This is a genomic window from Cytobacillus oceanisediminis, from assembly GCF_022811925.1.
Classification (GTDB): domain Bacteria; phylum Bacillota; class Bacilli; order Bacillales; family Cytobacillaceae; genus Cytobacillus; species Cytobacillus oceanisediminis_D.
In genome coordinates this window covers 111,556-166,760 of sequence record NZ_CP065512.1, presented here as the reverse complement: position 1 = coordinate 166,760, position 55,205 = coordinate 111,556, and the positions used below count along the sequence as shown (strand labels likewise).

General features: G+C 40.2%; 79 protein-coding genes (2 of these 79 only partly in view). 25 read left to right on the top strand and 54 right to left on the bottom strand.

Translation table 11 applies throughout. From position 1 onward, the window contains the following. From IRB79_RS27775 to IRB79_RS27760, 4 genes are all read left to right on the top strand, one after another. Positions 1-1,488, top strand: partial view of a hypothetical protein gene (locus IRB79_RS27775; RefSeq protein WP_243509872.1) — the 3' portion only. The gene continues 567 nt to the left of window position 1, outside the view; 1,488 of the gene's 2,055 nt are visible here — the last part of the coding sequence; its start codon lies beyond the left edge, outside the window; it ends in the stop codon at positions 1,486-1,488. Between the two features lie 14 nt (positions 1,489-1,502). After that, positions 1,503-2,273, top strand: coding sequence for a hypothetical protein (locus IRB79_RS27770; RefSeq protein ID WP_243509869.1), 771 nt, complete (start codon positions 1,503-1,505; stop codon positions 2,271-2,273). 12 nt (positions 2,274-2,285) lie between these two features. Next, positions 2,286-3,527 (top strand): hypothetical protein, encoded by a 1,242-nt coding sequence (locus tag IRB79_RS27765; protein WP_243509867.1) that lies wholly within the window; start codon positions 2,286-2,288, stop codon positions 3,525-3,527. A gap of 199 nt (positions 3,528-3,726) precedes the next feature. Next, entirely contained in the window at positions 3,727-3,978 is a 252-nt protein-coding gene (locus IRB79_RS27760; RefSeq protein WP_243509865.1) for an AbrB/MazE/SpoVT family DNA-binding domain-containing protein, read from the top strand. Between the two features lie 45 nt (positions 3,979-4,023). Here the strand turns inward: IRB79_RS27760 and IRB79_RS27755 are convergent, their stop codons facing one another. Continuing rightward, positions 4,024-4,737 carry a hypothetical protein gene (locus tag IRB79_RS27755; protein ID WP_243509863.1) on the bottom strand — a complete coding sequence of 238 codons (714 nt, stop codon included), beginning with the start codon at positions 4,735-4,737 and terminating at the stop codon, positions 4,024-4,026. A gap of 237 nt (positions 4,738-4,974) precedes the next feature. After that, positions 4,975-5,814: a hypothetical protein gene (locus IRB79_RS27750; protein ID WP_243509862.1), complete on the bottom strand. Its 840-nt coding sequence runs from the start codon at positions 5,812-5,814 to the stop codon at positions 4,975-4,977. Between the two features lie 261 nt (positions 5,815-6,075). Between IRB79_RS27750 and IRB79_RS27745 the strand changes: the two genes are divergently transcribed. The 6 genes from IRB79_RS27745 to IRB79_RS27720 all read left to right on the top strand — a co-directional run bounded on the left by IRB79_RS27745 (position 6,076) and on the right by IRB79_RS27720 (position 8,411). Continuing rightward, positions 6,076-6,294, top strand: a complete 219-nt coding sequence (locus tag IRB79_RS27745; RefSeq protein WP_243509860.1) for a hypothetical protein — start codon at positions 6,076-6,078, stop codon at positions 6,292-6,294. 220 nt (positions 6,295-6,514) lie between these two features. Then, entirely contained in the window at positions 6,515-6,721 is a 207-nt protein-coding gene (locus tag IRB79_RS27740) for a hypothetical protein (RefSeq protein WP_243509858.1), read from the top strand. 60 nt (positions 6,722-6,781) lie between these two features. Further along, the gene (locus IRB79_RS27735; RefSeq protein ID WP_243509856.1) at positions 6,782-7,096 is read left to right on the top strand and encodes a hypothetical protein; all 315 of its coding nucleotides are present in this window, start codon (positions 6,782-6,784) and stop codon (positions 7,094-7,096) included. After that, on the top strand, positions 7,096-7,560 hold the full coding sequence (locus IRB79_RS27730; protein ID WP_243509854.1) for a hypothetical protein: 465 nt from the start codon (positions 7,096-7,098) through the stop codon (positions 7,558-7,560). The genes IRB79_RS27735 and IRB79_RS27730 overlap by 1 nt, the downstream gene beginning before the upstream one ends. 4 nt (positions 7,561-7,564) lie before the next feature. After that, positions 7,565-7,774 (top strand): hypothetical protein, encoded by a 210-nt coding sequence (locus tag IRB79_RS27725; RefSeq protein WP_243509852.1) that lies wholly within the window; start codon positions 7,565-7,567, stop codon positions 7,772-7,774. A 220-nt stretch (positions 7,775-7,994) separates the two neighbouring features. Continuing rightward, positions 7,995-8,411 carry a replication protein gene (locus IRB79_RS27720; RefSeq protein ID WP_243509849.1) on the top strand — a complete coding sequence of 139 codons (417 nt, stop codon included), beginning with the start codon at positions 7,995-7,997 and terminating at the stop codon, positions 8,409-8,411. A 603-nt stretch (positions 8,412-9,014) separates the two neighbouring features. Here the strand turns inward: IRB79_RS27720 and IRB79_RS27715 are convergent. The 13 genes from IRB79_RS27715 to IRB79_RS27655 all read right to left on the bottom strand — a co-directional run bounded on the left by IRB79_RS27715 (position 9,015) and on the right by IRB79_RS27655 (position 16,595). Next, a complete protein-coding gene (locus tag IRB79_RS27715) occupies positions 9,015-9,263 on the bottom strand; it encodes a hypothetical protein (RefSeq protein ID WP_243509847.1) in 249 nt (82 codons plus the stop codon). A 66-nt stretch (positions 9,264-9,329) separates the two neighbouring features. After that, the gene (locus IRB79_RS27710; RefSeq protein ID WP_243509845.1) at positions 9,330-9,500 is read right to left on the bottom strand and encodes a DUF8096 family protein; all 171 of its coding nucleotides are present in this window, start codon (positions 9,498-9,500) and stop codon (positions 9,330-9,332) included. A gap of 45 nt (positions 9,501-9,545) precedes the next feature. Beyond that, the gene (locus IRB79_RS27705) at positions 9,546-10,142 is read right to left on the bottom strand and encodes a hypothetical protein (RefSeq protein WP_243509843.1); all 597 of its coding nucleotides are present in this window, start codon (positions 10,140-10,142) and stop codon (positions 9,546-9,548) included. Between the two features lie 208 nt (positions 10,143-10,350). Then, a complete protein-coding gene (locus IRB79_RS27700; protein WP_243509842.1) occupies positions 10,351-10,749 on the bottom strand; it encodes a GIY-YIG nuclease family protein in 399 nt (132 codons plus the stop codon). A gap of 61 nt (positions 10,750-10,810) precedes the next feature. After that, positions 10,811-11,365: a C1q-like domain-containing protein gene (locus IRB79_RS27695; protein ID WP_243509840.1), complete on the bottom strand. Its 555-nt coding sequence runs from the start codon at positions 11,363-11,365 to the stop codon at positions 10,811-10,813. Between the two features lie 106 nt (positions 11,366-11,471). Continuing rightward, positions 11,472-12,176, bottom strand: a complete 705-nt coding sequence (locus IRB79_RS27690; protein WP_243509839.1) for a hypothetical protein — start codon at positions 12,174-12,176, stop codon at positions 11,472-11,474. A gap of 214 nt (positions 12,177-12,390) precedes the next feature. Continuing rightward, positions 12,391-13,056, bottom strand: coding sequence for a hypothetical protein (locus IRB79_RS27685; protein ID WP_243509837.1), 666 nt, complete (start codon positions 13,054-13,056; stop codon positions 12,391-12,393). Positions 13,057-13,072: 16 nt separating this feature from the next. Continuing rightward, a complete protein-coding gene (locus IRB79_RS27680) occupies positions 13,073-13,807 on the bottom strand; it encodes a hypothetical protein (protein WP_243509835.1) in 735 nt (244 codons plus the stop codon). 92 nt (positions 13,808-13,899) lie between these two features. Next, on the bottom strand, positions 13,900-14,340 hold the full coding sequence (locus IRB79_RS27675) for a hypothetical protein (RefSeq protein WP_243509833.1): 441 nt from the start codon (positions 14,338-14,340) through the stop codon (positions 13,900-13,902). 50 nt (positions 14,341-14,390) lie between these two features. Beyond that, complete coding sequence (locus tag IRB79_RS27670; RefSeq protein ID WP_243509831.1) at positions 14,391-15,308, bottom strand: ArdC family protein; 918 nt, start codon at positions 15,306-15,308, stop codon at positions 14,391-14,393. Between the two features lie 58 nt (positions 15,309-15,366). After that, positions 15,367-15,750 (bottom strand): DUF6573 family protein, encoded by a 384-nt coding sequence (locus IRB79_RS27665; protein WP_243509829.1) that lies wholly within the window; start codon positions 15,748-15,750, stop codon positions 15,367-15,369. Between the two features lie 129 nt (positions 15,751-15,879). Next, entirely contained in the window at positions 15,880-16,170 is a 291-nt protein-coding gene (locus IRB79_RS27660) for a hypothetical protein (RefSeq protein ID WP_243509827.1), read from the bottom strand. Between the two features lie 251 nt (positions 16,171-16,421). Then, on the bottom strand, positions 16,422-16,595 hold the full coding sequence (locus tag IRB79_RS27655) for a hypothetical protein (protein WP_243509824.1): 174 nt from the start codon (positions 16,593-16,595) through the stop codon (positions 16,422-16,424). Between the two features lie 125 nt (positions 16,596-16,720). On the opposite strand from IRB79_RS27655, the gene IRB79_RS27650 reads away from it, so the two are divergent. After that, complete coding sequence (locus IRB79_RS27650) at positions 16,721-16,921, top strand: hypothetical protein (protein WP_243509821.1); 201 nt, start codon at positions 16,721-16,723, stop codon at positions 16,919-16,921. Between the two features lie 286 nt (positions 16,922-17,207). Here the strand turns inward: IRB79_RS27650 and IRB79_RS27645 are convergent, their stop codons facing one another. From IRB79_RS27645 to IRB79_RS27635, 3 genes are read right to left on the bottom strand one after another with little or no spacing between them, the layout of a single operon-like run. Then, entirely contained in the window at positions 17,208-17,594 is a 387-nt protein-coding gene (locus IRB79_RS27645; protein ID WP_243509819.1) for a helix-turn-helix domain-containing protein, read from the bottom strand. Further along, entirely contained in the window at positions 17,594-17,920 is a 327-nt protein-coding gene (locus IRB79_RS27640) for a hypothetical protein (RefSeq protein ID WP_243509818.1), read from the bottom strand. Before IRB79_RS27640 ends, IRB79_RS27645 begins: the two co-directional genes overlap by 1 nt. Then, the gene (locus IRB79_RS27635; RefSeq protein WP_243509817.1) at positions 17,917-18,342 is read right to left on the bottom strand and encodes a hypothetical protein; all 426 of its coding nucleotides are present in this window, start codon (positions 18,340-18,342) and stop codon (positions 17,917-17,919) included. The genes IRB79_RS27640 and IRB79_RS27635 overlap by 4 nt, the downstream gene beginning before the upstream one ends. Positions 18,343-18,524: 182 nt before the next feature. Between IRB79_RS27635 and IRB79_RS27630 the strand changes: the two genes are divergently transcribed. Further along, positions 18,525-19,106 carry a CBO0543 family protein gene (locus IRB79_RS27630; RefSeq protein ID WP_243509815.1) on the top strand — a complete coding sequence of 194 codons (582 nt, stop codon included), beginning with the start codon at positions 18,525-18,527 and terminating at the stop codon, positions 19,104-19,106. Here the strand turns inward: IRB79_RS27630 and IRB79_RS27625 are convergent. From IRB79_RS27625 to nrdJ, 7 genes are all read right to left on the bottom strand, one after another. Beyond that, entirely contained in the window at positions 19,103-19,585 is a 483-nt protein-coding gene (locus IRB79_RS27625; protein ID WP_243509813.1) for a hypothetical protein, read from the bottom strand. The genes IRB79_RS27630 and IRB79_RS27625 overlap by 4 nt on opposite strands. Positions 19,586-20,061: 476 nt before the next feature. After that, the gene (locus IRB79_RS27620) at positions 20,062-20,151 is read right to left on the bottom strand and encodes a putative holin-like toxin (protein WP_220182010.1); all 90 of its coding nucleotides are present in this window, start codon (positions 20,149-20,151) and stop codon (positions 20,062-20,064) included. Between the two features lie 89 nt (positions 20,152-20,240). Continuing rightward, entirely contained in the window at positions 20,241-20,504 is a 264-nt protein-coding gene (locus tag IRB79_RS27615; protein ID WP_243509811.1) for a hypothetical protein, read from the bottom strand. Between the two features lie 142 nt (positions 20,505-20,646). Continuing rightward, positions 20,647-20,949 carry a MazG-like family protein gene (locus tag IRB79_RS27610; RefSeq protein WP_243509809.1) on the bottom strand — a complete coding sequence of 101 codons (303 nt, stop codon included), beginning with the start codon at positions 20,947-20,949 and terminating at the stop codon, positions 20,647-20,649. A gap of 97 nt (positions 20,950-21,046) precedes the next feature. After that, entirely contained in the window at positions 21,047-21,307 is a 261-nt protein-coding gene (locus IRB79_RS27605; RefSeq protein ID WP_243509807.1) for a hypothetical protein, read from the bottom strand. Positions 21,308-21,449: 142 nt separating this feature from the next. Next, positions 21,450-21,818 (bottom strand): hypothetical protein, encoded by a 369-nt coding sequence (locus IRB79_RS27600; protein WP_243509804.1) that lies wholly within the window; start codon positions 21,816-21,818, stop codon positions 21,450-21,452. A gap of 127 nt (positions 21,819-21,945) precedes the next feature. Next, positions 21,946-24,228: a ribonucleoside-triphosphate reductase, adenosylcobalamin-dependent gene (nrdJ, locus tag IRB79_RS27595; RefSeq protein ID WP_243509801.1), complete on the bottom strand. Its 2,283-nt coding sequence runs from the start codon at positions 24,226-24,228 to the stop codon at positions 21,946-21,948. Positions 24,229-24,507: 279 nt separating this feature from the next. On the opposite strand from nrdJ, the gene xerS reads away from it, so the two are divergent. From xerS to IRB79_RS27580, 3 genes are all read left to right on the top strand, one after another. After that, positions 24,508-25,629, top strand: coding sequence for a tyrosine recombinase XerS (xerS, locus tag IRB79_RS27590; protein WP_243509798.1), 1,122 nt, complete (start codon positions 24,508-24,510; stop codon positions 25,627-25,629). A 122-nt stretch (positions 25,630-25,751) separates the two neighbouring features. Further along, on the top strand, positions 25,752-26,990 hold the full coding sequence (locus IRB79_RS27585) for a DNA sulfur modification protein DndB (protein ID WP_243509795.1): 1,239 nt from the start codon (positions 25,752-25,754) through the stop codon (positions 26,988-26,990). 156 nt (positions 26,991-27,146) lie between these two features. Then, positions 27,147-27,908, top strand: coding sequence for a hypothetical protein (locus IRB79_RS27580; protein WP_243509792.1), 762 nt, complete (start codon positions 27,147-27,149; stop codon positions 27,906-27,908). Positions 27,909-27,951: 43 nt separating this feature from the next. Here IRB79_RS27580 and IRB79_RS27575 read toward each other — a convergent pair whose 3' ends face one another. From IRB79_RS27575 to IRB79_RS27550, 6 genes are all read right to left on the bottom strand, one after another. Further along, positions 27,952-28,203, bottom strand: a complete 252-nt coding sequence (locus IRB79_RS27575; RefSeq protein WP_243509789.1) for a hypothetical protein — start codon at positions 28,201-28,203, stop codon at positions 27,952-27,954. Between the two features lie 22 nt (positions 28,204-28,225). Next, a complete protein-coding gene (locus IRB79_RS27570; protein WP_243509786.1) occupies positions 28,226-28,636 on the bottom strand; it encodes a hypothetical protein in 411 nt (136 codons plus the stop codon). A gap of 151 nt (positions 28,637-28,787) precedes the next feature. Then, a complete protein-coding gene (locus IRB79_RS27565) occupies positions 28,788-28,958 on the bottom strand; it encodes a helix-turn-helix domain-containing protein (protein WP_243509784.1) in 171 nt (56 codons plus the stop codon). A 23-nt stretch (positions 28,959-28,981) separates the two neighbouring features. Continuing rightward, on the bottom strand, positions 28,982-29,356 hold the full coding sequence (locus IRB79_RS27560; protein ID WP_243509782.1) for a helix-turn-helix domain-containing protein: 375 nt from the start codon (positions 29,354-29,356) through the stop codon (positions 28,982-28,984). Between the two features lie 9 nt (positions 29,357-29,365). After that, complete coding sequence (locus IRB79_RS27555) at positions 29,366-29,764, bottom strand: helix-turn-helix domain-containing protein (protein WP_243509780.1); 399 nt, start codon at positions 29,762-29,764, stop codon at positions 29,366-29,368. A gap of 217 nt (positions 29,765-29,981) precedes the next feature. Continuing rightward, entirely contained in the window at positions 29,982-30,338 is a 357-nt protein-coding gene (locus IRB79_RS27550; protein ID WP_243509778.1) for a hypothetical protein, read from the bottom strand. Between the two features lie 121 nt (positions 30,339-30,459). Between IRB79_RS27550 and IRB79_RS27545 the strand changes: the two genes are divergently transcribed. Together IRB79_RS27545 and IRB79_RS27540 are read left to right on the top strand one after the other, a co-directional pair. Beyond that, on the top strand, positions 30,460-30,993 hold the full coding sequence (locus IRB79_RS27545; RefSeq protein ID WP_243509776.1) for a matrixin family metalloprotease: 534 nt from the start codon (positions 30,460-30,462) through the stop codon (positions 30,991-30,993). A gap of 32 nt (positions 30,994-31,025) precedes the next feature. After that, positions 31,026-31,631, top strand: coding sequence for a hypothetical protein (locus IRB79_RS27540; RefSeq protein WP_243509774.1), 606 nt, complete (start codon positions 31,026-31,028; stop codon positions 31,629-31,631). Between the two features lie 202 nt (positions 31,632-31,833). Here the strand turns inward: IRB79_RS27540 and IRB79_RS27535 are convergent, their stop codons facing one another. Next, positions 31,834-32,472 (bottom strand): MerR family transcriptional regulator, encoded by a 639-nt coding sequence (locus tag IRB79_RS27535; RefSeq protein WP_243509771.1) that lies wholly within the window; start codon positions 32,470-32,472, stop codon positions 31,834-31,836. A 119-nt stretch (positions 32,473-32,591) separates the two neighbouring features. Beyond that, complete coding sequence (locus IRB79_RS27530; RefSeq protein WP_243509769.1) at positions 32,592-33,224, bottom strand: NlpC/P60 family protein; 633 nt, start codon at positions 33,222-33,224, stop codon at positions 32,592-32,594. Between the two features lie 262 nt (positions 33,225-33,486). Between IRB79_RS27530 and IRB79_RS27525 the strand changes: the two genes are divergently transcribed. Beyond that, on the top strand, positions 33,487-34,305 hold the full coding sequence (locus IRB79_RS27525) for an ATP-dependent DNA ligase (RefSeq protein ID WP_243509767.1): 819 nt from the start codon (positions 33,487-33,489) through the stop codon (positions 34,303-34,305). Positions 34,306-34,330: 25 nt separating this feature from the next. Here the strand turns inward: IRB79_RS27525 and IRB79_RS27520 are convergent, their stop codons facing one another. The 11 genes from IRB79_RS27520 to IRB79_RS27470 all read right to left on the bottom strand — a co-directional run bounded on the left by IRB79_RS27520 (position 34,331) and on the right by IRB79_RS27470 (position 44,301). Next, entirely contained in the window at positions 34,331-35,146 is an 816-nt protein-coding gene (locus IRB79_RS27520) for a hypothetical protein (protein ID WP_243509765.1), read from the bottom strand. A 163-nt stretch (positions 35,147-35,309) separates the two neighbouring features. Next, a complete protein-coding gene (locus tag IRB79_RS27515; protein WP_243509764.1) occupies positions 35,310-38,459 on the bottom strand; it encodes a helicase-related protein in 3,150 nt (1,049 codons plus the stop codon). Positions 38,460-38,478: 19 nt separating this feature from the next. Further along, the gene (locus IRB79_RS27510) at positions 38,479-39,516 is read right to left on the bottom strand and encodes a DUF6094 domain-containing protein (protein WP_243509762.1); all 1,038 of its coding nucleotides are present in this window, start codon (positions 39,514-39,516) and stop codon (positions 38,479-38,481) included. 61 nt (positions 39,517-39,577) lie between these two features. Then, positions 39,578-39,934: a hypothetical protein gene (locus IRB79_RS27505; protein WP_243509760.1), complete on the bottom strand. Its 357-nt coding sequence runs from the start codon at positions 39,932-39,934 to the stop codon at positions 39,578-39,580. A gap of 5 nt (positions 39,935-39,939) precedes the next feature. Then, on the bottom strand, positions 39,940-40,140 hold the full coding sequence (locus IRB79_RS27500) for a hypothetical protein (protein ID WP_243509757.1): 201 nt from the start codon (positions 40,138-40,140) through the stop codon (positions 39,940-39,942). A 73-nt stretch (positions 40,141-40,213) separates the two neighbouring features. Continuing rightward, on the bottom strand, positions 40,214-40,633 hold the full coding sequence (locus IRB79_RS27495) for a hypothetical protein (RefSeq protein WP_243510286.1): 420 nt from the start codon (positions 40,631-40,633) through the stop codon (positions 40,214-40,216). Between the two features lie 76 nt (positions 40,634-40,709). Next, positions 40,710-41,249 (bottom strand): restriction endonuclease, encoded by a 540-nt coding sequence (locus IRB79_RS27490; RefSeq protein ID WP_243509756.1) that lies wholly within the window; start codon positions 41,247-41,249, stop codon positions 40,710-40,712. Between the two features lie 152 nt (positions 41,250-41,401). After that, positions 41,402-42,307: a S8 family peptidase gene (locus IRB79_RS27485; protein WP_243509753.1), complete on the bottom strand. Its 906-nt coding sequence runs from the start codon at positions 42,305-42,307 to the stop codon at positions 41,402-41,404. A gap of 95 nt (positions 42,308-42,402) precedes the next feature. Further along, entirely contained in the window at positions 42,403-42,807 is a 405-nt protein-coding gene (locus tag IRB79_RS27480; RefSeq protein ID WP_243509752.1) for a hypothetical protein, read from the bottom strand. Positions 42,808-42,827: 20 nt separating this feature from the next. Beyond that, positions 42,828-43,658 carry a hypothetical protein gene (locus tag IRB79_RS27475; RefSeq protein WP_243509750.1) on the bottom strand — a complete coding sequence of 277 codons (831 nt, stop codon included), beginning with the start codon at positions 43,656-43,658 and terminating at the stop codon, positions 42,828-42,830. A gap of 142 nt (positions 43,659-43,800) precedes the next feature. Further along, positions 43,801-44,301, bottom strand: coding sequence for a hypothetical protein (locus tag IRB79_RS27470; protein ID WP_243509748.1), 501 nt, complete (start codon positions 44,299-44,301; stop codon positions 43,801-43,803). Positions 44,302-44,581: 280 nt separating this feature from the next. On the opposite strand from IRB79_RS27470, the gene IRB79_RS27465 reads away from it, so the two are divergent. Further along, positions 44,582-44,863: a hypothetical protein gene (locus IRB79_RS27465; RefSeq protein WP_243509746.1), complete on the top strand. Its 282-nt coding sequence runs from the start codon at positions 44,582-44,584 to the stop codon at positions 44,861-44,863. Here IRB79_RS27465 and IRB79_RS27460 read toward each other — a convergent pair. From IRB79_RS27460 to IRB79_RS27415, 10 genes are all read right to left on the bottom strand, one after another. Next, on the bottom strand, positions 44,828-45,106 hold the full coding sequence (locus tag IRB79_RS27460; RefSeq protein WP_243509744.1) for a hypothetical protein: 279 nt from the start codon (positions 45,104-45,106) through the stop codon (positions 44,828-44,830). The genes IRB79_RS27465 and IRB79_RS27460 overlap by 36 nt on opposite strands. 290 nt (positions 45,107-45,396) lie before the next feature. Continuing rightward, the gene (locus tag IRB79_RS27455; protein WP_243510276.1) at positions 45,397-46,746 is read right to left on the bottom strand and encodes a hypothetical protein; all 1,350 of its coding nucleotides are present in this window, start codon (positions 46,744-46,746) and stop codon (positions 45,397-45,399) included. A 199-nt stretch (positions 46,747-46,945) separates the two neighbouring features. Then, complete coding sequence (locus IRB79_RS27450) at positions 46,946-48,001, bottom strand: DHH family phosphoesterase (protein ID WP_243510275.1); 1,056 nt, start codon at positions 47,999-48,001, stop codon at positions 46,946-46,948. A gap of 240 nt (positions 48,002-48,241) precedes the next feature. Continuing rightward, the gene (locus tag IRB79_RS27445; RefSeq protein WP_243510274.1) at positions 48,242-48,466 is read right to left on the bottom strand and encodes a hypothetical protein; all 225 of its coding nucleotides are present in this window, start codon (positions 48,464-48,466) and stop codon (positions 48,242-48,244) included. Between the two features lie 272 nt (positions 48,467-48,738). After that, positions 48,739-48,939, bottom strand: a complete 201-nt coding sequence (locus tag IRB79_RS27440) for a hypothetical protein (protein ID WP_243510272.1) — start codon at positions 48,937-48,939, stop codon at positions 48,739-48,741. A 34-nt stretch (positions 48,940-48,973) separates the two neighbouring features. Then, on the bottom strand, positions 48,974-49,417 hold the full coding sequence (locus tag IRB79_RS27435; protein ID WP_243510271.1) for a hypothetical protein: 444 nt from the start codon (positions 49,415-49,417) through the stop codon (positions 48,974-48,976). A gap of 66 nt (positions 49,418-49,483) precedes the next feature. Continuing rightward, complete coding sequence (locus IRB79_RS27430) at positions 49,484-50,644, bottom strand: DnaB-like helicase C-terminal domain-containing protein (protein ID WP_243510269.1); 1,161 nt, start codon at positions 50,642-50,644, stop codon at positions 49,484-49,486. 50 nt (positions 50,645-50,694) lie between these two features. Then, entirely contained in the window at positions 50,695-51,807 is a 1,113-nt protein-coding gene (locus IRB79_RS27425) for a hypothetical protein (RefSeq protein WP_243510267.1), read from the bottom strand. Continuing rightward, positions 51,782-52,510, bottom strand: a complete 729-nt coding sequence (locus IRB79_RS27420) for a hypothetical protein (RefSeq protein ID WP_243510265.1) — start codon at positions 52,508-52,510, stop codon at positions 51,782-51,784. Before IRB79_RS27420 ends, IRB79_RS27425 begins: the two co-directional genes overlap by 26 nt. Before the next feature lie 141 nt (positions 52,511-52,651). After that, positions 52,652-53,056: a hypothetical protein gene (locus tag IRB79_RS27415; protein ID WP_243510263.1), complete on the bottom strand. Its 405-nt coding sequence runs from the start codon at positions 53,054-53,056 to the stop codon at positions 52,652-52,654. A gap of 144 nt (positions 53,057-53,200) precedes the next feature. On the opposite strand from IRB79_RS27415, the gene IRB79_RS27410 reads away from it, so the two are divergent. The 6 genes in view from IRB79_RS27410 to IRB79_RS27385 are tightly spaced (at most 22 nt apart) and all read left to right on the top strand, a layout consistent with a single transcriptional unit that may run on beyond the window. Next, on the top strand, positions 53,201-53,380 hold the full coding sequence (locus IRB79_RS27410) for a hypothetical protein (RefSeq protein ID WP_243510260.1): 180 nt from the start codon (positions 53,201-53,203) through the stop codon (positions 53,378-53,380). A gap of 2 nt (positions 53,381-53,382) precedes the next feature. Then, entirely contained in the window at positions 53,383-53,622 is a 240-nt protein-coding gene (locus IRB79_RS27405; RefSeq protein WP_243510258.1) for a hypothetical protein, read from the top strand. Further along, positions 53,623-53,865 carry a hypothetical protein gene (locus IRB79_RS27400; RefSeq protein WP_243510257.1) on the top strand — a complete coding sequence of 81 codons (243 nt, stop codon included), beginning with the start codon at positions 53,623-53,625 and terminating at the stop codon, positions 53,863-53,865. A 15-nt stretch (positions 53,866-53,880) separates the two neighbouring features. Continuing rightward, positions 53,881-54,684: a PD-(D/E)XK nuclease family protein gene (locus IRB79_RS27395; protein ID WP_243510255.1), complete on the top strand. Its 804-nt coding sequence runs from the start codon at positions 53,881-53,883 to the stop codon at positions 54,682-54,684. A 22-nt stretch (positions 54,685-54,706) separates the two neighbouring features. Beyond that, positions 54,707-55,102 (top strand): hypothetical protein, encoded by a 396-nt coding sequence (locus tag IRB79_RS27390; protein WP_243510254.1) that lies wholly within the window; start codon positions 54,707-54,709, stop codon positions 55,100-55,102. Beyond that, positions 55,083-55,205 carry the 5' end (the start) of a hypothetical protein gene (locus IRB79_RS27385; protein WP_243510253.1) on the top strand. The gene runs 234 nt beyond the window's last position, so 123 of the gene's 357 nt are visible here — the first part of the coding sequence; its start codon is at positions 55,083-55,085; its stop codon lies beyond the right edge, outside the window. Before IRB79_RS27390 ends, IRB79_RS27385 begins: the two co-directional genes overlap by 20 nt.

Here is a 55,205-nt window from a genome sequence, read left to right as displayed (position 1 = left end):
AAGCTTCATATTAGCGGAAATATTAGCAATGCCCTGAATGCCTATACCAATGAAACCTTTCAGGAAGTATGGCTATCCAAAACACAAGGGCCTGCAGAGGGATATGCCGAAATTCATTTTGCTGAGAAACAGCGTCTTAACCGCATTGATATTGGTATCCATACACTCAAAGAAGTGAATCTTTATGTTGAGTTTACAGCGGATGGATTAAACTATTTCCACCTTCCTTATTACTCGGAAGGCAAAAACACGGCCAACAATCTTTCTTTTTATTTTCCGACGGCTGAAATCAAAAGCTTGCGAATATGGATACGCAAACAGGAAAGCGATAAAGAAATGGTTCATCCGGAAGGGTATCAATACCAATATTTATTCGGCATCAAGAAAATACAATTCTACCGCTTAAGCTTCCCTGGGGAAGGCCATATCGTTACAAAGCCGCTCACTCCAAATACAGACGAGCATTTTTCCATCGGGAAGGTTTCCCTCGTAACGGAAGAGGAACTGCCTGACGGAACAGACATTGAGTATTATGTCCGTGTTGATAACAGAGAGGAATCATGGAGAAAGATTTCTCCAGTAAATCGTGATACATCAGTTGCTCCTAATGTTTTGGATTTCAAGTATGTGGTTCGCTCTAAGCCAAGCAACTTGGGCATAGCCGAGCAAACCAGCGGGCAAGAAGCTGAAATTATCGAGCTTCAAGCAAATGGAATCTCCTTTTATTCTTTGGGCCATATAGAAAAAAGAAAAATCATTCCTCGCACAGAACGTCTATATATCGGTAAAGACGCTTGGAACGTACAGGAAGTGATCCAAAACTTAGGAGAGGCACATATCCCATCACTTAATGATTGGATGAATCCATCTGGTGACATTGTTAGGACGGTCACTCCCATTCTTGAAGGCAATAGAGGCATATTGATGAATGGCCAGGTATTTACGGAGAACAGACAGCTTCATTATGGTATGGGTCTATACTATGACGGCAGGGAGAATGTTATTTCCACTATCCCTTCGTCTACAGAGCCGATTGCCATTTACCTGAACGGAGAAAAGCTGTTTGAAGGAATACCTAATTCACAGACCAACGTGAATTATAAATTCAAACAGGGATGGAATGACCTGAATGTGCTGGTGTACGTACAGAGCATAAATAAGAATTGTACGATTGACCTGGGGTTTGATCCGGTGGCCGTTAGCACACACTGTTATGCTTCGAGCCAATTCATGGAGAAAATCTCATTGTTTGATCTCAGGTACAACACCAGGAACAATGATTGGTCCAAGTATGCACTTTACGAAAAAGATGGAAGGGTCTATATTGTGGTCAACCATTCACTTCCTGGAGTCATATATGACCTCTATTATGATTATGTAGATGAAGTGGAGCATCGGGACGTGCAGCTGAAGATTGTGCTAAAGCAATTTTCCGTAGGGGAATATACTACTCCTGTCTTGCGCCGCTACACACTTCAATTTAGTTAAAGGAGGATTATTCCATGAGACTAGAAAAGAAACACAAACCCTCCTTCCACAAGGCAAATGCCCGCTATCGGGGAGTAACCGAGCATAACCAATATACCAATTTTGTTTTGGAAACTGCCCATGACCTAGTTCTGCTGATCAATGTAACAAAAGGGAATCAGCATACTCAGCAGGAAGGACATGAAAAGGAAATCTATAATAACTTTGTTTCCGTCATGACAGGCGATAAAGAAGTGGGGAAGTCGAATTTGTTTACGGCTTCCACCCTTCAAAAAATTGATAAATCAAGAAACGTCCCTGTACCAGGTATGGAGGGCTGGAGTTCAATTGGTGGATGCACCGTGACGAAATCCGGGGATTCCTTCATGCTAACCTCACAAGGGTTAATAGAAACAACAGGCATGTTCTCTCCATTGTACGTGGAACCTGGAGATAAAATTTATATTCGTCTCAAGGTGAAGAGCGGAGCGGGGGCGCCCTACTTTAGCTTTGGTTCTAATAATCTCCGGACAGTTGAGCAAACAGGGAATACCAAAAAAGTGGAGGTTTCTGCAGGAGCGGACTACATCCTGGTTGACCATGTATTGCGATGTCATTATACGGAAGCAATACAGTTGAACATCAACCTTCATGAGAGCCCCGAATTCCTTCAGCCCACCAGCGTTGAAATAAAAGATTTAGAGATACATTACTTCCAGGAAACATCCGTGGCAGCCTCTTCATTTGATACATCCATCAAGCCATCTGTAGATGCAATGGAAGAAAAAATAAATTCGATTCGATAAGGAAGTGAGCAAATGCGTCCTATCACGTTAAGGAACCCCAACCTGAATAAAGGGCCAAGTTCTTCTGATGAATTCAACAAGCTTAGGAATGATATCCAGACTGATATCACTTCTTTGTTTGACATCGTAAATGAACATGACGATAAAATTACTGAAAATATGGATCATGTGCTGCGGGAGCACTATTTCCTGCAAAACCGCTTAAGAAAACTAGAGGGAAGGGTACGGGAGCTTGAGCATGACTACCAGAACAATTTGTCCGGTGAAAGTATCCTGACACGCTCCTTTTACCATGCAAGCAACATCATTCCTTCCAGTCCTAAAAATCCCATCAACCTTGATACAATTCATGGAATCGTATCTCCAGTCATTGTTAAATCACATGATAAAATTGCCTACAGAAACGACTTGGGACAATTTATTCTTCCAAATAATCTAGAAGTAACTGTCTATGAATCAACCGATGTAGAACCCATCGATGAAGAGACTGGCCAGCGCCAATATTACACAGTTGATACAAATGGCATCAAGAAAGCATTTGATGGAGATAAAAACAGTTTCTGGGTTCGCCAGTCAGAAATGAATGAGAATAAATGTGTTACGGAGGTATATGCAAACATCCACGTTAAGATACCGCAGGAAATTTCTAATAATGTATACTCCAATACCATCCTGCTTCATCCTTCACCCGAGTATGCTATGAGCATCATGGATATTCAATATCGAAACCAAAACGGGGAATGGAGAAGAGTGGAAACATTTCCGGTACAAAATCAGGGGAGTGGCGAAGTGCCGGTGGAAATAACAGAGGCAGGAAAACTAATGTTTTCTTTCCCTAAGCGGCAGGTGACAGAACTGCAGATAAAAGTAAAGCAGCCATATTGGTTTAAACACGACAACAAAAGAATGTTCTTATATGGGTTCCAGGATATTGTTGTGGAGTATAGAGAGTATTCTCAGGATTCAGCGGAGTTCGTAACAAGATTTTCTCTTGAGGGAACAGACCGCCGATTTTCCAGCGTTGGGATACCAAAGATCACTGTGCCGGTAGGATGCCCGCCATTCAATGACTACACCGTTAAGTACGAGCTGTATTTTGATGAAGGCCTAACAGAGCAATTTGATTTTGCAACGGATATCTTTCAACCCGTTCAAACCGTATATGTAAAGACGATTATGAAAACAGCTGGTGATCAGGTTCCTATTCTAAGAGAGATCGAATTACCGTACAGACATGAAACAATTGAGCTCTAAAGAAGTAGGTGTAATTACCTATTTTCAACTATTTTATAAGGAAGTTTAAATTTCGGCACTATGTGCCAAATCTTCAATAGTCATTTACAAAACCCCAAAACCTAGTAGTTAAGGAGATTCTACAAAAAGTGTCATTCTTTGACAATAAAAATCTGCTTATCTATAATGAGAAATAATATACGAGTTGGAGGTTTTTGGAATGCCAAGAGCAACAGGAATGGTTCGTAAAATGGATCCTCTAGGAAGGATTGTACTTCCTATGGAAATGAGAAGAAAAATGCATATAGCCGACAAAGACCCCTTGGAAATATTTATTGATGGTGAACAAATTATACTCAGGCCATATCATGTTAGCTGCAGCTTTTGCGACGAAAAGGAAGACCTAATTGAGTTCAAGGATAAGAAAATCTGCAATAGTTGTTTAGAAGAAATGAAGAAAGCAGCCCATTGAGAGGCTGCTTTTTATCTATTGTAAATAATTCTATTGAGCCGGGCATCAGCTTTCATTCCTGTCACTCCTCATTTTTCCAAGATACAGGTTGTCATGTATGCCAAACCAGCTTTGATAGAGACTGGCCGCCTTTTCGAATTTCTCATCATGAATGATCTCAAAGCTGCCCCAAAAATCATCATCAGCTGTACAGCCTCCCATTTCCCCAATATAAACAATAGGGACATCCGGCCGTACTTCATTTAATCGCTTCATGACCTGGTAAGCTGTATTGTCCATATATGGCCACGCAATGATCAGAATATCCATTTCTTCCTTAAAAATATCTATGGATTCAATTGCGTCCGCCTCATCCACCTGTGTTAAGGTTTCTACCCATTCTCTTGCCTTCCATGAGAAATTATCAGTCGCTGCTATATCAATGCCTTTTTGCCTTAAAGCGTATGTAAGCCACCCGCGACCGGCCATTACTTCCAAAACTTTTCGATTGCCTATCCATTCTGCGAATGGTTCCACCCATCTCCACGAGACAAAAGCATACATTCCTGCCATATTGTAGGCTTCCTTCAAACGGTATTCCTTTGAGTGTCCCAACATTTGTTCCTCAAACGATTCGTCTGTCATAGGGGATTGGCCAGACCTTAACATATCCATAAAGTCTGCTGTATACTTTGGCATTTCATCAGGGACCTCATCAGGTATCTTAATTTGCACTGCATGAATGTCTGTCAGGTTCTTCGTATTCTTAAAAAAGTCCATTGGCTCCTCCTGAGAGAATAATAATCAATAGTATATCATTAAAAGAGGAAAAGCATATAAATGCCTTTCCTCGCTTGGGCTCTTTAAAATTAGGATTACTCCCATTTTAAAGAATATAAAGTTGTATTTTCCTAATACCCTGTTACCCAGCACATTAAACTTTGACTTTTCAATTATTCCCTGCTTACAAAACTATTGAATAGTATCTTAATATAAGAGAAAATACCATAAAGGGGGTTATATCATGAATGGCAGCAAATCCTTATGGTCCAATTTTAACTCTGCTGACTCCAGTAATATATTCTCTTGCCAATGTTCGTACTCTTCAACCGGGATCCAGTCACCGTATATTCCAATAAGAAAATCCATGAGGTTTGGAACAATGCAAAACCATTTCTTTTCCAATCCAACGGACATACCCAATACTTTCCTGGCGAATCTATATAATTGGAGTAATATGGATTCTATTGCCAGCGCTTTTGTGTATATGCGGATGGATTCGTATATGTCATCTTCCGCTACTTCCAATGCTTGTTGGAGCAAGTTTCCAAATGACTCTTTAAGCTTTCGGTCTGTTTGAATAACAGAGAAGTAGCCTGTTAGATCTTCTTGTGTTAATTGATATATTAAAAGGTTATTTTTGATTGTCCGACCAATCCTTTTAAAGCCGATGGACTCAAAACAGAATCCCGCATTTTTGGAGCCTACTGAATGTTCATCCACATAGGTTAGAATTCCGTCTTCAATAGGTCCAAAATAATCAAAGGTGGCCAAACAGGCATAGGCAATTAAATAGCTGCTTAAATAATCCGATTCGTTACGGAAGATCGTACATTCGTAACAGTTTCTCTTATCTTTTCGATAAGGGCTGTTATACCAGCTTGCCCAGATAGCATTGCCTTGAGGTAATTTTAATACGAGATTTTTACCAGGGCGTGTAAACCGAGCAGCTCCTACCGTCTGCCTCGAGTAATGCCGGTCAGCAAGCCTGGCACCTTCCTGGTCACAATCATGTGTCTGAATCCATGGTCCAAAAACCTGCGGGTCATGGAGTTGAAATATCTGCTGTACTTCCATATGTATCTCTCCTTTGGGATAATAAAAAAGACAGCCGGGGTGGCTGCCTTCTTTTTAAGAGGGAAAATGCGAGGGATATTTGCAGATCATCTTTCCTTGGGAAAGGAAAGAGTTGTTCTGTGGGAGGTAACTTACTTTGTTATAAAAACCATTAGAAATGGCATTGTCAATGCAAATAAAAAAATAAATATATTTTTTTAGGGGAATTCTTTGTTATAATAGAACACGTGTTCGGTTATTGTTTTGTAAGGGGGAACAAGAATGCCTACAACAGAGAATAAAATTGTACGAGAATTAAGTACGGCAAAAAAGTGTGACTTTTGCCAGGAGGAACAGCAGGTGCTATTTTTGAAGCCGGTCCACATGGCAATAAACAACAAGCGGATAATAGCCCGGCACGCTGAAGTTCCCTGGACATGTACTTGCTGCTTCCAAAAAGAACTTGAGAGGGTGGCAGAGGAAACGAATGGGGAAAGGTAATTCTTTAAAAATTGGAATGAAAAATCTGAAAGAGCAAAACCCAGCTTCTTATTGGTTATTAGTGCTATGCTTCTCCTATATTGGCTATACAATAGCCGCACATATAGCAAGCTTTTACATATCGTCAAGAATGCTTTCTTGGTTAGATATGGGAAGGTTGCTCTTTAGTATAACACTAACAATTTATTTGGCCATCTATTGGTTTAACGCAGATCGGAGAATGTCTTTAAAACAGAAGGAATATGAAAGTAGCTATGACGAGATGAAGGATAATCTAGCGGCATTTGAAAAGGTAACCGGCATGAAAGCCTTCATTCCTTCTCCAAAACAGCTTAAGAAGGATAGGCTGCAGATGGGTCTGCTATTCGCATTTGCTACGACCATTAATCTTGTGACAATGTTCGTCATTACAATTGAGACTTTTTAGATATTTAACACTATTTTCACGGTAAAAACGTTTGAAATGTCGAATAAAGGGTATGAAACATTGGAAACCGGTTACAAATTTGGAAGGAAAGGAGGAGCTATTTTTATGAAAACATTTTTGATCTCCTATATTGAGGACAACCATTTAGGTGTTTATCCGAAAGAGATTTTAGTAGAAGCGCCAAATTTTGTTACATGTTTTAGGGAGTACATAGTAAAGTACCCAACAATGTATGGTATTAAAGAAATGTTTGGTGAAATCGAAGAACGATGGAAAAACTATTACACCCACGAATCTCAAGACCTACTTAGGGAGAGTCAGCTAAAGACGGGAAAAGACATCGATGAAATGTTTCTTGAAGAGGAGAGAGTGTAGTGAATCCGGCACTAAAAAAAGAAGCTCAAAAGCTTATGCGTCCAATAAGCTTTAAATTTAAGCGCATGGACCGAGAGTTTCCTTATTTTCGCAAAGACCTGGACTTTGATAAATGGATTGTAAGGATCTCATATAAGGACCGGCAAATGGATGCCAGCTACATTGCACCAAAGGGGCAATTCAAAGAGCCAAAGTTGGAACTTGTCCTGAATTCCTACTTTATCAATTCCCATATGTATCGCCATTATGACTTCTTTGAACTCAGTGAAATGATAGGCAAAGGTATGTCAGGCGCAAAAGGAATGAGCGATTTTCACCAGCAGCTGGGCGAAGGACACAGGAATTTATTAGAACTATTTGGTGAAGACTTTGACCAATATGATGAAGTTTTTAAGGCCGTCCGGCCAGCTCATTTGTTTATGGATATTTCAAAAAAGAAAGCTGCACTGAAAAAGGGGAAGTGAATCCATGCTGGTTTTAACAGATGAATTACTAACAAAGTATGCAGACGAATACCAGAGTGCAGGCTTGGAGCGCTACAGAAGCTTCAAATCCTTTGCAGACTATGTAGATTATCGCTTTTTATTTGAAGCGTACCAGCTTGCCTGGTTAATGAAAAAGAAATCAAATGAGCGGTATAATTCTACTTCCCATTTTGGTAAGTCTGTAAACCAATAAAAGCCAAAAAAATAAAATAATTCCTGAGTCGTACTTGCCAGCCGGTAGGTACCTCTTTTATTTTTGGGGTCAAAATTACCAAAATGGCAAGTTCTTTAGTCTATATGCATTAACTTACAAAAGGACAAGGCCTATAAAAAATATAGAAAGATAGAGCTTTAGTCATATTACATCAAAGAAGTTGCAAATAGAGGTGTAGCGGCTTTAAGGGGGTATTTCTGTGTGCGAATCCAGGTGCGGCAAGACTCGCTCTGAAAAAGAAAGATTGGCAATACAATGGTTAACTTTTTATTGTGCGAAGGACTTTACGAAAAGGCAAGCTAACATCATGGCTTTTTTACTGTCTTTTACTATATTGACTGGGAAAATAAAGATACATATTCCTCGGCTAAAGGATTTTGAGCAATGCGGTGTTGGTCCAACTAAAATAAAAGCTGAACTTCAAAAGCTCGAAGACCTTGGAGTTATATGCTGGGATAAGGAAAATATGCTATTCGGTATAACCCTCGATACGAGTAAATGGAAGACTAAAAACCTTCCGCATTTTGATGAAAAACGTTTTAGAAAATTGGTTGAAATAAACATGGAAGAGGGGGCATCCGAGGCAGAATCAACGAGAGCGAGTGTGAAGAAATGAAGACTTGCAGTATTGACGGTTGTGGAGCAAAACACGAGGCGCGAGGATACTGTAAGCGCCATTACAACAGTTATAGGAAATACAATGATCCTCTCTATATCGACAATATCAAGAAAGCCCAAGAGAAGACAGGGAAAAAGAAAAAAGCCCGCAAATGGCAAAGGATGTCCAGAGAAGGAGAATGTATAGTTGAAGACTGCTGCAATCCAATAAAGAGCAAAGGTTTGTGCGATAAGCATTACGCCAGGTTAAGAAGAAATGGTTCTTTAAATATCAACAGCATTGAAAGGGAGAGTATAAAAAGCTGTTTGGCAGTTAATTGTGATAAACCACATAAAACCAATGGATATTGCGATTATCATTATTCGAATTACAGGACCAAAGGTTCGCCTCATTTACCCAAAGTGATAAAGCTTTGTGGCGTTAAGGATTGCCATAGCCCACATCATGCTCGCGGATTATGTTCAAAGCATTATCGCCAATGGGAGAAAAACTTAAAGGATTATGATCTGCTCCATCAAATAACGAAAGAAACGTGTGGGTCAAACGAACTCATACATTAAAATAGAAAAACGGCTCTCCGATTGGGGGCCGTTTTCATATTTACATATTTGTAAATTCCGTACTAAATACTTTGCTTCCAATTCGTTTCAGAGCTACATGATGGGAGTCCTGAGTGTATTCTCTTCCGCTCAATTCCAATAAGGTCCGGACAATACCAAAGCAATAAAAAAAACCAGCCATGTCACGATCCTGTGCAAAGTCTACAGCATCCTGGTAATAAGAAGCCAGGATATCATCGACAGTTTCCTTGTTAAGAACAATGGCTTTATCAACGGTAATAACATTCATAGCGATCACCTCACTATTCTTTATTACTATGTCATTACCCTTGATAAATTTAATTTATTCGCTTTTTTATATGCTTTTCTTAAGCCCGCAATTGCTGCATTCTCTGATGAAAACATAGTTTTTAACGGAACTTTTAAAATGGGCTTTTCCGCAATTATCGCAACGCCCGCTCGCTTTATCAGGGAAGTCTTTGTAGTCATAAACTTTGTCAAAATCATATTCTGGTTGTTCAGTCATTTTGTTCACCTTCAGAAATTTATTAACCTATGTATAATAACACAGTTATTCAACAAGTCCGACCGCTTTAGCTTCTGCTACATAAACCTCTCCAAACACCTCATAAAGATCGACAATCTTTACTCCACGGCTGCCAGTGCTAATATAGGTATCAAAATCCTGTTTATCAATAAATAACTGTATTTCATTTTTAAAGAAAATAAATTCAGTCATTAAAGGAGTAAATGCCTCTAATGATTTTTCAAAAGCCACAACCCCCGAAGCGTCATCAAAGTGATCCAAGAGACATTGGTGGGCTTCCTCAGCAAGGGAGAGGCTTTCTTGAACTTTTTCCTGGTCAATATTATAATCGTCACCATTCTGGGATAATGCATCATTGTATGTGGTAACGCTGTCTATCATGGTTCCATGACATGCACTCACCGCGTTTTGAAATTCGTGATCATCAGCAGACATCTTGCTAAGGGATTCAGTCGCTTCCACAATTTCCTCTACAGCTTCAGCTTGTTCTTCTTTAGATAAGGTAGCCTCAGCAGTTTCTTTTTTTGCCTCGGGTTTGGCATCTGTTTCTTCAGCATTGTCGCTGCAGGCAGATAAGATTAATGCGGATAAAATAATGAAAAAGAGATGCTTAAGATTCATAGGTGATCCTCTCCAATAAATAGTAATTTTCTATTAACATAGTACCACAAAAATAATGGGTCGTAAGTCATTTTTTGTTAATGTCCGAGAAATAGGGGAGTCTATAGTGTCATATAACTCTTTCAACATAATACTAATTTAGTTGAAAGAGTTAGTAACAGTTTAGCTAAAAGAAAAAAGCCCCTATTAAGGGCCTTATATTTGATATTTATTCTTCCTTTATTTCTTCAAAGAAATTTCCATAATTATCATACATCCAATTGAAATATGCATCCCAGCTACCAAAGTAATCCATTAGTTTTGAATTCTTATAAAGAGTCCGGTTGGTTAATGGAATACCTTCGCTGCCGAAATAGCCAATTACACTCATTTCAACGTCAAGTGCTTCTTGGTTGGTGAGACCATCTTTTACTATTTCAACCTTACATCCAAACAGCCGAATCAATAAATTAGTTTCTACATTTCGGTCTTTCGAAAATGCTCTGTTGCCTGTGCCTTTTCCGACATAATAGACCTGATTTTTCTTTATTTTAATTTTCTTTCCACAATAGAAAACATATCCTTCCCGCTCAGCACGATACCAGTAAACATAATACTTCCTATCCATAATTCTAATATAGCATTTTTAATAGAAAATCTTATCTGAAGAACTAAGAAACATCCTCTTTTTAAAGTAAATGCGGTGGCGAAGGAAACCTTGCCATAGAAAAAGAGCTCTTTTTTTCGTCTGAATTATTGACACGGCCACCTGGTGAATTAATAAAAATCTCGACCTGTTCTCCTTCAGTCAGATATATATTTATAGATGTCGTAGCCGAATACTCTTCACCATTATTTGTACAATAAGGGAATGGTATTATTGAATTTACTGTACTACCGTCTACCTTAATCATAATTTGGAAGGCTTCACAACCAAACGATTCAATGGCCGTAAAATCAATTGTAACAGCAATATTGTATAATCCCGAACGATCAACAGGTATCGTAAAAGTAGATGCCAACCTATCATATCCAAGACCGAGATTAATACTTTCGTCTGGGAACAGAACTTTTTGCTCTCCGTTTTCAACTTCCTGCTCACCGGAAGCATAAGCCAGGAATCCAGAAGTTACTACTTGGTCGCAGCAATCTTTTGGCGGTGCTGGCGGCGGTTTTTTACAAAACAAACAATCAATTAATTTTATGGCTGCCTTTTCAAATAGCAAAGATTTATTTTTGTCCATAAATAACCCTCCTATCCTTATATGAACAGTCTATTAATTATCAAATTGATTGCTTGTACAATTGTCCAAATGCAGAAAAAACCCCCGTTAATTCGAGGGTTTGCACCTAAACTTCTTCCTTAACAAAAGGAGTGAACTGTATCATGTCTTCAATATCATAGATCTCTTTTAAGATTGTAAAACTCCTTGTTTCATCGCGGCTACTAACATACCAAGTGCCTTCATTTCTAAAAGCCATGGAGTTCTGTTCTTTATCTGCCAACTTAAATAAAGCATTATTATTTCTAGGGTTTGTATACCTATCCGTAACTATTTTATTATTAAACTCATTTGTATACTCATAAGTAATGTCATGCTCTGTTGCTTGGGAATCTAAAATAATGCTCTGATTATCTCCGTATAAAAATGCCTCAACCCGACAAACATCTTTACTGCCGTATGCATATTCCGAGAGAGCTTGCTTAAGAGGAGATTCGCATTCTTGCGGGAGCTCGTTTAAAAGCAGCAAACTTTTAAACTCTTTATCAATTTGCATACTAATGTATCCTTCCAGGGCTTTCTGGACATCGATTGCGGCCCACTTTTCAGGAGAGAAAATCAATTCATAATCCTCGAAATCAAATTGATCCTGTTCAATAAGTGTATGCTCATGGCAAGTCCATTTATTTGGATAGAGAAGATCACCCTTTTTAATTCCAATTTCGCCCCCAAGAAATATGCACTTTTTTATGTTTTCTTCCGGCAGTATAAAATAGCTTGTTTCGATACCTTCCTGGGCAAATACCCTGGATTTCTCCATTAAGCTCTTCATAATTCTCCTCCTGTCGCTAATTCTATACAAAAAAAGTAACCCACCCCTGCCGACCAAAGCCTGTGTAGGTTACTCGTGGTTACCTCTGTAAAACTACCATAATTATACAACATGGATTTTTTAAGGGCAATCAACAATCGAAGTAGAGCATAATATGATTATGTTAACTCTTTCAACCAAAATCGCTTATTGTTGAAAGATGTCGAGAGGGACATCAATCCCTCTCGCTTAAATATTGGTTTAATTGCTCAAAGTTTTTCAAGTAATAACGCAGCACCGTTTCCTTTTTAAATGCCGTAAGCATGCTGTCATGAGCCCTCTTCCCTTTCCCTATCGTAGCAAGCTCATGGCCATTGTACTTTTTGACATCCTCCAGCCCCTCAAGTTCGGGCAAACGTTCTTTTAATATAGGATATGGTGAGTATAAAATGAAGAGGGGTTTTCTCCCTACTACATCAGCCTTTTCATCGAGAATAGCAATGGAATATAAGCTGAAGTAGTGCTCTATTTCTTTGAGCTTTTTGCATTTTCGGCACTTGGCCAATGTCTTTACATTCTTCTCTAAGAATAAGTGAGTGTTCAAGGTACCCTTTTTCATTTTTAAATAATGAAAGAAGCAGATCTTCGAATGGTGTTTAGGTATGTATTTGCGGATCTGCGTATATTCACTTCTGGCCAATAAAGCCAGTGCGTTTGCTTTTAGTCGAAAAAGCTTCCCCTTCTCCTCATCACTTTCTTCTTTTTCTGCAAATTTACTAATCCAAAAAGTCCAGTAGGCAAGCCTGCCGACAAGCAGCAGCTCCCTGTCCTTTTCCTTCCACTCCGCCTGCAGTGATTTGTACTCGGGAGCGATATCTTCTCTAGCAATCATCGTTGTCATGAACCTGTCACCCCTACTATTCTATTGCTGAATCATCTTCGCTTTCCTGTTCCATTTCAGCCTCCGCAAGTGTTTTCACATCAGGTACAAAAGCTCCTGCAATATAAAAGTTACCAAATTGATCACGGTACATCTCTGGATTCTTTGATTTGTCCGGTTCTCCATGAACAGTTGCCGGATTAACCTTCAGCATTCTTTGACACTTCCAGCATCTAACGTGTTGCGTACCCTTTTTTATATAATGGTTTGATTCGTCGTTACAGCTAGGGCATCTGTACCGGCACTTATAAAGCGGCTTATTTAAACTGTCAAACTTAATCCCGGTTTCAAAATAGTGTGTATTTTTGGGATCATAAGCTGAGTGAAATCCATTCACCGGCTCGGATTCCTCTTCCAGCTCTTTTGGTTGTTCCTGATTATCAGGCAGCTCTTCATCTTCCGCTGAATCTTTATAAGCTGCTTCAAATTTTTCCTTTGTAAGTCCAGAAGCGGTTTTGGCAACTGCCCTTCTGGGTTCTTTTTCTATTTCTTTATGATAATCTGATTCAGAATCCATATGTTCATAGAATTCCTTGTATGCCTTCCCGCTGCGATGATAGATATCAGCTAGTTCCTTAAAATCGACATCTAGGTTAAAGAATTTAAAAACCCCGTCCATTAAGGCCAGCTGATGTTCTGGATTGATTGAATCCACTTTCATTTCAGATTCCTTATCCCCATCCCGCAGTCTGATGTAAACTTCCTTTGACATAGACTCACTCCCGAAAACACTAATCGCTTCTATTAATTGTATATATTGTTTGAATGACCGTAAAGCTAAAAGGCTTTCATTTGTATGCGGACTTAAATGAATTCATCCAAGCTCAATTCTCCGCTTGGATAAGATATCAGCAACCCGTTCTTGAAATCTCTTCTTGCTAAATCCAATACTTCCTCTTTGGAAATGTTGTGTTTTTGTTCTTCTGTAATATCATTAAAGTAATAGAATGTTGGCTCCTCATCTTTTTTATAGGTCCCTCTTATGTGCACCTGAACAATCATGGCTTTATGAAGAGTCTCTGCCAAATACTTATAATTTTTGAATGTGTGAGTGCGCACTTCACTTTTTCCGCAGTAAATGTTGATGGTGTCTCCTTCTCTCGTTTCGGGGTGCACCTTGATGTATCGGACATGCGGATGGTCAAAATCTATCTGTAGAAAGTCGCCTGGCCCTTCAGTTGCTGCTCGCTTAATTACCAAGCCTTCATTTTTTGCTTCCTTCAAAAATAAATCCAGTTCAAACATTAAAACTTCCTCCCTGATCATTTTATTAAAATTGTAAAAAAGCTGGTGAATTAAGCAGGCACCAGCTCTTTTTCTTTATCAGCAGCAGGTTCTTCAGGTACTGGCTCTTCCTCATGTGATACACCAGTCATATAGTCTACAGCTGCTTGAGCCTGTGAAGCGGCTGAAAAGATGAATTTCTTATCCCCTTTTAATTTCTGCAGCCATCCATTGATATAGCTTGCGCTGTTATCTTGGAGATCGGTGGTATCAAGTCCCGCCATCACACAAAGCATGGAAGCACCCATCTCCGCTACCAATTCTTCCTTCGCATATTTTTCACTGCCAAATTTGGTGGGGTCTACTACCCCTTCCCGTTTCAGCCTCGAAATGGAACCTGTACTGTGCACAAGCTCATGAAAAATCGTAGAATAAAATTCTTCTACTGAATGGAAATCCTCCTTTTTTGGCATATTGATAAAATCAAAGATTGCCATGTAGTAAGCTCCACCAGGGCCGTACTGAATCCGGGGTTTATCCTTGTAGGCGGAAAGCAGCTTTTCTGCCTCTTCTACAGGATTGAAGTCCAGCTTCTCAGTTTGATCAACTTTGCTTGCAAGACCTTCGCACTGCTTATTAATCTCATATACCCTGTAATAATATGGCTTAGCCATTTTTTTGTAATTTGCTTCATCATCCGAACCATCTTCGACCCCAGCATCGCCAACCTTTACTTTAAACCAGTGCCAGTACACACTCATGTACCATTTTTTAAGTTCTTCCTTCTTTACTCTACCCCCAGCTTCCTTAATCTGTTTCAAGCTTGCATATTCCCCGGGTGGAAGTATCATAGCGTTCAGACCTCTGTAAGGTTTATCTACAACCCACCTTCTGGCAACACCTGTTCCATTCCAAGGCATTCTCCAAGGGATGACTCCTTCTTCCAATTTTTCGATTAAGCGGTTTGTTACGATTTGCGCAGCATCCATTCCTTATCTCTCCTTATAAGTAAAATAGACGGAGCAAGTGCCCCGTCTTCATCCGAAATCAATCTTCACCCGGCAGCATAATTGTCAAAACTGGTTCAGGTGTATCACCAGGTCCAATTACAGCAACAAGCTCATGGGTCTTATGCCTGCCTTTGTGAGTGGCAATTACTTTGTATTTGACCATGCTGGTGTCTCCCTGTCCCCTTTTGATCGCAACAAGCAGCATGAATAGGATATCCCATAAACGCCCGCTCTCTGATTCTCCACGATTCTCTGCTGTTTTGTCCGGCTTTACTATTCCATCCCAGACAGACCTAGTTACTGCTACAGGAAACTTAAATCCAGCCTCCCTAGCTGTAGAAGTAACATCCACCAGTTCACCATCTGCAAGTGCTTCTGCCCTTGTATAAATTGAAATATAATCACCAAAAATATTTTCCATTATTTATTCCTTCTTTCGGTTTAATTTATTTAGAAATGGGTATTTCGGAAATATACGGAAAGTTATATATGACCTTCTTGAACTTAGTTCAGAAAAAAGCCGCTGCGGAAACAGCGGCCTTTTTCGTTTCTAAGAGATCTTATTAATTCTTCGAGCTCTGCCATTCTTCACTTTGTACTTGTGGTGTCCTTGATCATCTAGCTCGTCTTCATCTACTTCTTCATATTCTTCCTCGTACTCTTCTTCATCATCGTCATCCTCATCGTATTCATCATCCGCTTCATACTCTTCATACTCCTCGTATTCCTCATATTCGCGTCTGGAGAGATATTCTCTTCCTGCAGGTGCTTTAGTTCCAGTTGATAGAAACAAGACACTTAGCAGCAGGAGTAAAAAGAATCCAATTATATCAATGGACATAAAAACAGCCTCCCTTTCTTTTATTCTTACTTTATTGAGCAGCGGACAAGGAAATAACAATACGAAATAAAAAAAACGAGAATTATTTAAAATTCTCGTCAATAGAGGTTTATCCCACTTGGCATGCGGGTAGAAGGAGATGGATGACCACTCACTATATTTCTTTCTCCTTATTTGCAGGAACACGGCTAAGCCATCCGTGTTCCTTTTTCATGTATGTTTTTTGCTCCTTTACCCTAAAAGAAATGACATTAATCCTTCTCCTTCTTCCCTCCTTTAACGCTCTTTTGGTCATACTTATCTCTCCTTCCCACCTTTTGATTATTTAACATATTTATAACCATTTCATTTTTCTTACTCACACTGAATCCCATATCCCTTACTTGAATTACTCTCTTTTTCTCCATATTCTCTTTTTCTTTCAAATATTTCCCTCCCCTTCTATTAAATTGATAGTTTTATATGCTAAAATTTACTTATACGGGCTTGCACGCCCGCCTCCTGTGTGGGTTGTACAGGCAAAAAAACTCACACTTTAGGAGGAATTCTGATGAAAAAAATTATTAGTAACTTGTGGAACAGATTTGGAGTAAGTATTCTGGTTTTAGTCTACCTAGGGATAGGAGGGCATCTGGAATTAAACCTTACTCCAGAATTATGGGTCGAATTAGGCAAGGGTGTTATTTTCGCCGTCTTTTGCGAGGTGGTGAAAGGATGCTTCTCGCCGCCAATTGATGGGGCCGGTTCGTAGAGCCGGCACCCCTCGTCTTTTGAAGGAGGTGATGTCATCAGTTGAAACCTAAATGGGATCTAAAGCGCCCTATGAGCGACTTTTCACACATTGTTCCGGATTTCAAAGTTGTAGATCAATGTTCATCATGTAATAGCTCGTAATGGTCTGTTGAGTTGCTAAGGTTCGAGTAATCAGAACTCCTAATGATGTGAGTAAAGCCACCCTTGGCCGGGTGGCTTTTTTCAATGCATTGTTTTCTGTTCAAACTTAACATAAGGTCAGGAAGGGCATTGCTGATCATGGTCTAGTCATTCAATACTCCTCTTTCCCTAGCATCAGCCAGTACACGCAGCATTCCAATGGCTACATCCTTTTGGTCTTCATTTAAGACCATATCTTTGTATTTAATCCCCTCAGTTCGAATAATGGATTCTATATCTAATAAACCTGCCTCATTTCGATAATCATCTAGATGCAGCCTTTCTGGATTATCACTATAAAACAAATCGTCTACAGAAACTTCTAAAACATTCGATATTCTTATAAGAGTTTCAAATGTTGGCTGCCTTTTCCCCGTTTCGTATAAAGAAATGGCGCTCTTACTTGCTAAAGACAGTTTATCAGCTAGCTCCTGCATCGAAAGATTTTTTTCTGTGCGATATTTTCTAAGATTTTGTGCGAATGCATCCATCAGATCCACCACTCCTTCTTTTCAGTATCAAACTTCCAAACCCCATTCGGATTATGTATAGAGTACTTATCCTGGTGAATCTTATCGAGCTCACCCTCGCTATACATTTCAAGCCAGCTTTCAGCAAGTGCCATCATTTTATACAGGCCGGCATGAGAGCTATCATCGGTTCGGGCTTCCAATTCGCAGAAGGAGGCTGTGCCCGTCATATAGAGCTGAGCTTTTACTCCGCCCAAAATGGGAGTCACATAGCAATACACTTTTTCTTTGCGCTTTTGCCAGTGAAAAAAATTATTTGACCAAAACCAGCCTTCCCCTATCTTCATCCAAATGTCCTCCTGGCATCTTCCTCATTGTCAAATAAGCGGCATCCCCAGTATGTCATGCGGTCAGAATCAAAGTTCTTTTCAAATACCGGGTTATGTCTGGCGTAATATTGACAGGCTTCTTTGAAGTCTTTTCCAAAGCCGACCCCATGGAGAGTGGCTTGTCCTTTTTCGCCGTTTGTCTCGAAACCTTCTGACCAGATTTGAAAGTGAAAGGAAGGTTCATCAGGCTCCTTCTTTTCTTGACTGATCACTCTTGTTACGATGCCACATGCCGCACCCATAGCAAAGGAGAACCCTTTTCCAAATTCAGTATTGTTTTCATCATTTTTTTGACCGGTTTCTTCGAGATATCTAAGCATTTCATCCATGATCTCTTTATGTATTTTTTTTCTGAGTTCCTCTAGCTGTATTTTATTCAAATTGCCGATACCTCCCCTTTAGAATGCTACCAGAAAAAGTAGCTTAACTTGATAACATATACCCACTTACAACATTAATAAACCTGTCAATGAGTGTATTTTTGCGAAGGATTATTATCCAATCGGCATATATCCTCAAACATGGGAGAAAATACAAATAATACACACAAGAGGTGATGGGTGTGAACAAAGAGCGAATAGAGGACTTTCAAGAAATAATGGGGATGCAACGTGACAGTCACCTAGCCTTAACTGAATATTGGAAGCAATACGAGCTATACACATCATTCGAATACTGGTTAATGGCAGCATTCCTCATCGCCCCCCTGATTATTTTATTTTTTAAAATTGATAAAGAAAAAATTTTCCTAGTCGGTTTTTATGGATACAGCATCCATATCATGTTTGGCTATCATGATTTACTGGGGAGGAATCTGGGGTATTGGAATTACCCTATTCCATTGATACCACACATCCCTGGTTTAGCTTTAGATTCCAGCCTAGTCCCTGTGATTTTCATGCTTATCTACCAGTGGACCTTAAATCATCAGAAGAATTTTTATTTATATAGTTTATTAGCTGCTGCAATTATGTCGTTTGTATTTAAGCCCATGCTTGTATCCTTGGGCATATTCGAATTACAAGGAAAAGCTAATTATCTTTACCTTTTTATCAGTTATATTATTGTCTTTCTTTTTGCCAAGTTTGCTACTGCTGTTTTTTTATGGGCGCAAAAAAAGTATGGCAAAGCTAGATATCTTTAAGCTGCTTTTTCCAGATGCAGCAAAAGCAACCTTACCGCCTTTTCTCTATTTATTTTAATGAGCTTATTGTCGTCAATTACATAATAGGAACTATTTACGCCTATCAGCTCCCTGTAATAGGTCTCAAAATCCTTTTCTAATCTATCGAGGGGCAGAAAATCGGTTCCAGTATTTCTAAGCATCCATAAAGCATTTTTGCCTTTTGTAAAATAAGCATGAATGTCATGCAAATAAAAATCATTTCGATACGACTGTGTGCGTTCCAACAATATCGTCTCCATGTCAAGGATGAGCGGGTATTCCTCCGGATTAATTTCTTTAGGGAAGAAGAAGTGCTTGCTTCCATATTTCTTTTCCAAAAGATCAGCAATTTCATATTGCTGTGAAACAGTCACTGAATCTAGTCTTCTTCTTTTAATCCATTTGTTGTTTTTAAAAGCATAAACGCAAATATCTTGAGTCGGCAAAGTATTTTCCATTATGAAACACTCCTTTTAGTATATAATGATTAATATGATGAACGAAAAAAGAAACATGTGTCTATATTGCGCCAAGTGGGTTCCCCAAAAAGAAATGACCCCCCTCTATGAAACCGGGAAGGAACAAGTGGAACTTTATTGTGACAGGTGTGTTGAAGAAGTCAAAAGCAACCTTAAAAGCCTCCCCTGGGGTGATCGTTATACGTTTGGAAGAAGAGGAAGCTTTAATCCTCGAAACCCATAATTATTGCAGCGGCATTATCAGCTTATATTGTTAGAATTATTGTTTATTTCACAAAGTGTGGGTATAATAGAGATATAACAAGACACAATAAAAAAAGGCCACTGGCGGGAACCAGTGACCTTTCGACACAGCAAACTGCATAAAGAGCAGCGACTTGTAGCGATAAAGTTGACTGTTAGCTCAAAAAAAGAGTAACCACTATCTTAACGCCTTGGTCGGGGGTAAGAGGGGGTTACTCTTTTCCTTTCGTAACCGCGATTACTGCAACGATGAGGGAAGCGAATGCTATCATCAGCCCTAGTGCGTCTGCTATTGTAATCACCAGCGTCACCCCCTTTCTAAAAGGGATGGCCGCTGCCCTTTACCGACTTGCTGTATCTCCATTATAACCAAACTTCTCAAGAGATACAGTTAGTTTTCGTAATTAAAATGATTTTTGCATCTTCCGGCCCATTCTTCATGAAGGCTGCCTGCTATATTAAGATTTCTTTTTTCATCAGGATAAAGCCTGTAATCCTGGTCAATGGCATTCAGTACGGAGAACACTACCCCGTCAACAATTTGCTCCGTAGACAGTTCGTCTTCTTGTCCAGTTATTAGCCAATTCCTTGTAAGAGCTTCTATATGATTTATGAACTCTTCTCTGTTTTTTTTACGTTTAGCTGAGTCTGGCATATCTTCTACCTCCCGCTAGAATTCCATATCTTCATTATATAAAACTTACGGCCGAAGAAATACTAGAATAGCATTATTTCCCTTACCGAAATTGGTTCAATGAAATATACCCTTCTCATAGGGTTCGGTAATCATTTCCAGACTAAGCGGGTTTCTTTTGCTCTTTCTTCATTTTCTCTTCAAGGATCTGCTCGGCTATTGCGGAAGCAACTGCTGCCACATGAATACATTCCTCGTAAAGGTCTTCTGCATCTGTTTCCTTCACGCTTTCCAGGAACATTTCACTTTGAGCCGCCTGACAAACCTCTCCAAATTCTTCACCCAATATAGCAAGCCAGGTACCGATGGGATGACGCTGGATTCCCCATTTGCTGTTTTGACGGATTCTTTCTTTATATACGGCCAGATTGACAATGGCCATTAGATCTTCCTGTTTGATTATCATTGGAATAACCCCTTTTCTGTTATTGGCTTTGCTTAATATAAGCCTTTCATCCATAACGTCAAGGGGAAATTTCATTAGGCATAATCGTGGTTGACTATCACATGTCTCCTGGATTGTTCTTAAAATATGTATCCCAATACTCTTTATTTAGTTGAGATGGTTCTTCTTTAGGATAGTCACATTTTTCACATACATAATTGGTTAATTCTTCAACTGATTTATGAACAGCCTCCTCATTTGAAAGATATCCTGCCTCTAGCCATCCATTTATTCTAACCGCTAATACTTTCTTGATCTGTTCCTTGCTTATCTCTTCACCTTCATTGCAAACATTACATTTCCTTGTAAATACCATCATTTTTCTTTTCCTCCTCTTTATCTGCATATGAGACTATTTTACTATTAATAGAGTAAATCTCCTATGTAATTAAGTGAAAAATTCACAATAAAAAAGACCCCTTTACTTAAGGGATCAAAAACGGAAGGGGCGTTAGCCCCTGTTATGCCAGAAGAACCTTCTCCCCTCCATAGCACCTTTCTAATTTATTGATTGCTTCACCTGTAGACTTATCATAAAAGTGGCAGCCTTTTTGGTGATTATAGCTTATGACCCGGGTTGTTTCCGGGACAAGATCATCTATTGATGTGACAGTTCCAATGGCAAAGGCATGGACATTCTTTCTTCCCTCGTGAAGGGCTTTTTGGTATCCGCCTTCCCTGACGCGCAGTTCCACCTGGTCCATTGAAAAGTTCCTTGCATAATAAAGGACATGCCTGCCATCTGAAAGGCTCCATATTTTTTTATGAAGGTTCCAGTAAGCATAAACCTTGGTGCCGATAATTTCTTCTTTCTCTTTTAGGTAACTCATTTTATTACCTGCATAAGCCAAAAAACATTCTCAGATTGATAAACTCTTCCAGGGACATGCCCTCTGGTTTCGTCTCTAATGCTTTCATTGCTCTTCCCCCATTATTGCTTGGCGGGATACCCAATCCTTATCGGATCGGGCAAGCTCCACCTTCACATGCTGCTGCGTCTTCAAGGTCAAAGTCTTCACGGGTATCAAAACGCTCCAATACTTCTGGGTCAAATACCGGAAGATTTTCCGAGAACTCGTTGTATTGCTTTTCAGTAATTGATTCAAGCGGCGCTAATTGATAGGTTCCGCCGTCCAAGGATAAGAAAGAGACAGCAAGCATTTCATCCCACCGGTTCCAAAGGATTTCCTCAACTGTATCCCACTCATGAGGTTTAACAGTAATTGTATTGGAAGTGTTCTGATCCGTGTAATGCTTCTGGAAGCGGAAGTACGTATCAAACTGTTCTTCAACAGTCAGGTCGTCCTTCGTGCGCTTAGATGGGGATTTAATATAGAAAGAAGCTACTTTCGTGGAAACAGCCGTTGTTACTACCTCTCCAGTTGCAGGATCAGTATAGGTGATTCCTTGGCCAACTTCATTCTCCAGCTTGAAGCCCATTGACTCCATTGCCATTGCAAGAGGGTCAGTTGCTGATACACGAATACGGCGAATATAGTAAGGACTATGTGCTGCATGAAGACCTGAAGAAACTCCGCCTGCAAGCAAGCTTTGAGTGCCTTCCGGCTTAACTGCAGTAACGTTTTTAGGTCTTGGCACCATTAAGAAGTCAGCATAACGGTAGGACTCGGCTTTCGTGACAGCACGAAGCTCTTCAAGAAGTACATTTTCTTCTTCGTCTGTCATTCCAACCGCTTCCTTCATGTCCTGCCATCCAGTTAAAGAGCAGCCTGTTAAGCGGTGTTTCTTCTGGATCTCATCCCATTCCGGAAGTTCAAGATCGATTGTTGTCATGCGGACACCGATTCTTGCTGAAATGCGAGCAGCTTTTAAAAGGGATTCCTTGTCCAGCTTCCCGTCTTTAACATGGTTGATAGCTGGAATTGTGGATAGGTTACAAAGACCTCTATCATCAAGAAGAATTTCAACACAAGGATTCACAGTCTTAAACCAAGGGAAGCGTCTTAGAGCTTCTTCACCATTAATGAAGCCCGGCTCTCCTTCGAATTTCAATAGGGAAACAATTAGTTTGAGTTGTTTGCGGGATGGTTTTTTGAAGTATAAAGCGGAGTTATTAGACATACGGCGATGTTCTAAGTGGTATCGTCCAGGAACGAAAGGAATCTGATTGCCCTCTTCATCTACGACATTTTCATCAAAAATGAATTCCATTTCCGGAACATCGTTGGACATTTTCTTCAGCTTATCATAGCCTTCTTTTGCCTTATGTCCGTAAAGACCGTTCAGGCCATATTTAGCGAATAAAACTTCCTTGTCATCATGGTCGAAAAGGCATACCTGTGCAGACCTTCTTACGCCACCTGAAACTACATTGTAGGCTATTGCATTTGAGATATCCATAACATGAATAGGGCGAAGTTTCCCTTCTTTGATTGGGGCAATTCTTTCATCCAGCTGGTCATGGATCACTTTATCAATGGTCACAAACATGTTATGCATGCTTGTCCATCCGGAAGCAGTTCCTCCAAAAGTCTTTAAGCGGCTTCCCTTTTCACGGATTGAATCATAAATGATCACCAGCTTCTTTACGTTTGAATAAACTTTCTTCGTTAATAACTCAAAGAAGAAATCAATGGATTGTCTCCATCCCTCTTTCGAGTCACCAATATGCAAAGTAGCTGTTTCGCCAGATGACCGAAGAACAGATTCTTCATAACGCATATGCTTCGGTCTTGGCTCGTAAGGTTTGTGCTCAATTTCAATATCCTGTCGGATTGCCGGAAGCTTAGCTACATCTTCTTTTGTTACGCGGAAACCAAATCCCGTTCCTACCATTAGAAGATAAAAAAGCTCACCGAACTTTTTAAGTGAGTCCATTACTGCACCGGAGCAGTTAAAATTGGATAGAGGATATAGCCTAGAGGCAATGGAACCACCAGTATAAAGCGTACGTCCCGATACGAATGTCTCGAGCATATATTGAGCCTCAATAAGCTCTTCAGCTTCTTCGATAAACATCGGCAAATGAATTTCTTTTTCATAAAGACCTACACGCTGCAATTGTTCAATCGCCAGGCTGATGCTGTATTCGGATGAACGGACAACTGCTTCCAGCCACGTTTCTCTCCGTTTTAATGCTTCCTCATAGCGGGAATAAGTACGGTAAAACGTAAATTCTGAAATGGCATTTACGGGCGGCTGCTGATTTCTGAGCCGATTGATGAAACTCTCACTTACAAATTGGGGTTTAACTTCAAACTTCATGACTTTAGCAGACAAAACGGTTCCTCCTTAGATGTGTTTTTCCTTATCTACACGCTGATGGGCTGGCCATAAGCAGTGAGTGAATAATTGATTACTAAACCGAAAGACACTATATGTAGTGCCACATCCGGATTTGGTGCTCAATCAATACAACCCTTAGATATTAGAATGTCAATCCGTATTAGAAGATTTTTTTCATGGAAAAAAAGGAGGACAGAACTCGTATTTTTTATCGAACGATTGTTCTTGCAACGCTAAAATTTGGCAGATAAAATAGAGTTGAGGTGAAAAAATATGAGGATCCAACGTGAGAAAGACTATGAAAAGTTAGAACAGCTTCGACCTCTTTTGCCGTATTACGTTTCGGAATACATCCAGATCAGTCTGGATTCCTTAACTCCTACAACTGTTCTTTCCTATGCTTTAGACATACAGGACTTTTTAGAATGGATGTGGCATTCCATTGTGCCTGGGAAAAACAGTATTATGGAGATAACTTTAGAAGATATAGAACGTCTAATTGAAATGGATATATCCCATTACCGCTCCTATTTGAAGAATAGGCAGGATTCCCACAATAAAGGGAATCGTTATTACAAAACAAAGAATAAGGATTCAACCATCAGCCGGAAAATAAGTGCCCTGCGAAACTTATTTGAATTTCTGCACACCCATACGAATCGAGAAACGGGTTCTATATACCTTTCAAAAAACATTATGGAGAATACGAAAGTTTCCATGAAGAAAACCTCAGCCAAAGCAAAAGCTGAAAAGCTGAAGAGTAATATCCTTCGGAACCAGGAACTTACCGACTTCCAGGATTTTATTATGGTAGGATATGGAGAAGGTGCGTTATCATCTAATGGAGAGGTTAAAGAATTATCTAAGATGCAAAGAGCTTACTGGAACATTAACCGTTCCAGGGATGCTGCTATCGTATCTTTATTGCTGGGTAGTGGATTGCGTGTCGGTGAATTAATCAGTCTTCGCCTGAAGGATATAAATGTAGAAGAAAGAAAGCTTCTTGTGGACCGCAAAAGAGGAAAAGAGGATATTGTCTTCTTTCCAAAGCAAACCCAGGAATATCTCCGTGATTATTTAGAAATTAGACAAAATGTTTTTAAAGCCGCTTCAGGACCGAACGAGCCCCTCTTTTTGACGAAGTATGCCGGAAAAGTAAATCCCATCAGCAAAAATACGATTCAAAAAATGGTGATGAAATATGCGAAAGCATACGGAAAAGACATGACTCCCCATAGTCTACGTCATAGTTTTGGTACATACCTATTTAAAAAGACAAAGAATATACGAGGGGTTCAGAAAGCCTTGGGGCATGAATCAATGGAGACTACACAAATCTATACCCACATGTTTGAAGACGATGATCGCGATTTAATAGACCAGGCATTTGAATAAGTTAAAAACAAATACTAAGTTTCCCCCAAAACTTTCATATTTTGGTTTATCACTATAACAATAGGGGTAAAGATGGTTGATTTGGAATCTACATCTAAGACAAAATATGGAGGTTTAGGGGAATGTATGTTGAGGAGAGAATGCACGAAGTGGAAGAAATGGTAAAGAATAAAATGAATCACGATCTACAACTAAACCATTTTGCAACAATTAGCGGAATTAAGGGGAAACAATTTGGAAAGGAAGTATTTTCAACAGTTCTTCCGTTTAAGGATTTAATAAAGTTTTTAACTGTCTTTCCAGATGTCCAGCGTGAACTAAATCAAAGAAAAGTTAGGAAAATTGGTAGATACACATTAGATTGGGTTGAAGACCCTACTAAAATGAGGTTTTTCCCTGGTATTACGGTAACTGCCAGAGGACATATCTTTTACGATGAGGCTACTCACAAAGTGGCTATAGATACGCGGGAAAGTAAACTTTCCATAAATGATGGCCAGCATCGATTTTATGGAATTAATGAAGCGATTAGGATTCTTCAAGGCAGGATTAATAAAACAAAAGATAAGGAAGAAATTACGGAATTAACTCAGCAGATGAATGACCTTAAAGAAATGGTCATCCCTATAGTTATATTTAATAACCTTTCCGAAGAAGAAGAGATGCAATTATTCCATGACACTAACAATTTAGCACAGCGTCCATCGCGATCCGCTACAATCCGCTTGGCTCAGACAGATCCTATTTCCAGGATGGCTAGAGAATTAGCTGAAGAAAATAGGTATCTGGTACACTATGGCGTCGAATACGATAAGATGAGCATTCAAAAGAACAATCCAAACACAATCTTGCTAACATCTATTTATGCCAGCATAAAATCTATGTTCAGAGAGCTGCTGAAGCATAATCGAGACAGCATTACCAAGAAGAATTATAAGTCTTATAAGGAATCAGCAAATAAAACCTTCGATAATATCTTTAGGAATCTACCGGCTGATATCAACGAAAAAGGAAAGTATATCACTGAAAAGAGTTATACAATCCAGGCTATCGCAAAGTTTGTAAACTACTGCAGATACATTCTGGGAGTCGAAGACGAAGATGTTATCTGGGAAGCTATTAGAAAAGTAAACTGGGATCTGGATATTGATTACTGGAAACAATACCGCGCTATTGAAACCAAAAGAGGCGGAATCTCTTTCGGTGCAAGCGGCAACCATGGCATTGTAGCTGTCTTTGATGCTTTGGTGGATAATCTTGATGCTGATGTAGTTGTTTCTACAGACAAAAAGGACAAGACTAAATTAAGCGTTAAAGAGCCTAATGCTCTTGAAGGTCAGGGACAATTTAAGTTCCATTAATCTTCTATACCCAACTTACCAAAATGGTAACCCTAATGGAAGGCTTTTTGCCTTCTTTTTTTTGGGGAAAATGAAAAAATTATCTTCATCTTGTCCAATCAACTCGAAAAGTTAAATCATATTGTATTTATAACGAAAGAAAGGAGGAAAATTTTAATGAAGGATAATAAGTGCAAGATAGAAATAGAAGGAAAAATACCCTTAATAAACACTTGCGTAGATGCAAGTGTTGAAATATCACATCCATGTAAAAAGCCACCGAAACCTGAACCTTTTGCTGAATATAAGAGAATAGAAATGACACTTCCTCAACCACCAGGGCTGCCACCTTTACCACCAAGCATTTTTTTTGATATGGATACTCGATTAGATGAAGCGAGTATTCATGAAGTAATTGCTTCTTTGATTTTTGAATGGGGTAGGCATTACAGAGAAAAAGAGGAAACCGGCAAATCGCAGTGGTCTGAGTGTGCTCTCAAATATGCATTTAAAAATCTAACACCTGTTTGGCTAGACAAAGAACGAAAATTCATGGTTAATGAAGGAAAGAAAGCACTTGATTTTTTAATGGATACGTTCACTTCTTTTCTTATTCAGAACGGAACATGGAATGCCCCGATTGCAAAAATTGACTATTTACCCCCAACTTCTAGTTCAACTATATTCAGTGAAAATGCAAATAAGCAGTTTCATGTACCCCTTGATTTTAGTGTGAATCCGATTCCATTACAGGAAGAAGCTATTCGTACACTCGCTGGTTCACTTTTTCACGCTTGGATGCACAGGATGGGATATAGACACCCTAAAGAAGAGTATACAAGTTACCTAATTGGGGAAGCCCCTATGTGTTTGATGCGAGGTTATGCTGATAAAGAACCCAGTATACCGGATTCTGCATTTACTCGATTTTTTGATTAGATGCTAGCTTGTAAAATCTAATTAGCTAGGATAAACTCCTAGCTTATTTGTCATGCTGTAAATCTCCATTAGTCATACCGAGAACCCCATAGTCTTTGAGTGTCACTAGATATGTCTCTTCGGGAATTCTCTCGTCATAAGCATAGTATTTAATTGTTAGTTCTTCTTTTTTCACTTCCGTGAATGGAGACAGCTCATTTTTAACCAATTCAAAGAGTTCGTCAAAACTGTTAACAGCAACTGTTGTCTTCAAGCTTTCATCCAAAGAGTTCCTGTGCCAACGAAAATTAACCATTTTTCGCCCTCTCTATTTTAGCCTAATTGTGTATATCCTTATATTTCATTCGTTTTCCGGCAGTTATGATCCATACCGTCCCGTGCTGAATCCCATATGTATAGAATGATATATTTTCTGTTCCGATGACTGTTCTTGGAGTTATTCGTTTCCCCTCATAGTCAATTCCTGTAATTAAATATTGAATTGGAGGCTTGGGATGATTGGTTTTCTTAGGTGATTCTGGTCGAAGTAGCTTTAACTCTTTTAAAAAATCTTTATATCTTTTCTCTCCAAACAGCAGCGGTAAAACCCATTTCCAAAGTATATAAGTAATGCAAGACGTAACAATAAATACGATGATGTTGTAAGGAAATACTTCTCCACCCGCTAACAAAACAAGAAAAGAAATCAAAACAAGGAAACCATTCAATAAGTAAAGCCCAAAAAGCATTAAGCCCCCCACCTTTTAGCTATTCAATTTTTGGATTACAGACTGTATATTAAAAATCTGTTCAGGAGTGATTCCCCTTTCTTCATACATTTTAATAACCGGCATCCACTTCCTAAGAAGCTTATCTTGTTCCTCATAACTTTCAAAGAAGTCAATTCCCAGCACATTTCCGATCAACAAGCCTGATCAAGCTAATCGGTTTTTGACCATTCTCCAATTTAGACATGAAACCTTTGGTGATTCCCAGATGCTCAGCTAAATCAGTCTGAGTCATACCCAATTCTTCTCTTCGATTTTTAATAAAACGGCCAATGTTCTCCATAGATACCCCCGCAAGAAAGACTATTATTGAACTAAGTCACCTAATACATAATATGCAGATGCCTTTAATTTCTTCTTATCCTCTTCGTTAAGCATTTCTTTGTCATAAAGATACTTAATGAACACTTCAGCTATTTCTCTTTTTTCTTCAGGCAGCTGTTTAAGATAATGATAATCAGATGAAAGATAACCGGCATACTCCATCATCTGCTCGTAACTTACACCCAATGGGCTATGAATTTTCTTTATTATATCTGGAGATGGGCGCCGTATCCCATTTTCCAATTGAGATAAGTAAGCACCAGACACACCTGTTTCCGCTTGCAGCTGACGAACTGTCAGCCCGGAGTCCTTCCTTAGACGCTTTAAGTAACTGCTAAAGTCAAAATCATCTGTCATATGAATCCCCTAAGCTTTCTTTTTGATTGGTCCGTAATTATCCCGTATTGCTTTATTTAATAGTCCGATACATCTTTCAAGTTCGACTTTCATGAGTTTGTTGTGGATCTCCAGCTGCTCCTGCCCCTCATCCGTTAAGGAGTAGACAATAATCTCCTGAAAGTTTACCCCTGGTTCCCCAAGCAATCTCTTCTCCCTCTTCACCGCTCCGTCCCTTGTCAGCTCATGGAGAGTTTTATATAGCTCCGTATGTGTTGGGGAATATCCGTATTGCTTGAACTCCTTTTGCAAGTCAGTAAGAAACTGAGATCCATATCCTCCTTTTTTCTCCTTGATCTTATTTAGCAGATAAAGCTTTAGAAAGGCACGCTGCTTTGGCATAAATCCCCGATTTTCGTATTTGCTCATCTTGCTATCACTCTCCTATTGTTCCGGATTTTCAATAGTTTAATTATAACATTTTCCAGGTTTTTTTGGGTAAAAAGTCTTTACACCTGGCCGGAGAATCGGTAAGCTTATTAGCTGCTGACAGGGGTTTTAAAACCTATTGAAGATTTGGCACATGGTTTGTTGTGTTAAATAGAGGAGATAAAAAAGGAGCGTTGCCGCTCCCTGCAAATTTGTACTATTTAATTCCATGGTTTTCAACATATTCCTCTTCTGAATTATCGATTAAATCGTTAGCTTCTTCTTGAGGAAGCAATACATAGCTTTTGTCTTGTTTTTGATATGTTGCTCTTTCTTCTTTTGAATCTTGTTCATACATAAGCCATATCAGCTCACCCTTATTGTAAACCACGATGCCAGTCTCGCTCCTGGAAATTTGCGGCCTACCCTCACCCTCTAGCCTTTCGTTTTCTAATTCTATAACTTCGTTAATGGAAGAATCATATTTTTCTTTTTGATCTGAGTTATCTTCATCATTACAAGCAGTTAATAAACCTAGAGAAAGAATAAGAGAAAGAATGGATTTTAGTTTCAACACGTCACCCCCTGTCAACGATTGTATTAATTATGGAAAACCTGTAAAAAATTGTATACTAATTCATAATTATCTGATAATATTATAGCGTATTTACATATTTTAGAAAAGGAGTATTAAAATGAAAAAAAAGCTTATTGGTTCTTTACTCTCAGTTGGCCTAATATCCTCGCTTTTTGTGGGGAACTCTGCACAAGCTTATGATCTATTCACCACAAGTGAATGTCCAAAAGTACCGTATCCAAAGAATATTTATTATTGGGTAGATGGTACATTTCAAAATTACAGCGGTAAATGGACAGAGGTTGTTGAATCTGTAAACAAGTGGGATGCTCTGCCGGAAGTAGAATTCACTACGAGAGCCAGTCTACCTGGTGGTGCCGATGTTAAGGTTGAGTTTGGAAACTTCTATAACGGAGACCTATATGGAAAATACTTTCTAGGCTCAAAAGGAAATACAATTATTTATAAAAAATGGTTCGAACTTAGTGCAACACGTGAGCGGGAAGTTATTGTCCATGAAGTAGGACATGCCCTGGGATTGGGTCACACCCAAACAAAAAATGACCCTAACGCTGTAATGCGTCAGTATGGGTTTAACGATAAAGACTATCCTTTATCAGACGATAAAGCTGGCATAGCTGCGCGTTATTAATCCTTAATAAAAGTAAAGTGAGGAAAAGAATAGTGAAAAAATTAATCATCGTTGCCTCTTCAATAGTAACCCTTTCTTTCGGTGGTTTTTTACTTGCAGATAACTTTGGTTCTCCAAAACCAAGTGCTTCCACTAAAGTTATTTCTGATCATGGTAAAGTAGATAGCTTTGCCTCGTTAACCGAACTTGAGAATGAAAGCCCTATTATCGTTCGCGGGAAAAAGGTTGGAAAGCTTAGCACACAAGTAAGAAAGTCGAAAGTAGACCCTACCCTTGTTTCTGGATGGACAGAATCTGAGTTTTTAATCCGGGAAGTTATCAAGAACGATGGAAATAGCGAGAAAGTACAAGTAAATAAAAAGATAGTTGTTGGTGAAATGGCTTTTGAATATGAAGGCGCAATTCACACAGTTAATGGATATCAGGAAATGAAAAACGGAGACGAGTACTTACTATTCTTAGTAGAGCAAGATGGTCTTTTTGCAACAAGGGGCGTAACCTATGGCAAAGTCCCTCTCGACACTAAAGAATTGGAACTTTATTCTGAAGAGAGCCATGAAGAAAGTCATGAAGAAGAAATACATGCAGAAGAGCTGGCATCTATCTTTGATCAAGCTAGAAAGAAATATGGTAAATAAAATAGTACTTTTCTATTAATCTAGACTCCGGATTTCAGTAAAAATCCGGGGTCCTTTTTCTACAAAGCCGTTTTAATAAAAGTCTCTCTAAAAAAATAAATTTTTTACACTGCTTAACAAGTAAACTAATAGTCCGGTTAAAGCACCAGCAAGCACTGCAAAGATGCCTATGTAAACTTTTGTATTCACTTCTTCTCCCCCATTACCTCTTCGTCTCATGAAGTCCTTGCTTCCTCTTCTTTATTGCGGTCAGTCTTCTCTGGGTTCCATATATAGGACGCTTAAGCCTTCTTGCAATCTCACGGAAGTTCACGCCTTCTTGCCACCATTTCCAGGCTTGTTCATCTTCTTCGAATGTCCAGTTCTTTGGGCGTTTTAAGGGTTTCTGCAGGGCCTTTTTCACTTCTTCTTCTACCCATGCCGGTTCTGGAAGTATCACTCTGCGCTGGATATGGGCAAAATTGATTCGTTTTTTATTCTTGGCTACCCAGCTCCATACTTTCTCAGGATCGATGGAATAGACCCTTCGCTTTGATTCTTTCCTCATTTTAAATTTCTGGGAAGCCGGAAAGTCGGCATTGTTTATCCAGTCAATAAGTGTATTGTGTGAAACCCCAAGAGCATCAGCTACTTCCCGTGCTGTTAAAGTACCGGCTGACTTATGAATGGATTTTGTTCCTGTTAATTCATAGTATTTGATTTGAATGGCATCAGCTGACTTCCCCAGCCTATCCATTAGATATTGCATGCCGGCAATACCATAAGATTCAAGGAGGATTTCTTCCTGTTCAGGGGTCCAGAATTTTTTATAGTTTTTAGGTCTTGTTATCACCTGCTCCACAAATAGTCTCTCCTTCAAATATGTAGTATCAAGTTGAAAAGATGATAAAGAAAACACTGAGTCTTCTATGGTTTCTTTACCCAAAGGAAAAACGGAAGAATCGTCTCTCCCGTCTTTTTTTAGCGAATTATTAGTTTTTGGCCAACTCTGATTGTATCAGATTTCAGTTTGTTTGCCGTTTTGATTTTAGTTACAGTGGTTTTATGTTTTTGGCTGATCTTCCACAGTGAATCCCCGCGAACTACTGTATAGGTACCTTTTGCTGCAGGTGCTTTTACTGATACTTTCTTTTGCTGAACTTTGTTTGCAGGCTGGGGATTTACTACACGTCGAGCTGTAACATAGCGTGGATTCCAGTAATAAGCCGTATTGGAATAACTAACTTTTGTTCCGGCTGCATGAATTACTTTGTTCTTTGAGGCATAAATCGCCACATGGTTGATAACTCCATCATAGTCCGTATCATAGAAAAGCAGATCTCCTGCACGCAGCTGGCTGATTGCAACAGCCTTTCCTGCTTTTGCTTGTTCACGGCTTGTCCTCGGAAGCTTGATTCCATTCTCCTTGAATACTTGCGCAGTGAAAGAGGAGCAATCAAACTTCGAGGTATTTCCAAGGGGAGCACCAAATGAATAAGGTCTTCCCAAATATTTTTCACCAGTCTTTACTATATCAGAACCCGTTGCTCCCAAAGCGGTTGACGGGAATAACATGCCTAATGATAATGCAAATCCTATTATTTTCTTCCTCATGTAAACACTCCTAGCTGTTTGGTAGAGAAAAAATAACCACTAACCAGGAGTTTGTCAGTAACAGGTATATTAAGATAGTGTTACATTTATATTACAATTGAAAAAGGCCGCTTCTATTAAAGAAACGACCCTTCCCTGTAAGTGTGTGGTGTTATTTTTAATACTAATTCCCAAATGGCAAAATGATAAACTTCCATTTTTTCCATGAAGTTACCAGCTTATTTATCATCTGTTTTTGATAGTATAGTATGGAGGTGATTCTGTGTTTATTTCTCCAATGCTTTTGCATAAAGCGGATGAACCTTTCGATGATTCCAATTATTTAGCGGAACTGAAATTGGATGGAATCCGCTTTTTATATACAGTAGACTTACAAGGAAGAGTGAGAATGTATACAAGGCACAAAACAGAGTGCACATCTCGCTTTCCCGAGCTTCAAGACTTAGGACTGCCTCCCGGGACCGTTCTTGACGGGGAGATCGTGGTAACAGATGTACAGGGTAAACCTGACTTTGAAGCCATGATGCAGAGATTTATGAGCAGCAAGAGCGGGCACAAGGTTTCCTTTGTTGCTTTCGATATCCTTATGCTGAATGGTGAATCTGTCAGGCACATGCCTTTGACTGATCGGAAAGATATTCTCGATGATTTGATCACGGAAGATACTCCCCTATTGTCGAAGATGAAATTTATAGAGGGAAATGGGGTTGCCATGTTTGAACTAATCAAACAGCAGAGCCTTGAAGGTATTGTGCTTAAGAAGAAAAACTCGAAGTATGAAGCCAACCACAGGTCTCATTCATGGCTGAAGGTGATTAACTGGCAGTACGACTCCTGCTTCGTAACTGGATGGAGAAAAGAGGAGTTCGGATGGGTTCTATCCGATGCTGCTGGTAACTACATGGGCATCATGGAACTGGGGGTTCCCAAAGAGCAGCGCAGACAAATGTACAAAGAACCGGTTATAAAAGAGACGGACAAAATCTCTTACATTAAACCGGTTCCGGTGGACATCAAATATAGAAACTATACAAAGAGCGGGCTATTCCGGTTGCCGTCCCTTGTCAAAGCTTCTTCATAAAACAGGACCTTTATGGTTCTGTTTTTTATACTTCTACACCCTTCCAGGAAATAGAGATGTGTCCTTCTCGACCCTTAATCAGGTCAAATATCCCCTTCTTTTCCGCTTTTCGAATGGCAGCAATTACTTGGAAGGAATCTGGGCCTTCATCTTTATTAGTATGGTCAATAACAAATTGAACAGCTTCATTAAATGTTCGAGGCTCTTCCCTGGATAATCCGCTTGCAAAAGTGACAATCAGGCCCATTTCCCGATAGGAGAATCCAAGCTCTTTGTGGTCCTGCAAAAAGTATGAAGGGATTGCAACGGAATTGGATTCATCCAGTTCATCCTGTTTAGATTTAAGGTCTTGCTCAGCTTCGTTCATTAGTTTTATTTGCCCTGGTTCAAGCCACGGAATTTCGACTTGGTTATTCTTGTTTGTTGCACTTACAAGACTTAGCTCGTCATAAATGAGCTCTTGCACAACCTCTTGAAACCTTGTTTTACTTAAACCCGTAGCATCCTTGACAAGATTCTTATTGATTTTAACAATATGAGACTTTTGGACATGAGCCAGATAAGATAAATATGCAAAAGCGTGAACGTGCTCAATATTGACTTCTTTCTTTTCCCACAGCATCAAAATGGCAGTAGGCAATAAAAATGTGTCCTCAATTCTAACCTCATCGAACTTATGTGATGTTTTGTTGCCGTCTTCATCTATAAAACCTTTCGCCCCATCAAGAGCATACGCTTTAAAATAGACAAGCAGCATTCGCATATTCTCCCAGTTTAACCCTTTGTGGCGGTCAAACAAGTATAAAGGTGCATGGCTGTAAAAACCTGGTCCCTTGCTCATAAAAATCCACCTTCCAATACGTATTTACCTTTATTATAGCAAACACCCATTCTCTTAAACACAAAAAAACAGACCCTTGGTGAGAGCCTGTTTCTTTGGAAAGAAGGAACTATCAGTGTCTGTTACTCTATTACTCTCTTTCCCCATTTTTTCTAAAATAAACCTATGCTGGAACTTTTTCTTTTATTTTTATATCAAAGAAGAAAGAATCCAATGCAGCTGCCGGCTCAGGCTTCTTCAAAGGGATATCAATAAAGAATGATTCATAGCCTGTGCTCTCTGTAATAAACTCTATGAAGTCAGGTAAAGGGGCCGGCTCATCAACAAGACTGAATAGGTCCATCTGATCTCCTACTCCAACAATAACCTTATCCCATTCCACAGAACGGGAAGGTGCTTCTGTCTCAAATTCTTCCGTTTCACCAATAGGAGGCAGTCCACAAAGTCTGCGGGTTTCATTGGCAAGCATTTTCATTCGTGAAGATATGACTTCCTTGAAGCTGGCTTCATCCACCATCTCAACATCGGCAAGGTCCTTGGCTGCCAGAGCTGTCCATGCATCTGCCACATCACTGTCTGCAAAACACGCTGCAAGGTCCGAAGCAAGTGAAGATTGGCTATCCCGTGAGAACTGAGCCAGGTCTGATTTATCCAAACGCCCTTCTGTCATTAGTGCGTGGCCGCGGCCGCTCATCAGCTTCAAAAATTGAGCCATTTGCTGTGTGCCATTATAAGCAAGAATATAACAGCGGCATTCCTTCTCTTGTCCAATCCTCCAGTTTCTTCTATTGGATTGACGGAATACAGACACTTCATATGTCAGCTGATTGTTAATAATCGTCGGCCAGTAAAGTAAATCAAGACCCACTTCCACCGCTTTCATGTTCGTGATGATGACTTTCTCTCCAGCTTCCTCCATTTTATGAATGATTTCAGCACGCTTCTCTACGTTCGACTCATCCAGGATGACAGAGTGGATACCATGATCAGCAAGCAGTTTCTTTGTTCTTTGATTCATTCCATAATTTCCAGTGTACCAGTTGTAAATCACAATGCCCCGATCTTCGGAAAGTTCTTTCTTAACCAATTCAACCAGTCTTTTTTCCTTCGAATGGTACCCTTTAATCTCTTCAGCTATAATTAAATTTTCTCCCATTTCAATATGAGCGCCAAGATCAGGACGGTCTGCATACATAATGGTTGATGGAATGAATTTTGACCATGCTCCCTTAACGCCCATGGCCGAAAGCTTGGCGCAGGTGTCATACATTTGCTGGTGAAAGAGGTCATATTCATTTTTATGAACTGGATCCATATCAACGAAAATAGGAATTTCCTTAAGTTCAACCAGCGGCAGGCCCATATCCCCTAGTTCAAGGAATCCAGCCTTGTGAAGGAGGAATTCTGCTGTCATGTGAGGTGCGATGCCAGGTGCTTCTGTTGGCTGCTGCGCTTTTCTCCTTTGAACGGTAACATGACCTACCTGTTCCTCTTCATCATAGCGGATAATCTGTTCCAGCTTCCCGAACTTTTCTGCCCACTGGATATCGCCTGTATGATTGTCAAATCCACTATCAAGCAGAGCTTTCGGATAAGTTCTCCATAATAATTCCTTAATCGAGGATGACTTTCCGTTTACCAGTGTTCCTGTCAGCATTAAACATTTCTTCGCTGACTTGACCATGGAAGCAAATGCATCTCCCCGGCCAGAACCGGATGCCTTACTTTTATGCACTTCATCGGCAATGTAGAGGTCGATAACCTTCGTCATTCTTTTAAAAACCTTACTGATGTTCATCACAGGATGTTTCTTTGTTTCTCCCCTGCTCCGAACAGCTCCCCTGTACATTTTTGTTCCGCATTCTGCTGTGCGTTTATTCTTATTTACTTCCTGAAATCCATCTTTACGGTAAAAGCATTTCGTGTATTTTTTGGAACGAACCCATTTGAGTTTCATGTCTTTTGGAAGGCCATTTGGATTTAGATTATGACTCATAGCCGCTTCACGGAGCACCTCTGGTTCCGGCGCTTTGCCTTCAGCTATATCTCCCCATTCCAGGGTAATCCATTCTCCAGATTGTTTCTTCATTTGGAGCCTGCCACAATCCGGACAATGCCAGCCGTATTCAGATTTTGTTCCTTGAATTCTCTTCCAGATCCCTGCGTATTGTGGCTCTGCACCCATTTTAGCCTTATCAATGCCGATTAGGGTGAAGTGAATTTCTCCAGGCGGCACCCGGTATCCGTTTCTGAACTTCTTATACATATGCAATGCTTGCTTGTCTGAACGAATAATGTCTACTTTTGCGTGTGGAAGTGTTCCAAGAATCTCTTTATGTTTCCACTTGGCCAAGGTAATTCCAGGTGCGGAAAGCAGGACATGAAACCCTTTCTTCGCACCATTCCTCTTCCTTCTCTCACTCATTACATGAGCAATGCCTGTAGACATAATGCTTTTTCCTGTTCCCATGTCCGCGGAACAGAATTCAGAGTTATCCTCCTCCAGTGCATTAACCAAAGCCTGAATCATGTGAGCCTGAGCGGGAAAGGGAACCCTGGCCATTGAAGCGATGGCAGGATCCAGTGCTTCTCCTGGGGAATGCTTCGGCTTCAACTTGGACAGCTTCTGTGCCATGGAATCGCTGTTTGCAATCATGTATTCCTTCATAGACCATGCCGGGTCAAATACACCATGTACATCGGAATGCGGAATCCTTAACACTCCCAGCCTTAATTCACGATCCATGATATCAATGATGGTTTTCTCTGATGCTTCAAGACGTATCGCTTGTATATGCGGCCACATATTGGCCATTACTGGATTGAACTCCACTTCAAGTGTATCAGTTAAATGTCTGAACAGACTGTAATACTGCATCTCCCACTCTTCTGGCAGGCCATACCGAGCCATTACATGATTGGCAAGAGCCTTTTCAATGTTACCATCCGGGGCGATAATATAACTCTCTGTATTTACTTCATTGGAATCCGGCTCCACAATTCCTGCGATGGTTGATTTCGAATTATACACAACGGAATGGACAACATCACCAAGGCCAATTTTTCGCTCAATCCGTCCCATCTTGTCCTTCCCTTTATGAAACTCCTTGCCATTTATTTCAACGAATCTCCCTTCCAGGATACCTGCAGAAATGGCTATTGCAGCTTCAGGGTTTCCCATATAAGAAACAGCCACAAGGTTTTTTGGTGATCTTGGACGGGCTTTTTCATATAAAGCGAAGTGCAAGATTGCACGGAAGGTTCTGTCCTTTCCTTGGAGGACAATTTTGTTCTCATTAATAGTTGACTTCAATCCTGCCACACTCCTTTATTCAGTTAAGCTCATGAATGCCATTCGGGGTGAACACCCGAACAGCTGAATTATAGAATTGGGATACTTTTTCCCCATAATTTTTTCCTTCATCATCATATAGCTGCTGTACATTGGTCACCCGTTTGGTAACTCCCGAAACAATGTGATTTCCAAGGTTTCCCCCGATGGCTCCCGATGCTACTGCTATGGCTACATGTGTTGGTTTTAGCGGCAGTACAGGACTCTTCATAATGGCCCTGTCATTATCAGGACAAACCCTTTTGGTAAACTCCGTTAGAACAGAGGAATTTTCGAGGTCTTTGGCAAGTTCAGCCATATTGAGCTTACCTGCACGGAATAGTTCAATCTGTTCCTTATGGGCGGAAATATAAAAGGTTTCTTCAATTTGTTCCAGCGTAGGAATGATCGAGGGATTAACGCTTGATAGCTCCCTTAATTTCTTAATGGTTTCCCTTTGTTCCTGATACGTGGGCTTTTTAAAGTAGGCAAAAACAACCACTTGGTCATAGATTGGGAAGTTTTCATCTGTAAAGCGATAGACTTTTACATCCTTAAACCGGCTTCCCAAAATCGGAGCGCAGTCTTTCAGCACATGCTGCGGAACACAAAACATCAGTAATGCTCCCTGCTGCAGGACATTTTTGGATGTGCTGGTTAAAGTCCTTAAAAACACAAGTTCCGTTCTTTCCTTAAAAACATCGTCGTATGGCGGGTTCAGCCACATAACCCCATATTTAGATTCCGTTCTTACTGTTTCGTAGCCATCGTTCACCACATGGTTTAAAGCTGCGGCTGCCGTTTCACAACGGGTCCTTTCCAATTCAACACCGTATGTAGTTACTTCCGCTTTTGTTTTGCTCTTAATGTGCTCAGCAAGATAATGAAGGGCTTCCCCTTCGCCGCAGCATGGATCATACGCATTAATAAATGGTGTCTCCTCTGAGACATTTACGGCTAAATGCGGCAATATTAATTGAAGCTCCTTAAGCGGGGTTGGGTAATATCCGCCTTTTGATTGTGAAGCGATGCGTGACATAAATTTTCTCTCTCCTTAACTGTAATGGAATTAAAAAAGAGGGGCATTTTGCCCCTCGTGATTAGCTTAGAATGGATATTTTACTTCTGTCGCAAAGGTCCTTAATGAATATCCCCTGCTTCTTGCACTTATCAACCAGGTATCTTCCCCATCCTCTTTTCGGGATTGGAGAAGGGAAGTTCAAAATCTCTGCAGGTTCGCCATTCACCATTGCATGGCAATAAGAAAGTTCATAATATGGCACGTACCGATCTGTTACAAGCCGAAGTCTTTCCAGGACAATCCGGTCACTCCTTGTTAATTGATCAAAGTAAACCGTAGTCATTTCACGGTCATGATAAGTTGGCGGGACAGGATTTGTTTCATTAACCCCAAGAGCGGCGTTTTCCTTCATGATTTTTTCAATGGCAATAAACATGTTTTTTATCTCCCTTCATCTACTTTTTCTACTTTAGTGACTCTAATTTCTTCTGGATCCGTACCAAACTCTGAAGCATAATAATCTTTTACCTTTGCATTTGCTTCTTCTTCCGAAGACCCCTCCATCTCACATTCGTATTGGTGTGCTTTCATCTTTCTATGGATAAGTTCATACCAATCAACTTCAATAGTCAATTTGTACATCTTGTTCTCTCCTTTTAATGTTTTTTACTCAATTCCTAAAAACTAAAAAAGCCCCCCGAATGAGACTTATCTATCATCTGAAATTATCCGGAATGGCCATGACTGGTGAGAAATGTACAGGATCATACTGTGACGTATTTCCATTATCATTTTCTATGATTAAATTTTTTGATGGGCTTATGCCTTTTATTTTATATGGACTTCCTACAGTAAAACCGGACCATTCAATACTCCAAGAAGCAAGCACTGTATCGCCTTTTCCTGCAAAATAATCTTTAACTGAACAGCCCACCCTTACTTTTATATCTTCCAACAAATCATTCTCCATTAAAGTCATTACCAGCTTATTCTCCATTAAAGTTAATGGCAGAAGGGGTAAGTCTTCTATTCCCTCGCCTTCTGAATTTTGGGTAATCCCCTTTTCTTTTAAAAGTTCAATAATACGCTGTCTTTCTTGTTCCACTCTCTTTCGTATTTCATAATCAGTATACATCCCTTTCACTCCTTCAAAATTTGGATTTCATGGAAAATAAAAAAGCCTCCCGAAGGAGACCATATTAGAAGCCTTTTTATGAGGATTCTTTTAACTGAAGTATAAAATCCGTTAACTCGTTACGATCAATTAGCCGGACGCCGCTTTTCTCTGCCAGCCTTTCTGCTGGTGCAGTGTAGTAATTATTCGTAATGACCCAAGCTACCTCTGCATCGTAATATGTACAAGCTGATGCTACTTCCTGAACCGCCCGGACACCGACACTCTTATTATACCTTTTTGCCTGTACCACGATCTTTTGCGGTCCTTCGAGAATGAGGTCTGCGCCGTAATCCCCAGAAGCGGGTGTTCTTCTTACCCTATAGCCGGACTGCTTAAATAAAAGAAATAAAAAATCCTCGAAGTCTTTTCCGCTCATGCTATCAATCTCATACATGCCTGCTTTTCTTAATCGTTCTTCCCGCTGCTTTTCCCGCCAAACTTGAAAGATTAATGGAATCCCCATGCTAAACGCAAATAATCCTATCATTACCGTTAAATCAGGTTCCCCGATTAACACATGGATAATTAAGGTAAGGACAAACGCAAATATATAATAGTACAGCACTTTTTCCACAATATCCTCCTTCCATATATATGACTTAAAAGCACATATCAAATTCTATTTTTTGATGTACATGGTTCTTATAAATTATATATAAGTTATTTCCAGATAAATCAATAGCCAAATTTAAATAAGCCACCCAAAACTGGGCGGCTCATGATTGATTAGCGAGGATTATTCCCTTTAATAGCTTTATAGACATTAGACAATCCATTTCCGAATAAAGCATCCGTCCCATCTGTGCCAAGGTCAACAGAACGTTCTTTAATCATCTGCAGGATCATTTCTGGTGTCGCTTTTATGCCCACTCTGCGGGAGTATGCCTGGATTAACGCTATTACACCTGCCACCATTGGAGTGGCCATCGACGTTCCAGACAGCTTGGCATATCGATTTACTGGGTATGTGCTGTAAATATCAACTCCCGGGGCAACAACTGCAAGTTCTTTCCCATAGTTCGAGAAGTTTGCACGATCCATTGCCTGGTTAATCGCACCTACCGCAATGACTTCATCGTAGGCAGCTGGCCACCCGACATGAGTGTTCTCATTACCGCTTGCGGCTACAAGTACAATTCCGGCAGCGCGAGCCCTTTTCATGGCATCATGAAAAGCTGTGCCTGGATTCATAGAAGCACCAAGGCTCATGGAAATGATATCAACCTTCTGAGAGATTGCCCAATCAATTCCTTTGATAATGCCATTGATTGTACCTGAACCATCATCGCCAAGCACTTTGGCAACATATAGTTCAGCTTGTGGAGCAACCCCAACAACACCAATATGATTGTCACAGCCGGCAATAATGCCAGCACAATGCGTGCCATGACCGTTTCTGTCCCCAAAATCACTTGCGATGGAACTTGTGAAATTCATGCCCATTTTAAGATTTGGCTTTAGATCTGGATGATTAATATCAATCCCAGTATCTAATACGGCAACCTTAATGCCTTCCCCTTTTGTTAGGGACCACATTTGCGGAGCCTGAACAAGGCTTACTCCCCAGTCAATCACTTGACCCGGCATTGTTGCTTGAACTTCCAGCACATCTGATTGAATTTTAAATTCCATCCAGATTCCTCCTCTAATCATAATCGATTAGAAAAGTAACCCTTTGGTATGTAAGTCTCAATCAAATGTCTGGCGCGTGATTGACCTGGTGCCGATTATTTCTTATTAAGCAAGTTCGGCTCCACCCAATAAGTGTTACAAAGAGGGCAATAGTAATGGTGAACAATAATTTCTAGATGCCCCGCGGACAACATATTAAATGACGGCAAATCTACATGTTCGTGGTGCTTATGATCGCATTTTTCAGAGATCGGCATGATAAACTCCGGGGAAATATCATCCTTTATTAGCTCCCTGGCATTCTCATCAAGCAAACTCTTAACCTCTAAAAAAAATAACTCGGGGTCATTCACTCTGTACCCCGATCCGGCTAATTTCTCAATCCATTCTTCTGCTTTTGCAGAAGTCCATCGTGACCTGCTCCAATTTAAATCCTCTTTAACAATATGGAGGATATTAAACGCAGGCATTACACTATTCATAATCGCTTTTGATATCACGACTTTTTCTCCTTACTGATTTAATTTTGATAATAATTGTGAACCTCAACTTCTCCCCAGACAAACTGGTTTTTAACCATTAGCGTCTTTATCTTTATAATTCGTCCGCTTGAATCACGCTCGATCCATTTATAATGTTTAACCTGCCTATCTGTTCTAAGGGAATTGTAATTTATATCTTTATAAATTTCCGTAGGTGGACCCCAAGCTGAAAGAGAGATGCTGTCTTCATGCATGCCCTCATATGGTACCGTCTGCTTAAGTTTTGCCTTTTCCTTGTCCTCATCTTCCTTTTTCATCTTTTTTACTTTGTTCTTTAGTCTATGAGCTTCCTCTTTATATTGTGGGATACCGGCTAATATATCAAGATACTGTTCTGTATCTCCATAAATTTTTCTTTCTTTAACTCTTTGAACCACTATCTCACTTACTTTGATATGAATGCCCTCAATCTGTTTTTTGGAATCTTTATATGTCTTAACTTCACTAAAATAGTCAAGAGCATTAATATAGTTTTCATCTCGCATAGCATCTTGAGCAAAGGCGTATGTTTCTCTTATCTGCAGTGCCTCTCTGACTATAGGGTTCAAGCCAAAGTAGAGCCCGGTCAATGCACCTATTGAAACCATGCAAAAACTGATTTTTACCCAATGATTCCGGATGTAGTCCTTTAAAATTTTTCTATTTTTCCTTACCTGAACAACTATTATTATGAGTATAGGAATCCAAATCCAGCTATACTGCCACACTTCACCAAACCAGTTAATTCGGTAATGCTCCGGAAAGCTACAATCAAAATAAGCGCAATATCCTTCGACTAAGGGATCATGGCCCAAATGCTTATAAATCATAAACCAAATCCAAATGGCTAAAACAAGAATAATAAAAACCGCACACCCTCCCAAGTTCCCACCCCTCCACTAAGTAAATTTTACCAATTGTTAACCATTTTGTAACCAAAAAAAAGAGCAATAACATTAATGTCATTTGCTCTTAGGCTGCTGATTGCGGATATTCAATCTTTTCAAGCATTTCAGTTTGGAGTAGTTCATGTGGAAAGATATCTCCATTGCGGCCGGGGAATAAATCAATTCCAGCCTCTTTGAGAATATTGTCAATCAATTCTGTGCAAATATAGTGATTCTTCCTGTTAAAGCTGATTTTTAATGATGGGAATTTCGCTTTTAACAGCATACTGAACAGTATTGGCCAATCATACCGATTTCCTGTTTCGTCGAACGCAAGAGCGGCAGAAACGACCCGCTTTTTGTGCCATCTTTCAAGTTTCTGTTTTGGCCTCATGACCACATATTCCATTCCGCTTTCGGGATAATAATTCCGGACAACTGCAGCTTTTGTATTCCAGTCGATTTCAATGATCTGGTCTCCGCCTATGTAAATGGCGGCATGGGTCCATTTTGTTTTTAATGTATTTTTAATTAGTTTGGATGCGAATGTATTACCGCTAATAACGAGGATGTCTCCGACACGCATTTTTAAAACCACCTTTGATAAATTTCAAAAAAAGAGGGGCCTCGCGCAGAGACCCCCAAGAAGAGAGAAAGAAGGAAGAAGGAGAAATAACATGACATAACACGTAGGAGGATACACATCGTATGATGAACGCTACATGATATATATAAGCTATTCAAGATGACTTCTCAATCCTATGGAATCGCACTCTCTCGACTCGCTGCACATTTTTTTATAAAAAGGTTTTCAAAGGTGGTGATTAGGGTATGGAGGTAATTAGTTAAAATTAGGAGGATACTAAGTGGAAAATTACCTTGTGGCTTTTGATAGTGAAATTGCAAGTAAGCTGACAGATGACGAAATGGAATTGATTCAGCAAGTGAGCTTAATGCACAAAAACGCTAATCCGCATATTGATCATATTAAATGGGAAGAGCGCGATTCAATTACCGCACTCTTCTTTGATGATAACAACAGCATGCTGATTACCTCATACGTAAAAGCGAAAAAAATCATGTATGGAATGGATCCCATTACACCTGCAATCCTAGATTGGGATGTCTTCACCAGCATTAACGCTTAACCAATCATGCTCCGGCTCAATGACCGTGAGCTTTTCTTTTTGCCCTTCTTCAGTAATTTCACCAATATCCCCAAGACCCACTCGGTAAACATGATGCCCATCACTGTCAGGCTCGTCCAGTTCCAGCTGCACTGGAAAAAATTCATTTAAGAATACAAACTGGACGGTCCCTTTCGAGCCAACTGGAACACCGGACACTCCTATATCTTTTTTGATGCAAACCCGTTTCCCTTCAAGGTTCAAGCCAAACGCTCCCTTCCTGTCTATCCTATTTTTTAACCAGTGATGCTGTTAATGTAAATGCTTTTTCAAAAAAACCCTCTCAAAAGGTGAGAGGGACGATTCCAGTCATTTTATCAACTACCAATTAAAACTCGTGTTAGGTCAATCAGAAGATTCAGACGAGTAGCGATATAAATTAAGATACCGACTACAGCCAGTCTATAGATCACTGTCCAATGTTTAGGTTCCATTATGATTACCTCTTTTTAATTTTTATATTGAAGCATGGAATCATTTTATGCAAGGTCTTTTTAATAGTAATAAGAAACTGCTATGCTGATATTGCTGCTTACTGGAGGAATGTACTTATCAGATACTTTCGTCATGGTTGCTCTATGAGTAATGTTCATGCGAGCGTGTTTGTATGACTGCCTGGATTTCCAAGCCGTACCTGGCTCAAACCTTTCTCCATCCATATTATAATCGGTAATATCCCATCTTCCAAAATCCAAATCCTGATTGCCAATATCCTTAATATCTGGGTCAGTACTCAATGTAAATCCTAACCCAACGCTCCAAGGAGCACCAAAGCTGATATCATAAGAACCACTTGAAGTAGAGCCCGGATCCCAATCCCAAATGTAGTCCCTATCATATGGAATGTCGTGGTCAATCCACCATTTTGTAGCTCTCCAGCCGCTATAAGCATCAATAGTGGTTTTATCTAACACATTAAAATAATCCCAGGTGCTATCAGTTTCACTCTTGCCTCTCTGAAGAACCCAATCTGTATAGGTCCGCCCCACGTTTGTGCCTCCGTATTTTACATACCCATAAATACGTGTTGAGCTGCTTTTAACTGTAGTTGCCGCTTTTGCATTATTAGGAGAAAGGAATCCAAAAAGCTTTGGAGCCTGTGCAGCAGCATACTCTTGTTCTTCCACATCAATAGTTTCAGATGTAGCCATAAGCACGTCCTTGATAACATCTTCCTCAGTAGCCTCAACCTTATTTCCTTCTTCGTCAAAAGCGTTAATATTTGTGACGACAAGCTGGTTATGCTCTTCTTCATCTAAGGTATATCCAACCACATCATATATAAAGTCTTCACCTTGTTCGTATGCACTTTCCGGATTATCCTTATACTTATTCGTCTTGGCAAGTTCCGATTCACTTTCATCATAACGGTAAGTCATTTCTATGCCCTTGCTGTCCTTGCCCTTCGTTGTTACTTTCTCAAGACTTAAAAGGTCTGCAAATTCCGGGATGGAAATACCGCCATAAAGGTATACCTTTGCACCCTTCTTAATGGCTTTTGCCAAGTCCTTCTGAAGGTGCTTGTCACTTCTTACTTCGTCTATATGGAAAACAAGGTCTTCATAAGACTCCAGCGAAGCTTTCTTTCCTTTTCCGTTGGAGAACTTGATTTTTCCTTTGTCCAGTACCTTTTTTGAGATATCATGTTCTTGGATTTTGCCGCTTTTGATTTCAGCGATTGCTTTATCAAAGTCGTTTTGTGAAGACACATATACATCACGATTGAATGAACTAGCAGATACCTTTGATTCATCCTTCCCCCACTGAAAGCTGTACGGATTCAGTAGTAGAGATGCTGCCAAGACTGTGCTGCCGACTATGCCAAATGCCTTTTTTCGCTTCAACTTTTTTCCTCCCCCTATTATATCGATTAATATGTATTGCTCTATCATTCTAGCAATTTTCCATATTTACCAACAATAGGCAATTTAGGCTAAAAGTATGATTAAAAACCAGGTCTTTACAAATTTAAATGTTTTTCTTTATTAAAAAGCAATAAAAAAGACCTAAACAATAGGTCTTTTCTTATAGAAAATAACAGCGTTATGGCTTTATAGTGAATTCAGAAATAGCAAATTTATTTTTTGAATTAAAGCAGCTTTCAATTCCATATAGTCCTTCTTCAATAGGAAAGGAAAACCCTGCAGCCTTTTGATGGCCGCCGCCACCCTTCCTGATAGCCCGGGAGATTTCCCCTACATGGATATGGTCATGAATGGTCCGAAGGCTTCCCTTCCCTTTATTCATGTCTAATATTGCAATAAAGTCAAGGTGCGGAAACTGCTCATGAAGGTCATTTCCCATTGTGGAATGGTATTGGTCTCCAAATACAACACCAACCTTATAGGTTTCTCCATCAGCCTCCCAAATTCTTTCGGATAAATTTTTTGCCCGGCTTTGAACATATCGGCGTTCTTTTTCATTCTCAAGTCCAGCTATCATTTGCTCAATGTCATTAAGGCCATATTCTACTTCCCCTTGACCTTCCAAATGCGCGGAAAATTTCCGCATCTGGTTTTTTGTCCATACATCTGGGCTCATAGCAAAGAATACGGTGTTTATATCCTTGGCCAGCAGATTCCCATTCTTCGTCCAAAACCAGGTGTCGTAATCCCGTACATTGGCTATAAAACTATCAATAGAGGTTGAATTATCAATGAACGTCAGAAGTTCCTTTTCCTTAAGATATTCAAAGCAGAGCTCTGTTCCACACGTATCTCTGCCATTGAGATCTTTTTTTATAAAAGCCCAATCCGGATAAGCATCAGCAATATATTTATTGGTATCATGATGATCCAGGAGAACCACGGTTAAACCCCGTTGGTGGAGAGCATTAAGCCTTTCAAGTGTTTCACTTTCCTTTGGAGCTATATCCGTTACAAGGATGGCCAGTCCTAAAAGGTTTTCATCCTCCATACCTTCTATCTTTGTAACCCTAGCAAGCAGCTCCTGCTCAAAATTAGCATAGCTGCATTGATGTACTTCGTGAAAATGACCTGTGCTTAGCCGGCTGATGATCGTCGCTCCATATCCGTCCAGGTCATCATGAGAAAAATGGTTTACTAATTTCCCTTTAAGGGAACGCAAATTTGAGAACATATTATTTTCCCGCTTCCTTCCATTGATAGTAATCTATACGATGAATGGTCCAGAAAACAAAAGCCATGACAAACTGCCAAAATGTTTTCCCAAACCATTCGAAATCATATCTGGGTACCTGAATACCTATTTCTAATGAATGGTATATTAATGAGAATAACCAAAAGCACATTGCATACCAGGTGACTGGTTTTCTTCCTAAGATGTCTTTGATTTTTATGAACACTCTCAGTCACTCTTTCATTTTATTTTAAACCTGGCATTGATATTTTCTGATGGTTCCGCTTCATCCTTTAGCCAAGCTTTACAATCATCTTGTGTTTCAAACTCTTCTACCCATGCCTCACCTTCCCGATTATCAATACCGATCCACATTTCTCCGCATTGTCTATAAAAAGTGCCTTTAGGTTCACGTTTCTGGATAATTCTTAAGGATTCTTTTGAGGTCACTTTCTTTAACTCCACATGAATCACTCCTCTTTTAATTTTGTATTAAAAGATATTTACCCGTTTTCAAACGGTTTAACAGGAGTTTTCCAATATACTATAAGAATCTGTGAATTTCTTCCCTTGTTAATCTCACTTCATGGCCATAAGGAGAAACCCCAATGAATACCGGCTTCTTCAAGCTTTCGTGAAATACAATGGCTTTTACAGTAGCAACCCTTTTAAACCCATCGTGGGCCCTTTTCCTATGTATCTCATATGTTCCCTCCTTTCCTTTTTGGCATCGTAAATTAGCGCTTGTATCTATATTGTTCAAGCATTTTCAGCCTTCCTTTTCGTTCAATGATTTGGATAGATACCCTCTTTAATAGTTTCTCGGTATCCTTCAGCCATTCTTGGAAAGCAGGGTGGTCTGCATTTTCACTTTCTTTTTGCCTGATAATATCTCCCTCTAAAGCAGCTTTGATAATTTCCAGGTCTCTAATATTCATTGCATATACTCCCTATTTGAATTTTTCATTCGAACTACGACATAACTACATCTTCTAAAAACTCTCCGCTTTCTAGCTTTAATAGCACTGGGAATGTTTCTTTTTCAATATCCTCAATGAATTTATCCCAATTAGAATTGATAAAAGAGATAAATTTTTCATCGTTTCCTCTATTGCGGTATCTTTCTAAATACATGCTTTTCAACTCTTTAGAAGGATATACAAGGGTATACGCAATATTGTTCTCTTCCAATGCTTTTCTAACAATATCGTGTGAAGAAACCAAGATGTAGTCGGCTTTTCCAATATTATCTTTGATATGTTGAATGTAGTTATTTGGAAAGTCGGGATGCCTTTCACCTTCTCTAATCCAAGAAAAATTACTACTATCTGAATCTAAAACAGTCAACTCGGTATTTTGGGTTAAATAACTTTTTCCGATAGCAGGGAAGCCTGAAATAATTTTTGTGTTTTTCATTTTTACCATCCTTTCCTTACTGCGTATTTTATGTCAATAGCGAAAAAGGGCAGCACTTGCCACCCTTTACCCTGAAATCATTTGGGCATACCTTTGCGCTCCGGCTTCCGGCACTTCCCTGAAATAAGCCATCTCAGGAATGAATTCAAAGAAGCATCTGCCTTTAAAGCTGCTAAATTTGTTTTTACCGATCTGGACCTCGTAAACAGCCTGTTTATTTGGATTGTCAGAGCGCATCCAGTTTACAGTTGCCTGCTGGCCGCGTAAGGAAACCTCGTTGTAGCAAAGCATAACAGCTTTCGCTTCGTAAAGAATCTTAACGGAATCCCTTAAATCCTCTACAGTCGGCCTGCGGTTTCCATTCAGTTTACGGAATTCTGCAGTACATACGATGGGGCAGTCATATCTTGTAGCAATCTTCGTCAAAGAGTCAGCTATGTGATCATATTTCTCTCCGCCTGTTTTGGCGCGGAGCTTTTCATCACCAATCGTGATGTCATGGAAGTTATCAATGAATACGACCAGCTGGTAAGCCGGGTCTACCTTCTGAAGCTCAACATGGTACTCTTCCATTGTTTTTTCAATGTACTCAATATCAGAGCCGTTGTTTACGTCCACAATATTGATGAAGTCTGCTGAATCTTTCAGTCTTTCAACACCAATGGAACGTTTTTCCATGTATGTGGCATTATCTTGGTATTTCTTAGGGAAACGTACAACGTTAATGGGGATCCGCTGATCTATTGCGACAAAACGCGGAAGCAATTCATTGTTGTTGTCATCGAGGGAAAAATAGAGGACAAATGCTTTTCGGGGTCTTTCTTTTGAGGGAATTCGGTTAGCCTGGGCAACCTGCCATGCCAGCTGCATCATAAAGGAGGATTTCCCAATATTACTTTGCCCGCCAACTAAGTGAACACCCGTATTTAATCCTTCGAATGCTTTATTGAGACTGTCAAATCCCCAGTCCAATCCTCCCATTTCCCCGCGTGTCCATGAGTATTCTTCCACGGCGTCAATGGTATCTAGCATTCTCGTTCTAAAGAAAGGCGGCTTATCACCTGCTACCGATTTAATCAGTTCAGCCGATAGCTCATTCGGGTTATTCACTACATTGTAAGGCATATTTCCGAATGGGTTTTCCGCTTCTGGTTTATTAGGCCAGGCAGCTGCATCAGAGAACGGATCCTGTGCAGCAGCCGGCTCTTTTTCTGCGATGTCGAACATCGTAACACTCCTTGCTCATGTTGATGGTACCTCTTGTAGAAAAAATAATTCTAAGTAGTTTTAAAGAACTTACAGTCGTCCCTGCATGTGGCAGGACAGTTTGCATGCAGCTTAATAGAATTACAGCCATAAACATATCGGCCCTTGAAATTGGAACGGAACAGAGTCTGCAGCTCCCTTTCCGTAAGGCTTCCATTATTCCAATCCACCAGCATATCCCAGGCATCCTGTTCGCTGATGCCCCGCTGTCTCCAAAAAGCAACCAGCATACTGGCAATGTGATTCCTAGAACCTTTAACAGGTCCATTTTCAATCATTTCTTCATAGCATGGCGGGTCAAAATCCAGCGTTTGGTCTTCACCGGATTTACTGAAAACTTTCTTAAACCGGTGAATGAATTTCTGCTCGCACAGAGAAAAGTATCTTTGCGCTTCAAGGATTGGCCGTGGATTGTCGTATTGAATCCATGCCCCATATTGTGGTTCCTTGCTGAGCTGCTGAATGTCTGATTCTGACTTGGCCAGCAGGTGTTTTAATTCCATCGGCACTTTATAAGAGCCTGTTGATGGATGTTTGCTTCCGGGCAATCGGAACAATCTTCTGCGTTCATATACCTTCATATCCAATGTCTTATTTGGTGCAAAAGGCATGAGCTCTTCTGCCATGATTTTGTACACTTTATCCAGATGGGGATGCCATTCAACCCCAAAACACCTGAATGGAACAATGACATGGATGCCTTTCTTCCCGCTGAAATAAACACGGATCATGTTCACGGGAATCTTGTAATTCGGGCTGATTGTCAGATGCTGGATAATCTTTAGGGCATCCTCCTGGGCTTTTTTGATATCTTCTTCATCGTCGAAATCAATAAAGAAATCCCCGCGCAAGTCGGCGGTATAGGGGTCGGACGTACTGTATTGAAAAGCGGTAGTGTACAGTCCCCACTCAGGATTGTTCCGGATATAATCCTGTACAAACTGCTGATAATTCATCCAGTTAACCTGCCTGTATTCATTCCGGATAAAGATGTTAGCCCCCTCTTTACCCGGTTTGTTTCGGCCAAACTCTATATAAAAGGGTGCAGGGTTGGCCAGTGACTCCGGCATGGCCGGTGTTTGAACAATTTGTGCCGTATTAAATAATTGTCCGGGGGTGAACACGGTCCAATCCCTCCTCAAAACATGTATTTTTTCGTGCCTCATAAACAGCAGCAGCCTGTGCCTCATACTGCTGAATATCCAAAGGCGATTTTGGAAGCTCTTTGCCTGAATCCAGCGCACAAGCAAATGCCTCATCTACTAAGTACAAAATGAAATCCACATCCCAAAACTTCAGCATGTGTTCAAATGCTCCGGCATCCTTGCTGTAGTGGGAGTCAGGGCATACGGAATAGAATTTTGCATAAAAGTAATCAACCAAATCCCTAACCGTTATCTTGTCTATAATCTCTAAATAAAACGGCTCCTCATCATAGGAGGCCTTAAATGTTCCGTCATCAAAAATCTGCAGGACTGGCGGTGGAGGTGTAGCCTGCAGCCTTGGATGAAAATAAAACTGACCAGGTACCAGCAGGTTATCCGGCTCCCGATAAGGCTTGCGCTTAATTGCAATGCCCTTGCTCTCCAGAAGGCTGCTGGGTTTATAGAAAAGCGCTTTATTGGGATTGTCCTTTTCCTTCCTGAACAGCTCCCCCATTTCTTTTGCCGTTACGCTTTCTCCAGCCAAAAGCTCCCCTATGTCATGTATAACTTCCTTTTTATATCGCGGTTCACATGTGATCTTCCCGTGGGCGTCCACAGGAAATTCTTTGATGTCTTGCAAAAAACGCGTTGCTAATATGATCATGTAATTACCAAATCCCAAACTGTTTCTCCCCTTTCTAAAATCAAAAAGGGAGCGGGCGTTAGCCCGCCATTCCCTATCTTGAACCGTTCCTTTCATGGCGTTTGTAACATAACCACTTGCAGAAGAAAGTCAAGACAAATAAAAAAAGCAAGCGGAAAATTATCCGGCTTGCTCTTCTTTTTGTGCTGCCTTTGTACTTGGGAAGACTACAGATTTTGTCAGGATCATGCTGTAAGTGTTCTGTTCTTCTTCATCGAAATGGCTGAACACATATGCCATAGCTTCTCCATTCATGGAGACATGTGGATTTTTCAACGACTTAGTTGCTTCCACAAACCGGAGGAAGTTTGATAGGCGCTCACGTCCATCATTCTTTTCTTTTGCTGGCGGCATAACGAAATCAAAGAATCGAACTTCCTCGTCTTTTAATAGGTTCAAAAGAATTTCCCCTACTTCATTGCCCGCTATCTTTTCAGCTAATGCTTTCTTCTTTTTTCGGGAAGCTTTCTCCAGCTGCAAAAACAACTGCATGCTTTCTTCCAAGAATTCCACGTAGTTTTTCATCTGGTTTCACCACCTTTGGACCCTATTACAACCCTTCACTCTATTAAAAATCAATAGAGAGTTAGGCGGTTAGGAAGTGCACAAATAGGGGTTTGACAATAAACTTCCAAAAAGGTTGTTCTATATCCAGTAAGAGAGGTGACAATGATGAAACGCAGGAAGAAGGACTTCGAATTCGGGGAAAAATGGGTAGAATGCCTGAATTGTTCCCATGAATACGTGATTGAGAATGTAATTGACGAGCGAGATACAAAAGGATGCCCGGTCTGTGGTTCCTATGCATATGAGGAATCAGCTAATGACTATATGGATTGGGGCGAGTAAACGTGTCTTATCAATTTGACAATGAAAAACCCGGCAAGACCATGAACATTTACATTGGCGAAGCGGAGTGGAATGAGTTTTCGTTCGAGAATAAAATGAAGCTCCTTTACCGTCTGAGGCAATCCCAGTCAGAACTTGCCAGACAGATGGAGCCCTGTATCTCCCTGATGGTTGAGGAAGAACGAAACCGGCAGGAAATTGATATTGAGGCTACATTAAAACACTGCTTGGAGGAAGAGTAAATGGCCGGATTAAAAAATGTCTATCAAATCTATGGTGCCACCCCTTTTGAAGCTGTTAAAGGCGAAACGATTTGGGAGCGGGACTTGAACCTCCAGGCAAGGGAGTATACGCCCTATTGCCGTTACTGCGGCGGAGAGATAGTCGATGCTCAGCAGGATTCAAACGGACATAAGGCAGATCCTGAGTGGGAGCGCCTGAATCAGACCCATTATCGCTGCTATAGAGAAAGAGCACATTGGTAAGGAGCTATACTTAACATGACAAAGTTCGAACTAAGCATGGACGATATCTATACGTACCTGCAATGCCCTATGAAATATAAGCTGGCCAAGATTCATGAGATTCCATCAGAAGATGAATTCAAAAGTGCCGTGCTCTATTCCAAGGGCATTCACCAAACAATATCCTATTTCTATCATGAAGTGATGCAAGGTAAGCTTCCAACACTCCGGCAAATGCGGGATAAATGGGCTCATTACTATTACTCCATTTTCGAAGAGGATAAACGGACAAAGGAAAACTTCCTGCTTGCTCGCACAGGGACGGACCATCAGCGAACGCAACAGATTTTAAACCGGGGCATGGAGGCTACCTATGCTTTTTATCATGAAAACAAAGACAACCCCGGGACCCCTATTGCCGTCAATTACCCTTTCCGTATCTCCGTTCAAGACGACCTGATTCTGACAGGCGAATTTGAACTGATTCGTGAGTATACAGATGAAAACAAGAAGCGACAGATAGAGATAGTGGACTTTAAAACGTCCAACAACAAAACAGACGCTTCCTCTGGTTTTTTCCTCAGACACGACCTCCGTGCAACTGCTATGTTTCTTGCCTTCCAGGAATTATTCAATTCAGCACCCGACCGCTTTGTGTTTGATTATATCGGAACAGACAAGCGGCTCCTCCTCTACAGAGACCAAAATGAAATCAAACGTCTAAACAGCGTTTTGAAAGGGGTTAGCAACGGAATCAGGCAGGAAGACTTCTATCCTCGGCAGTCTTTCATGTGCAAAAACTGCTCGATGTTGAACTACTGCGATAGATTGCAATTCTAACCCCGGAAAAGGGGTGAATTCTTTGAAAAAACTAACGGCCAACCGTATCATCGAGCTTTACCATATCGGCCTGGCATTATGGTGGGGGTTATGCCTGGTTTTCCCTTTCAACACTTTTAAATACAGTGCCTATGCAGCCATGGCCAACCTTGCACCCGAAGCAGCATGGGGAGCATTTGCCCTATTCATTGCTTGCGGACAAACCCTGATGCTATTTGGCAAATTTAAAAAATTGCAGCCTATTGGATTAGCTATAGCCTCATTCTTCTGGACATTCATTGCCTGTATGTTTTTGGTTAATGATTTAAACACCGGGCAATTCAGTACAGGGAGCGGGACATACCTTCTAGTTTCTTTGATGATCTTCTGGCTATCCTCTAGCAATGGTGGTGGAAAAGATGAACATAACACTTGTTGAGTTAATCATTCCGGCCATTGTCGGGATAGTCGGCTCAGTCACAACTTATTTTGTCGCCAGGAACACAAACAAAAAAGATGTACTGGTAGTCCATCGGCAATCC

Coding starts and splice junctions, on each gene's coding strand:
- IRB79_RS27770 (WP_243509869.1), top strand. CDS start 1,503: ATGAGACTAGAAAAGAAACACAAACCCTCCTTCCACAAGGCAAATGCC.
- IRB79_RS27765 (WP_243509867.1), top strand. CDS start 2,286: ATGCGTCCTATCACGTTAAGGAACCCCAACCTGAATAAAGGGCCAAGT.
- IRB79_RS27760 (WP_243509865.1), top strand. CDS start 3,727: ATGCCAAGAGCAACAGGAATGGTTCGTAAAATGGATCCTCTAGGAAGG.
- IRB79_RS27755 (WP_243509863.1), bottom strand. CDS start 4,737: ATGGACTTTTTTAAGAATACGAAGAACCTGACAGACATTCATGCAGTG.
- IRB79_RS27750 (WP_243509862.1), bottom strand. CDS start 5,814: ATGGAAGTACAGCAGATATTTCAACTCCATGACCCGCAGGTTTTTGGA.
- IRB79_RS27745 (WP_243509860.1), top strand. CDS start 6,076: ATGCCTACAACAGAGAATAAAATTGTACGAGAATTAAGTACGGCAAAA.
- IRB79_RS27740 (WP_243509858.1), top strand. CDS start 6,515: ATGTCTTTAAAACAGAAGGAATATGAAAGTAGCTATGACGAGATGAAG.
- IRB79_RS27725 (WP_243509852.1), top strand. CDS start 7,565: ATGCTGGTTTTAACAGATGAATTACTAACAAAGTATGCAGACGAATAC.
- IRB79_RS27715 (WP_243509847.1), bottom strand. CDS start 9,263: ATGAATGTTATTACCGTTGATAAAGCCATTGTTCTTAACAAGGAAACT.
- IRB79_RS27710 (WP_243509845.1), bottom strand. CDS start 9,500: ATGACTGAACAACCAGAATATGATTTTGACAAAGTTTATGACTACAAA.
- IRB79_RS27705 (WP_243509843.1), bottom strand. CDS start 10,142: ATGAATCTTAAGCATCTCTTTTTCATTATTTTATCCGCATTAATCTTA.
- IRB79_RS27700 (WP_243509842.1), bottom strand. CDS start 10,749: ATGGATAGGAAGTATTATGTTTACTGGTATCGTGCTGAGCGGGAAGGA.
- IRB79_RS27695 (WP_243509840.1), bottom strand. CDS start 11,365: ATGGACAAAAATAAATCTTTGCTATTTGAAAAGGCAGCCATAAAATTA.
- IRB79_RS27690 (WP_243509839.1), bottom strand. CDS start 12,176: ATGAAGAGCTTAATGGAGAAATCCAGGGTATTTGCCCAGGAAGGTATC.
- IRB79_RS27685 (WP_243509837.1), bottom strand. CDS start 13,056: ATGACAACGATGATTGCTAGAGAAGATATCGCTCCCGAGTACAAATCA.
- IRB79_RS27680 (WP_243509835.1), bottom strand. CDS start 13,807: ATGTCAAAGGAAGTTTACATCAGACTGCGGGATGGGGATAAGGAATCT.
- IRB79_RS27675 (WP_243509833.1), bottom strand. CDS start 14,340: ATGTTTGAACTGGATTTATTTTTGAAGGAAGCAAAAAATGAAGGCTTG.
- IRB79_RS27670 (WP_243509831.1), bottom strand. CDS start 15,308: ATGGATGCTGCGCAAATCGTAACAAACCGCTTAATCGAAAAATTGGAA.
- IRB79_RS27665 (WP_243509829.1), bottom strand. CDS start 15,750: ATGGAAAATATTTTTGGTGATTATATTTCAATTTATACAAGGGCAGAA.
- IRB79_RS27660 (WP_243509827.1), bottom strand. CDS start 16,170: ATGTCCATTGATATAATTGGATTCTTTTTACTCCTGCTGCTAAGTGTC.
- IRB79_RS27650 (WP_243509821.1), top strand. CDS start 16,721: ATGAAAAAAATTATTAGTAACTTGTGGAACAGATTTGGAGTAAGTATT.
- IRB79_RS27645 (WP_243509819.1), bottom strand. CDS start 17,594: ATGGATGCATTCGCACAAAATCTTAGAAAATATCGCACAGAAAAAAAT.
- IRB79_RS27640 (WP_243509818.1), bottom strand. CDS start 17,920: ATGAAGATAGGGGAAGGCTGGTTTTGGTCAAATAATTTTTTTCACTGG.
- IRB79_RS27625 (WP_243509813.1), bottom strand. CDS start 19,585: ATGGAAAATACTTTGCCGACTCAAGATATTTGCGTTTATGCTTTTAAA.
- IRB79_RS27615 (WP_243509811.1), bottom strand. CDS start 20,504: ATGCCAGACTCAGCTAAACGTAAAAAAAACAGAGAAGAGTTCATAAAT.
- IRB79_RS27610 (WP_243509809.1), bottom strand. CDS start 20,949: ATGATAATCAAACAGGAAGATCTAATGGCCATTGTCAATCTGGCCGTA.
- IRB79_RS27605 (WP_243509807.1), bottom strand. CDS start 21,307: ATGATGGTATTTACAAGGAAATGTAATGTTTGCAATGAAGGTGAAGAG.
- IRB79_RS27600 (WP_243509804.1), bottom strand. CDS start 21,818: ATGAGTTACCTAAAAGAGAAAGAAGAAATTATCGGCACCAAGGTTTAT.
- xerS (WP_243509798.1), top strand. CDS start 24,508: ATGAGGATCCAACGTGAGAAAGACTATGAAAAGTTAGAACAGCTTCGA.
- IRB79_RS27585 (WP_243509795.1), top strand. CDS start 25,752: ATGTATGTTGAGGAGAGAATGCACGAAGTGGAAGAAATGGTAAAGAAT.
- IRB79_RS27580 (WP_243509792.1), top strand. CDS start 27,147: ATGAAGGATAATAAGTGCAAGATAGAAATAGAAGGAAAAATACCCTTA.
- IRB79_RS27575 (WP_243509789.1), bottom strand. CDS start 28,203: ATGGTTAATTTTCGTTGGCACAGGAACTCTTTGGATGAAAGCTTGAAG.
- IRB79_RS27570 (WP_243509786.1), bottom strand. CDS start 28,636: ATGCTTTTTGGGCTTTACTTATTGAATGGTTTCCTTGTTTTGATTTCT.
- IRB79_RS27565 (WP_243509784.1), bottom strand. CDS start 28,958: ATGGAGAACATTGGCCGTTTTATTAAAAATCGAAGAGAAGAATTGGGT.
- IRB79_RS27560 (WP_243509782.1), bottom strand. CDS start 29,356: ATGACAGATGATTTTGACTTTAGCAGTTACTTAAAGCGTCTAAGGAAG.
- IRB79_RS27555 (WP_243509780.1), bottom strand. CDS start 29,764: ATGAGCAAATACGAAAATCGGGGATTTATGCCAAAGCAGCGTGCCTTT.
- IRB79_RS27545 (WP_243509776.1), top strand. CDS start 30,460: ATGAAAAAAAAGCTTATTGGTTCTTTACTCTCAGTTGGCCTAATATCC.
- IRB79_RS27530 (WP_243509769.1), bottom strand. CDS start 33,224: ATGAGGAAGAAAATAATAGGATTTGCATTATCATTAGGCATGTTATTC.
- IRB79_RS27520 (WP_243509765.1), bottom strand. CDS start 35,146: ATGAGCAAGGGACCAGGTTTTTACAGCCATGCACCTTTATACTTGTTT.
- IRB79_RS27510 (WP_243509762.1), bottom strand. CDS start 39,516: ATGTCACGCATCGCTTCACAATCAAAAGGCGGATATTACCCAACCCCG.
- IRB79_RS27505 (WP_243509760.1), bottom strand. CDS start 39,934: ATGTTTATTGCCATTGAAAAAATCATGAAGGAAAACGCCGCTCTTGGG.
- IRB79_RS27500 (WP_243509757.1), bottom strand. CDS start 40,140: ATGTACAAATTGACTATTGAAGTTGATTGGTATGAACTTATCCATAGA.
- IRB79_RS27495 (WP_243510286.1), bottom strand. CDS start 40,633: ATGTATACTGATTATGAAATACGAAAGAGAGTGGAACAAGAAAGACAG.
- IRB79_RS27485 (WP_243509753.1), bottom strand. CDS start 42,307: ATGGAATTTAAAATTCAATCAGATGTGCTGGAAGTTCAAGCAACAATG.
- IRB79_RS27475 (WP_243509750.1), bottom strand. CDS start 43,658: ATGATTTATAAGCATTTGGGCCATGATCCCTTAGTCGAAGGATATTGC.
- IRB79_RS27470 (WP_243509748.1), bottom strand. CDS start 44,301: ATGCGTGTCGGAGACATCCTCGTTATTAGCGGTAATACATTCGCATCC.
- IRB79_RS27450 (WP_243510275.1), bottom strand. CDS start 48,001: ATGTTCTCAAATTTGCGTTCCCTTAAAGGGAAATTAGTAAACCATTTT.
- IRB79_RS27440 (WP_243510272.1), bottom strand. CDS start 48,939: ATGAATATTAGAGACCTGGAAATTATCAAAGCTGCTTTAGAGGGAGAT.
- IRB79_RS27435 (WP_243510271.1), bottom strand. CDS start 49,417: ATGAAAAACACAAAAATTATTTCAGGCTTCCCTGCTATCGGAAAAAGT.
- IRB79_RS27430 (WP_243510269.1), bottom strand. CDS start 50,644: ATGTTCGACATCGCAGAAAAAGAGCCGGCTGCTGCACAGGATCCGTTC.
- IRB79_RS27415 (WP_243510263.1), bottom strand. CDS start 53,056: ATGAAAAACTACGTGGAATTCTTGGAAGAAAGCATGCAGTTGTTTTTG.
- IRB79_RS27410 (WP_243510260.1), top strand. CDS start 53,201: ATGATGAAACGCAGGAAGAAGGACTTCGAATTCGGGGAAAAATGGGTA.
- IRB79_RS27400 (WP_243510257.1), top strand. CDS start 53,623: ATGGCCGGATTAAAAAATGTCTATCAAATCTATGGTGCCACCCCTTTT.
- IRB79_RS27395 (WP_243510255.1), top strand. CDS start 53,881: ATGACAAAGTTCGAACTAAGCATGGACGATATCTATACGTACCTGCAA.